The following is a 49116-nucleotide window of genomic DNA, read 5'->3' on the forward strand; positions in this document are numbered from 1 at the left end:
AACGCCTTTCGCAGGCCGAGTTCATCGCGATGATCGCGATGCTCTTCGCCACCATCGCCTTCTCCATCGACGCCATGCTGCCCGCCCTGCCCGAGATCGTGCGCGAGCTGACGCCCGACGCGCCGAACCACGCGCAGCTGATCATCACCAGCTTCGTGCTGGGCATGGGGCTAGGCACCTTCTTTGCCGGGCCGCTGTCCGACACCTTCGGCCGCAAGTCGGTGATCGTCGCCGGGGCGGGGCTCTACTGCGTCGCCGCCGTTGCCGCCTATTTCGCGCAGTCGCTTGAAGTGCTGCTGCTGTGCCGCGTGGTGCAGGGGCTGGGCGCCGCCGGACCGCGCATCGTGTCGCTCGCCATGGTGCGCGACCTCTACCGCGGGCGCGAGATGGCGCGGGTGGTCAGCTTCGCCATGATGATCTTCACGCTGGTGCCCGCGGTCGCGCCGCTGATCGGCACCTTCATCATCGCCGGCCTCGGCTGGCGCGGCATCTTCCTCGCCTTCGTGCTGTTCTCGGTGGTCTCGATCGTCTGGATGATGCTGCGGCAGGGCGAGACCCTGCCCGCCGAGGCGCGCCGGCCGCTGGAGGCGGCGCGGCTGAAGGCGGCGTTCCGCGAGGTGCTGTCGCACCGGCTGATCGTGACCACCACCGTGGTGCAGACGCTGGTGCTTGCCTGCCTGTTCGGCACGATCTCCTCGACGCAGCAGATCTTCGACGTGACCTTCGACAAGAGCGCGAGCTTCCCGTTCTGGTTCGCCGCCATCGCGCTGATGGCGGGGTCGGCCAGCCTGATCAACGCCGCGGTCGTGGTGCGGCTGGGGATGCGCTTCCTGATCACGGTGACGCTCTGCATGCAGATCGTCATGGCGCTGGTCATGGCGGGGATGACGGGCTTCGATCTGTGGCCCGCGTCGCTGGCCTTCCCGGCCTATGTCATCTGGACGACGAGCGTGTTCTTCATGGCCGGGCTGACGCTGGGCAACCTGAACGCGCTGGCGCTGGAGCCGGTGGGGCATATCGCCGGGATGGCGGCCTCGGTGACCGGCGCGATCTCCACCGTCTTCGCGGTGGCGCTGGCGGCGCCGCTGGGGCTGGCCTTCAACGGCACGCCGGTGCCGCTGGCGACGGGGGTGATGGTGCTGGCGATGATCGCGCTGGGGCTGATGCTCTCGATCCCGCGCCGGTGAGGCGCCTGGCCTGACCGGGCGCGCTGCCCCCGGTCAGGCTTTTGGGCAGCGCCCTGCCCGCTCAGGCCTTCGGCTTGATCAGCTTTTCCGCCAGATCCTTGGCGATGGCGAAGCCGCCCTTGATGCGGTCGCTTTCCGTCTTCCAGTCGCGGGTCAGGATGATCTTGTTGTCCTTGACCCGCGCGCCGCCGGTATCGGCCTTGATGAAATCGACGAGCCCGGCCGGATTGGCGAACTTGTCGTTGTGGAACTGCACCGTCGCGCCCTTCGGCCCGGTGTCGAGCCGGGCGATGCCGGCGCGCTTGCACATGGCCTTGATGCGGACGACCAGCAGCAGCGTGTTCACCTCTTTCGGCAGCGGGCCGAAACGGTCGATCAGCTCGGCGGCGAAGCCTTCGAGCTCGACCTTGTGGGTGAGCTGCGACAGGCGGCGGTAGAGGCCGAGACGCACGTCGAGGTCGGGGACATAGTCCTCGGGAATCAGCACCGGCACGCCGAGGTTGATCTGCGGCGCCCATTGGTCGTCGGGCTCGGAGAGGCCCTGCAGCTCGCCGGAGCGGATCTTCTGGATCGTCTCCTCCAGCATCTGCTGGTAGAGTTCGTAGCCGACTTCCTTGATATGGCCCGACTGTTCCTCGCCCAGAAGGTTGCCCGCGCCGCGCAGATCGAGGTCGTGGCTGGCGAGGTTGAAGCCCGCGCCGAGGCTGTCGAGCGAGACGAGCAGCTTCAGCCGCTTCATCGCCTGCGGCGTCATCGGGCTGCGCGGACGGGTGGTGAGATAGGCATAGGCGCGGGTCTTGGCGCGCCCGACGCGGCCGCGGATCTGGTAGAGCTGGCTCAGGCCGAACATGTCGGCGCGGTGGACGATCATGGTGTTGGCGGTCGGGATGTCGAGGCCGGATTCGACGATGGTCGTGGCCAGGAGCACGTCATACTTGCCGTCGTAGAAGGCGTTCATCTTCTCGTCGAGATCGCCTGCCGCCAGCTGGCCATGCGCCACGACATAGGTGACTTCCGGCACATGGGTGCGCAGGAACTCCTCGATCTCGGGCAGGTCGGAGAGGCGCGGCACGACGTAGAAGGACTGCCCGCCGCGGAAGCGTTCGCGCAAGAGCGCCTCGCGGATCGTCACCGTGTCGAATTCCGAGACATAGGTGCGGATCGCCAGACGGTCGACCGGCGGGGTGGCGATGATCGAGAGGTCGCGGACGCCGGTGAGCGAGAGCTGCAGCGTGCGCGGGATCGGCGTGGCGGTGAGGGTGAGGACATGGACCTCGGAGCGCATCTCCTTCAGGCGTTCCTTGTGGGTCACGCCGAAATGCTGCTCCTCGTCGATCACCAGAAGGCCGAGCGACTTGAAGCGGATGCCCTTGGCCAGCAGCGCATGGGTGCCGATGCAGATGTCGACCGTGCCGTCGGCGAGCCCTGCCCGCGTCTCGTTCGCCTCCCTGGCGGGGACGAAGCGCGAGAGCTGGCGGACGGTCATCGGGAAGCCGCGGAAGCGTTCGGCGAAGCTGCGGAAATGCTGGCGGGCAAGCAGCGTCGTCGGGCAGATCACCGCGACCTGCATGCCGGCGAGCGCCGCGATGAAGGCGGCGCGGATAGCGACCTCGGTCTTGCCGAAGCCGACATCGCCCACCACCAGCCGGTCCATCGGGCTGCCCCGCTCCAGATCGGCCACCACATCGGCGATGGCGGCGAGCTGGTCGTCGGTTTCCTGATAGGGGAAACGGGCGGCGAAGGCCTCCCACAGCGAATGCGGGGCCTCGAGGATCGGGGCGTGGCGCAGGTGGCGTTCGGCGGCGATGCGCATCAGCCGCTCGGCGATCTCGCGAATCCGGGCCTTGAGCTTGGCCTTCTTGGCCTGCCACGCGCCGCCGCCGAGCTTGTCGAGCAGGCCCTCCTCATGGCCGTAGCGGCTGAGCAGTTCGATGTTCTCGACCGGCAGGTAGAGCTTGGCGTCCTCGGCATAGACGAGGTGCAGGTAGTCATGCGGCGGGCCGGGCTTGTTGGAGGGGAGCTGCGGCACGCGCAGGGTTTCGAGCCCCATGTAGCGGCCCACGCCATGTTCGACATGCACCACCAGATCGCCCGGGGTCAGCGTGTCATGTTCGCGCAGGAAGTTGTCGGCCTTCTTGCGCTTCTTCGGCTTGGAGATCAGCCGGTCGCCCAGCACGTCCTGTTCCGAGATCACCGCCAGACCGGGGCCGGTGAAGCCCTGTTCCAGCGACCAGATCGCGAGGTAGATGCCGCCATGGCCTTCGGGCAGGTCGCGGATGTCGCGGATCGGGGTCGCGCCATGCACGTCATGGTCTTCGAGCAGACCCTTCAGCCGCTCGCGGGCACCCTCGGACCATGAGGCGACGATGACCTGACGGTCCTCGCGCAGCTTGCGAAGATGGTCGGCCAGCGCATTGAACAGGCTGACGTTTTCCATCTGTCGCTCGGGCGCGAAGCTGCGGCCGATGCGGCCTCCGGCATCGAGAACGCCCGGCCCCGGCGATTGCGGCAGCGGCGAGAGCTGGAGGACGCGGTGCTGCGCGATGGCCGCTTCCCAGGCCGCGTCGTCGAGATAGAGCAGACCGGGCGCCGAGGGCTTGTAGACCGTGTCCATCCGGCCCCTGGCGTTCATCGCCTCGCGCCGGGCGTCATACTGGTCGGCGATGCCTTCCCAGCGCGACAGCCGCGTGGCGGTCAGCTGGTCGTCGAGCATGACGCTCGCCTCGGGCAGGTAGTCGAAGAGCGTCTCCAGCCTTTCGTGGAAGAAGGGCAGCCAATGCTCCATACCCTGATGCTTGCGGCCGGCGCTGACCGCCTCGTAGAGCGGGTCGTCGGTGCCTGCCGTGCCGAACTCGATCCGGTAGGACTGGCGGAAACGGGTGATCGCCGCCTCGTCGAGAATGACCTCGGAGACCGGGGCCAGTTCGACCATGGTCAGCTTCTCGATGGTGCGCTGGGTCTCGGGGTCGAAGCGGCGGGCGCCGTCGAGCACGTCGCCGAAGAAGTCGAGCCGCACCGGCCCCGCGACGCCCGGCGGGAAGATGTCGATGATGCCGCCCCGGATGGCGTAATCTCCGGGCTCGGTTACGGTGGTGACCAGCGAGAAGCCCATGCGGGCGAGATAGCCGCGCAAGCCGCCCTCGTCGATCCGGTCGCCGACCCGGGCGCTGAAGGAAGAGGCACGCAGCACCTCGCGCGTGGGCAGGCGCTGGGTGGCGGCGGTCATGGTGGTGAGCAGGATGAAATCGCCCGGCACGCCTTGCGCCAGCGCCGCCAGCGTCGCCATGCGGCGGGCGGAAAGCTCTGGGTTGGGCGAGATGCGGTCGTAGGGCAGGCAATCCCAGGCCGGAAGCTCCAGCACGACGGCGTTCGGGGCCATGACGGCGAGCGCGTTGCGCATCGCCTCCAGCCGCTTGTCGTCGCGGGCGATGTGGATGACCGGCTGGCCGCGCGAAAGCTCTTTCGCGACGAGCCGGGCATCAAAGCCCTCGGGCGCGCCGCCCAGAAGAATTCGCGTTCCGTTTTGCATGCCGCTCACTTAACAGCCCAAGGGGGCGCGTCAACCGCGCCGCGTGTCAGAAAGCGCCGAGATTGAGGTTCTGGTACATGCCCCACATCGCGGTGACGAAGATGGACAGCATACCGAGCGCCTGCACCCCCAGCCGGTGCCGCGCAAGCGCCCGGTAGAGCCCCTCGCCCTGCAGCCCGCCTGCGGCAATCCGACGCGCGGCGCGCAAGCTGAGGACCCCGACCAGCGCCATCGGCAGGGCGAGGCAGAACAGCGCCTGCGCGAACTCCAGCCGGTACCAGAAGCCGAGCATCGCCAGCATGGTCAGGGCGAAGCAGAGCGCCGCGACCAGCCAGATGCCCGAGACCTCGGCCACATGCAGAAGCCGCCGGGTGTGGACGCCGATCAGCAGATGCACGTCCTCCGCCGCCTCGCCCCCCCGCCGCCTTGCGCGCAACACGAGGTCGTAGGGCACGCCGAGAACCCAGTGGCTCGCCGTCGACCAGAGCACCGCAAGCGCGATCCAGAACCAGAGATTCGAGAAGGACCGCATGTCGATCACCTCGAAAACGATTGCGTACCACTCCACCTCGACCTGCCCTGTTTCTGGTTGACGCTGCCGACCTGCGACCGGATGTTGCGGCATTCCTACGCTTGAGACGCCGGCTTATCCATGGCAGGCAGAAAAAAACCGTCAAGACTCGCAAAGCGGCAACGCGCCGCTTTTCCCTCGCCAGCCCAAAAGGTTCGCCATGCGCCCGATCCAAGCCGCCTATCCCGCCGCCCGTTTCCGCCGCAACCGCCGCACGGACGCGCTGCGCCGGCTGACGCAGGAGAACACCCTGAGCACCGGCGATCTGATCTGGCCGATCTTCGTGCGCGACGGGCATGACATCGAGGAGCCGATCGTGTCGATGCCGGGCGTGGTGCGGCGCTCGGTCGACCGGATCGTGCTGGCGGCGGAAGAGGCGGCGGAGCTGGGCATCCCGGCGGTGTGCCTCTTTCCCTACACCGATCCGCAGCTGAAATCCGAGGGCTGCGAGGAGGCCTGGAACCCCGACAACCTCGCCAACCGGGCGATCCGGGCGATCAAGGCGGTGGTGCCGGAGATCGCGGTGATGACCGATGTGGCGCTCGACCCCTACAACATCAACGGTCATGACGGGCTGGTCAGGAACGGGATCATCCTGAACGACGAGACCGTGGAGGCGCTGGTGAAGATGGCGCTGGCGCAGGCCGAGGCGGGGGCCGACATCCTCGGGCCCTCGGACATGATGGACGGGCGGATCGGCGCGATGCGCGCGGCGCTGGAGGCTTCGGGGCACAAGGATGTGGCGATCCTGAGCTATTCGGCGAAATACGCCAGCGCCTTCTACGGGCCGTTCCGCGATGCGGTGGGGGCCTCGGGCGCGCTGAAGGGCGACAAGAAGACCTATCAGATGAGCCCGGCCAACAGCGACGAGGCGGTGCGGCTGATCGAGCGCGACCTGCGCGAGGGCGCCGACATGGTGATGGTGAAGCCGGGGATGCCCTATCTCGACATCTGCCGCCGGGTGAAGGACAGCTTCGGCGTGCCGACCTATGCCTATCAGGTCTCGGGCGAATATGCGATGATCCGCGGCGCCGCCGACCGTGGCTGGATCAACGGCGAGGCGGCGATGATGGAGAGCCTAATGTGCTTCAAGCGCGCCGGCTGCGACGGCATCCTGACCTATTTCGCCCCCGAGGCTGCCCGGCTGTTGCGCGCGCAGGCCTGAGCCGGGCCGGCGATGCCGGCGAAGACCTGCCGTTTGAAGGGCTTGCGCCGCGTTCCGGATGACAAGCGTCTGGAAACCGGTTAAAGTTTGCCGGAAACGGGCCGCAGAGCCCATCACCGGCCGGCGTGAGCGGCCAGAGGCGGCAGAGGCAGAGATGGCAGAGTTCAGCAGACGGGTATTTCTGGGCGGCGCGGCGATGGCGGGGCTTTCGGCCTGCGCCAATGGCGTGGGCGGCAACGGCGGCGCCACGATCGACGCGCGGGTCGACGCGACGCGCGATTATCTCTTCGGGCGTTACCCCGGCACGGCGGATCTGGCGCGCAACGCCAAGGGCGTGCTCTACATGCCGCTGGTCACCGAGGCGGGCTTCGGCATCGGCGGCGGCTACGGTCGTGGCGCGCTGCGGATCAACGACGTGACGGTGGATTACTACTCGGCGACCCGGGCCACCATCGGCTTCCAGATCGGCGCGCAGCAATATGCCCATGCGCTGTTCTTCATGACCGAAGGCGCGCTGACCGAGTTCCGCCGCGGCACCGGCTGGGCGGTGGGCGCCGATGTGCGCTACGCGACGCCGGACCAGGGGGCGAGCATCGGCAAGGAGACGACCGAGATCGACCCGGTGGTGGCGCTGGTCTTCGGCCAGTCGGGGCTGATCGCCGGGGCGACGCTGGGCGGGGTGAAGTACACGAGGATCATCCCGTAAGGGTCTGACGGATCTAGGATAAAGGGCGGGCCGTTTGGCCCGCCCTTTTCCGTTTCAAGGCTCTGTTCAGCGGGTCAGGCGCTTGATCAGCGCCGAGGTGTCCCAGCGGGCGCCGCCCATCTGCTGCACCTCCTTGTAGAACTGGTCGACCAGCGCCGTGACCGGCAGGCTGGCGCCGATCTCGTCGGCGGTCTTGAGGCAGATGCCGAGATCCTTGCGCATCCAGTCCACCGCGAAGCCGAAGTCGAAGCGGTCTTCGAGCATGGTGGCGTGGCGGTTCTGCATCTGCCAGCTGCCGGCGGCGCCCTGGCTGATGACCTCGACCACGGCGCGGCCGTCCATCCCGGCCTTCTGGCCGAAGGCTAGCGCTTCGGCGAGGCCCTGCACCAGCCCGGCGATGCAGATCTGGTTCATCATCTTGGCGATCTGGCCCGAGCCGCTGTCGCCCAAGAGCTTGCAGACCCTTGCATAGGCCTCGATCACCGGCTCGGCCCGGGCATAGGTCGCGGCCTCGCCGCCGCACATCACCGAGAGTACGCCATTCTCCGCCCCGGCCTGCCCGCCCGACACCGGCGCGTCGATGAAGCCGAGGCCGAGCCGGTCCGCCTCGGCGGAAAGCTCGCGCGTCACCTGGGCCGAGACGGTGGTGTGGTCGACGAAGACCGCGCCCTTCTCCATGCCGGCGAAGGCCCCGTCCCCGCCCAGACAAACCGCGCGCAGGTCGTCGTCATTGCCGACGCAGCTCATCACGAATTCGGCGCCGGCGGCGGCCTCGCGCGGGGTGGCGGCGCTTTTGCCGCCGTGTTTCTCGACCCAGGCCGCGGCCTTGGCGGGGCTGCGGTTGTAGACCGTCACCTCGTGCCCCTTGGCCGCGAGATGGCCCGCCATCGGGAAGCCCATGACCCCCAGCCCCAGAAATGCAACTCTCGCCATGGCTCTTTTCCTCCGATTGCCCATCCAGACCGGATGGACTAGGAACCATCTGACCCGTGGCGTCAAGAACAGGCCCCTGATGATTTCCGTCTTCCGCTGGCTTCTCCGCATCTTCACCGGGCTCGTGGCGCTGACGCTGGCGGTGGTGCTGATCGGCTATTATTTCCTGTCGCGCTCGCTGCCGGACTACAGCGAGAGCTTCCGGCTGGAGGGGATTTCGGGCCAGGTCGAGATCGTGCGCAACAACGCCAACGTGCCGCATATTTTCGGGCAGAGCGACGCCGATGTGTTCTATGCCCTGGGTTTCGCCCATGCGCAGGACCGGCTCTGGCAGATGACGCTGTTGCGCCGCACGGCGCAAGGCCGGCTGTCGGAGGTGTTCGGCGCCCGCACCGCCAAGACCGACGAGCTGATGCGGCGCTTCGATCTCTACAACCTCGCGCTGCGCTCGGTCGCGGCGCAGGATGCCGAGACCCAAGCGGCGCTGACCGCCTATGCCAAGGGGGTGAACGCCTGGATCGGCCAGGTGAACGCCGAGGCGCGCGGGCGCGGCGCGCCGGAGTTCTTCCTGTTCAAGAACGAGATCGCCGTCTGGCAGCCCGCCGACAGCATCGCCATCATCAAGCTGATGGCGCTGCAGCTGTCGTCGCATGTCGGCTCCGAGGTGCTGCGCGCCCGGCTGTCGCTGATCCTGCCCGATGCGCGGCTGGCCGACATCCTGCCGGACGATACCAGCCCCGGCGTCACCGCCCTGCCCGATTACGCCAGCCTCGTGCCCGGCGTCACGCCTTCCACCGCGCCGTTGCGGCAGGCGGCGCAGGAGATGGTCGGGTTTCCGCAGGTCGAGGGCGCCTCGAACGCCTGGGCCGCGGCTCCGGAACGCTCGGCGGCGGGCGGGTCGCTTCTGGCCAACGATCCGCATCTCGCCTTCACCGCGCCGTCGATCTGGTATCTGGCGCGGTTGCAGCTGTCCTCCGGCGGGGTGATCGGCGCGACCATCCCCGGGGTGCCGGCGGTGATGATCGGCCGGTCGGATGCGCTCGGCTGGGGCGTCACCTCGGCCTATATGGACGACCAGGACCTGCATGTCGAAGAGGTCAACCAGGAGAACACCGAGGAATACCGCACCCCCGACGGCTGGAAGCGGTTCGAGACCCGGCGCTCGATCATCCAGGTGAAGGACGAAGCCCCGGTGACCATCACCCTGCGCTGGACCGACAACGGCCCGGTGCTGCCCGGCTCGCATTACGACCTCGCCTCGATCACCCCACCTGGCCATGTCGCCTCGCTGTCCTGGACGGCGCTGAGCGAGGGCGACACCTCGATGACCGCGGCGATGCGGCTGATGCGGGCGCAGAACATCCCCGAGGCGATCGAGGCCGGCCGGCTGTTCGTCGCCCCGGCGCAGAACCTGATGCTGGCCGATGCGCAGGGCGTGGCGCTGCAGATGGTCGGGCGGATGCCGTCGCGCGATCCGCGGCACCAGTCGCAGGGCCGGATGCCCTCGCAGGGCTGGCTGGCGGAGAACCGCTGGAACGGCTTCCTGCCCTATGAGGACAACCCGCGGGTGGAGAACCCGGCGACCGGCATCCTCGGCAACACCAACAACAAGACGGTGGACCGGCCCTTCCCGCAGCATGTCTCCTTCGACTGGGGCGACACGCAGCGCATCCAGCGCTGGCTGACGCTGATGAAGACGCGCGAGGTGCATACCCGCGAGAGCTTCATCGAGGCGCAGCTGGATACCGTGAGCCCGACGGCGCGGTCGCTCCTGCCGCTGTTCGCGGCCGATCTGTGGTTTACCGGCGAGGCGGCGCCCGAGGGCACGCCGGAGCGGCTGCGGCAGCGGGCGCTGCAGGTGCTGGCCGAGTGGAACGGCGAGATGAACGAGCATCTGCCGGAGCCGCTGATCTACACCGCCTGGGTGCGGGCGCTGCAGGACCGGCTGGTGCGCGACGAGCTGGGGCCGCTGGCCGAAAGCTTCACCCATACCCAGGCCGATTTCATCTCGCGGGTCTATCGCAACGTCGATGGCGCCGAGGTCTGGTGCGACATCATCCAGTCGGCGGCGATCGAGACCTGCACCGACATCGCCCGCATGGCGCTGGACGACGCGCTGCTGAAACTGTCGGAGACCTACGGGCCGAACGTGGAAAGCTGGCGCTGGGGCGACGCGCATCAGGCGGTGCAGGACCATCCGGTCCTGGGCAACGTGCCGGTGCTGCGCTATTTCGTGAACCTGCGCCAGTCGGTCTCGGGCGGCGACGAGACGCTGATGCGGGCGGTGACCCGCGGTTCGGGGCCGAACCCCTACGAGAACCTGGCGGGGGCCGGCTATCGCGGGGTCTATGATTTCGCCGATCCGGATTCCTCGGTCTTCATCACCTCGACCGGCCAGTCGGGCCATCCGCTGAGCCGGTTCTACGACAACCTGGGCGAGCTGTGGCGGCGCGGCGAATACATCCCGATGTCGCTCGATCCGGCGCTGGCCCGGGCGGCGGCGGTGGGGATCACCCGGCTCGATCCGCAATGATCCGGACGGCGCGACTGCTGTTGCGCCGGGCCGAGGCGCGCGATCTGGAGGATCTGCATGCCGTCTTCAGCCGGCGCGAGGCGATGCGCTACTGGTCGCGCCCGCCCTACGAGACGCTGGAGGAGACGCGCGCCTTCCTCGCCAACATGATCACCGCCCCGGCGGAAAGCGCCGACGACTTCGTCATCGAGCGCGACGGGCGGGTGATCGGCAAGGCGGGGGCCTGGTCGATCCCGGAGATCGGCTTCATCCTGCATCCCGACCACTGGGGCCAGGGCATCGGGCGAGAGGCGCTGACCGCCGTTATCGGCCATCTGTTCGCCGCGCATGACATGCGCGAACTGGTGGCCGAGGCCGACCCGCGCAACACCGCCTGCCTGCGGCTGCTGGCCCGGCTGGGTTTCGGGGAAACCGGCCGGGCCGAGCGGACGATGCAATGGGGCGACGAGTGGTGCGACTCGGTCTATCTCGCCGTGCCCCGCGACGTCTGGGAAGACGCGCGGGAAAAACGCCTCCGCGATCAGAGTTCGCGGTAGCGCTTTTCCTGCCGGGCGGTCCAGCGCACGTTCAGCGCATAGCCTTCGTCGCTCTGGGTCTCGTCGAGCACCACGCCCTCCTCGTGCAGCCAGGCGCGGCGGCGGCCGTCCTCGAAGCCGAGGGTGAGGCTGCGGTCGGTCTTCTCCTCGTCGAAGGCGCGGGAGACGGCCTCCAGCAGCTCCTCCAGCCCCTCGCCGGTCAGGGCGGAGAGCGCGAAGGTGGTGTCGGATTTGGCGGCCTGCGCCACCAGGGCGTCGCGCGCGGCGCCCTCGACCAGATCGAGCTTGTTCCAGATCTCGAACATCGGGGTTCCCGCCTTGACCCCGAGGCTGGAGAGGATGTCGGCCACGTCCTTGGCCTGCTCCGCCGTCTCGGGATGCGAGATGTCGCGGACATGCAGGATCAGATCGGCTTCGAGCACCTCTTCCAGCGTGGCGCGGAAGGCGGCGACGAGCTGGGTCGGCAGGTCGGAGATGAAGCCCACCGTGTCGGAGAGGATGATCTTGCGGCCGGAGGGCAGCGTGACGCCGCGCATGGTCGGGTCGAGCGTGGCGAAGAGCATGTCCTTGGCCAGCACATCGGCGCCGGTGGCGCGGTTGAAAAGCGTGGACTTGCCGGCGTTGGTGTAGCCCACCAGCGCCACGATCGGGAACGGCACCTTGCGACGCGAGGCGCGGTGCAGCTCGCGCGTCTTCACGACCTTTTCCAGCTGGCGCTTGATGCGCAGCACCTGATCGTCGATGGCGCGACGGTCGGCCTCGATCTGGGTCTCGCCGGGGCCGCCGACGAAGCCGAAGCCGCCGCGCTGGCGTTCGAGGTGGGTCCAGGCGCGGACAAGACGGGTGCGCTGATAGCTGAGCGCCGCCAGTTCGACCTGCAACCGGCCCTCGTTGGTGCGGGCGCGGTCGGCGAAGATCTCGAGGATGAGCCCGGTCCGGTCCAGAAGCTTGACGCCCCATTCCTTTTCCAAATTGCGCTGCTGCACCGGCGAGACCGGGCCGTCGACCAGCACGAGGCCGACGTCGAGGCCTTTCAGCCGGGCCTTCAGCTCCTCGACCTTGCCGGAGCCGAACAGCATGCCGGGCTGGACGCGCGGCAGGCGCACGACTTCCGAGCCGACGACCTCCATCTCGGGGAGCGCCTCGGCCAGCGAGACGGCTTCGGCGAGGCCGTGTTCGGGCAGCCGGCGGCTGCGGTCGGATTTCAGGTCTGGATGCAGCACATAGGCGCGCATCGGCTCCGCATGGGTGGAGCCGTCAAAGCCTGTCTCCGGGGCCTCCTCCGCCTCGTCTTCAGGATCTGTCAAATCAGTCTTCGCCCTCGTAGAGGTTGATGGGTGCGCCGGGCATGATGGTGGAAATCGCGTGCTTGTAGACAAGCTGCGACTGACCATCCCGGCGCAGCAGCACACAGAAATTGTCGAACCAGGTGATGACTCCCTGAAGCTTCACCCCGTTGATCAGAAAGATCGTTACCGGAACCTTCGCCTTGCGGACATGGTTCAGGAAAGCATCCTGCAGGTTTTGTTTATCGGCAGCCATTGTTTTTTTGCCTTTTTTTATCGACGCGTCTTGGTCCTCGTTCCCCCGGCTGCAATCCGACGGTGGAAATTTAAGTATGAAACGGACGGGCCGGAGATTCCAGCCCCAAAATCAGCCCGTTACCCCGCCTGCGCTTTTCCGCGCCCCGGGCGGCGCCCGGTGGGCTCAGCGCCGCCAGCTGGCCGGGGCCAGAAGCGCCAGGATGGCCAGCGTCTCCATCCGCCCCAGCACCATGGCGGCGGCGGCGATCAGCTTGGCCGCGGCGTCGAGCTCCTGCCAGCCGATCGGGGTTTCGACCGCCATGGCGGCCAAGGGGCCGGTGGTGGTGAGGGCGGCGATGGTCAGCACCATGGCGGGCTCGAACTGCAATCCGGTCAGGGTCAACGCTGCGGTGACCACGGCGATGCTGAAGGCGAAAAGCATGAAGAAGATCCAGGCGACATAGGCCCCCTCGCGCCTGAGCCGCCGCGCCACCGGGCCCTTGCCGCCGATCGAGGAGGGATGCACGATCCGCTCCAGCTCGCGCTCGGCGTGGCGGTAGAGCGCGTAGACGCGCAGCAGCTTCACCCCGCCCGCCGTGGTGGCGACGCCGCCGCCGACGATGGCGAGGCCGAGGAGGATCAGCCCCGGCGTGCCGAGGCCGGACCAGTCCTGCGAGCTGGCCCAGGAGCGGGACTCGAAGCCTGTGGTGGTGAGGAAGGACAGGGTGGTGAAGAGCCCGCCCCACATCGCCTGCCCGCCCGCGCCGAGGTTCTGCACCTCCTCGGTCTCGATGGCGCCGATCCAGTGGCGCAGGAACAGGACCAGCGGCACGCCGATCAGCAGGAAGGCGGCCAGCTGCACCTCGGGGTCGCGGCCGATCTTGGTGCTGCGGTCCACCATCAGCGCCCCCGGCATCAGCCGGCGCGAGACGGCGGCGAAGAGGAAGATGAAGATCATCAGCTCGCCCATGAAGCCGGACTGGCCGCCGGAGAGCCCGCCGGAGGGCGAGATGCCGCTGGTCGAGAGCGTCGACATGGCGTGGCAGATCGCGGTCAGCCCGTTGTCGCCCGCCAGCAGCAGGAGCACCCAGAGCATGCCGGTGAGCCCGGCATAGGCCGGGAACAGCAGCGTGGCGTGGCGCAGCATCCGCTCGCTCGGATCGGCGATCCGGGTGATCTGCGCCGCGTTGCCGCGACCCGGCACCTTGCCCGAGATCACCTCGACCCCGCCGAGGCTCAGGGGCGCGAGCACCGCCACCGCCGCCACCAGCACGTAGAAGCCGCCGAGCCAGCCGACCAGCGCCCGCCACAGATGCACCGAGGGCGGCAGCCGCCCCGGCTCGCCGAACAGCGTGGCGCCGGTGGTGGTGAAGGAGGAGATCATCTCGAACCAGGCGTCGGTGAAGCCGGTGGAGGGCACCGCCTGTTCGAAGGGCACCGCGAACATCAGCGGCAGCACCAGATAGGAGGCGACCAGCGTGCCCAGATGGCCCTGCGCCGCCGGGCGCGTGGGCCGGTTGGCGGTGGCGATGCCGATCATCGCCACCAGCAGCAGGAAAACCGTGCCGCCGTAGAAGAACGGCCGGGCGATCTCGTGCTGGCGGGTGGCGAGCGCATGGGCGGCGGGGATGTACATCGCCACCGCGCCGATCGCCATCAGCACCACCATCAGCGGCAGGGAGCGCAGCCTGTGCATCGTCAGAAGAAATCGATGGAGACCTGCAACAGGCGCTCCACCTCGGGCACGTCCTTGGTCATGGCGAAGAGCGCGATGACGTCGCCCTCCTCGACCCTGAGGTCGCCGGTGGGTTTCAGCACCCGATCGCCCTTCATCACCGCGCCGACCAGCACGCCTTCGGGAAAGTCGATGTCGCGGATGTGGCGCCCGGCGAGCGAGGAGGTGGAGAGCACCTGCGCCTCGATCACCTCGGCCTCGGCGTCGCCGATGGAATAGATCGCCCGCACCCGGCCATGCCGGATGTGGCGCAGGATCGAGCTGACCGTGGTGGCGCGCGGGTTGATGTAGGCGTCGATGTCCAAGGGCCCCATCAGAGGCACCAGCGTGGGGTCGTTCACCAACACGATGGCCATCGGGCAGCCGGCCATCTTGGCCCGGACCGCGACGAGGAGGTTGGTCTTATCGTCGTCGGTCACCGCCAGCACCGCGTCGGCGCGGTCGATGTTGGCCTCCATCAAGAGGTCCATGTCGAGCCCGTCACCATGCAGAACGATGGTGCGGTCCAGACCGTCGGCGGCCTCCTCGGCGCGGGCGCGGTTCTTCTCGATCATCTTCACCCGCACCCGGTCGGTGCGCGCCTCCAGCGCCTTGGCGACCTGCAGGCCGACATTGCCGCCGCCGATGACGATGATCCGCTCCTGCTTCTTCGTGGCCTTGCCGAAGATGTCGAGCGTGCGGGTCATGTCTTCGTTGTGGACGAAGACATAGATCTGGTCGCCGGCGAAGAGCTGGTCGCCCGGCTCCGGCACGAAGAGCCGGTCCTCGCGCCGCACGCCGACGACGATGGCGCGCAGGCTGGCGAAGAGGTCGTTCAGCTGGCGCAGCGGCGTGTTCAGGACGGGGCAATCCTCGTCCAGCGCGATGCCCAAGAGCTGCGCCTTGCCGCCCATGAAGCTTTCGGTATCGAAGGTCGCGGGGGCGGCCAACCGCTGCAGCGCCGCCTCGGCCACCTCGCGCTCGGGCGAGATCACCACGTCGATCGGCAGGTGCGAGCTGCGGTAGAGATCGGCGTAGATCGCGTCGAGATAGCTTTGCGAGCGCAGCCGGGCGATCTTGCGGGTGATGCCGAAGATCGAATGGGCCACCTGACAGGTGACCATGTTCACCTCGTCGGAATGGGTGGCGGCGATGATCATGTCGGCGTCGCGCGCGCCGGCGCGGTCCAGCACGTCGGGATGCGAGGCGAAGCCGACCACGCCCTGCACGTCCAGCGTGTCGGTGGCGCGGCGCACGAGATCGGCGTTGAAATCGACCACCGTCACGTCGTTGCGTTCGCCCGACAGGTGGCGGGCGATCTGCCAGCCGACCTGCCCGCCGCCGCAGATGATGACCTTCATTGTGCGGCCTCCGAATATCCAGCTGCGGTCTGCTTGGCAGAGCGGCGGCGCGAGGTCAATCGCGGCGCCTGTGGATCAGAGATCCACCTCTTCCTCCTCGTCGTCCAGCCGCGCCATCCGCCCGCCCGCCTTGGCGGTGGTGACCACGCCCAGCGACTTCAGCTTGCGGTGCAGCGCCGAGCGTTCCATGCCGACGAAGCTCGCGGTGCGGCTGATGTTGCCGCCGAAGCGGTTGATCTGGGTCAGCAGGTATTCGCGCTCGAAGAGCTCGCGCGCCTCGCGCAACGGCAGGGTGGCCAGCGCGCCGCCCAGCACCAGCCGGCCCTCGCCCTCGCTCTGGGTGTCGCGGCCCGGCAGCTCGCGCGCCTCGATGGGGCCCGGCCCGTCGCCGAGGATCAGCACCCGCTCGATCACGTTGCGTAGCTGGCGCACGTTGCCAGGCCAGTGCATCGTCTGCAGCATCGCCTCGGCGTCGGGCGAGAGGCTGCGCAGCGGCAGGCCTTGGGTGCGGTGGAACATGTCGATGAAATGCCGGGTCAGTTCCGGAATGTCCTCGCGCCGCTCCTCCAGCGAGGGCACGGCGATCGGCACCACGTTCAGCCGGTCGTAGAGCTCCTGCCGGAAGCGACCGGCGGCGATCTCGCTGCGCAGGTCGCGGGTAGTGGAGGAGATGACGCGCAGGTCGACCCGCACCTTGTCGGCGCCGCCGAGCCGGGTGAACTGCTGCTCGACCAGCACCCGCAGGATCTTCGACTGGGTGCCGAGCGGCATGTCGGCCACCTCGTCGAAATAGATCATCCCGCCATGCGCCTGTTCCAGCATGCCCGGCTCGACGCCGCGCTCCGGCGTCTCGCGGCCGAAGAGCACCTCCTCCATCCGCTCGGGCTCCACCGCGGCCGAGGAGACCGAGATGAACGAGGCCGAGGCGCGGTTGGAATTGGTGTGGATATAGCGCGCGGCCATCTCCTTGCCGGAACCTGCCGGGCCGGTCAGCATCACGCGGCCGTTGGATTTCGTCACCTTCTCCAGCTGCGCCTTCAGCGTCTTGAAGGCGGGCGAGCCGCCCAGCATCTCGGATGCCGTCACGTCGCGGCGGCGCAGCTCGCTGTTCTCGCGCCGCAGCCGCGAGGTTTCCATGGCGCGGGCGACCACGACCATCAGCTGGTCGATGTTGAACGGCTTCTCGATGAAGTCATAGGCGCCCTGCTTGATCGCGGCCACCGCAATCTCGATGTTGCCATGGCCCGAGATGATGACCACCGGCACATCCGGGTTGTCGCGCTTCACCGTCTTCAGGATGTCGATCCCGTCCATCCGGCTGTCCTTCAGCCAGATGTCGAGGATCATCAGCGACGGCGGCTCGGCGTTGATCTCGGCCATGCAGTCGTCGGAATTTCCGGCGAGCCGGACCTGGAAACCCTCGTCGCGCAGGATGTCTCCGATCAGTTCGCGGATGTCGCGTTCGTCGTCAACGATCAGGATGCTGCTCATCATTCCCCCTTCCCGCCTGAGGCGGTGTTCTTGCCGGTGCGCGTTCGGTTGCGCAGGGTCCGGGGCAGACGGATCTCCGCCATGGCCCCGGCATGTGTGTTGCCGTCGAAGACGGCGGCGTCGGTCAGCGACAGGGCGCCGCCGTGTTCCTCGATGATCTTCTTCACGATGGGCAGGCCCAGCCCGGTGCCCTTCTCGCGCGTGGTGACATAAGGCTCGAAGAGCCGCGCCCGGTCCGGCGGAAGGCCGGGCCCGTTGTCGGAGATGCGCAGGGTGACGGTCTCGGGGCCGACCTCGGCCTCCACCCGCACCTCGGGCTGGAAACCTTCACGATCCTCAACCGATTCAAGGGCTTCGCCGGCGTTCTTGATCAGGTTCGTCAAGGCCTGCGAGATCATCGTCGCGTCGAGCTCCATGATGAGCGGTTCGGACGGAAGATCGGCCGTAATCCGCACCCCCGGCAAGCCCGCTTCCTGGAGCAGCACCGCGTCGCGCAGGATCTTGCCCAGATCGGTCTCGCGCCGGTCGGGCTCGGGCATGCGGGCGAATTTCGAGAATTCGTCGACAATGCGGCGCAGGTCGTTGGTCTGGCGGATAATGACATCGGCATATTGGTCGAGATCGGCGGCCTGATCGCCCAGCATCGGGCGGAACTTGCGCTTGATCCGTTCCGCCGAAAGCTGGATCGGGGTCAGCGGGTTCTTGATTTCATGGGCGATGCGGCGGGCCACGTCACCCCAAGCCGCCATGCGCTGCGCCGAGACGAGGTCGGTCACGTCGTCGAAGGCGATCACATAGCCCTCGAGCCGCCCGCTGTCGCTGCGCCGCACTGACATGCGGACCAGCAGGCTCTCCAGCCGGCCCTTGCGCATCAGCCGGATCTCCTCCTGCACCGCGCCGCCGCTGTCGCGCAGCCGGTCGAAGAGGGCGGCGAATTCCGGCACCGCCATGGCGAGCGAGGTGCTGCCCACCTCCGGCAGTTCCAGCAGCCGCTCGGCCGAGCGGTTGACGAAATCGACCTGGCCGACGGAATCGAGCCCGATCACCCCGGCGGTCACCGAGGAGAGCACGGAGTCGAACAGCCGGCGGCGGCGCTCGGTCTGGCGGTTGTTGTCCATCAGCGCGTCGCGCTGGCCCTTCAGCTGGCGGGTCATCTGGTTGAAGATGCGGCCGAGCATGGCGATCTCGTCGTCGCCCTCCTCCTCCACCACCTGCACGTCGAGATCGCCCGAGCCGATCTTCTGCGCCGCTCCGGCCAGCCGGCCGACCGGCCGCGACAGCCGTTCGGCGAACCAGAGGCCGAGCCAGGTGGCGGCGAGGATCAGGATCAGCGCGAAGCCGAGATAGAGCAGGCCGAATTCGAAGAGGAGGCGGCCACGCTCGGCCTCGAGCTGGTGGTAGAGGGCGACGGTCTCGCGGGTCTCGTCGAGCAGGCTGAGGATCGAGCCGTCGACGGTGCGCGAGACGTAGAGATAGCGGTCGGGGAAGGCCTCCAGATGCACCAGCGCGCGGAATTCGTTGTTGGCCCAGTCCTGGATCACCACCGGCTCGCCGCTGCTGGCGCGGGCGATGTCGGCGGCGGAGGGGCGCTCGAAGTCGAAGAGATAGCTGCGCTCGCCGCGGGTCTTCAACTCGCCGCCGCCGTCGATCAGGAAGGCCTCCTTCAGCCCGCGCTGCACCAGCGCCTGGCCCTGGGTGAGGATCGGCCGCAGCTGGTCGTCCTGCAGGAAGAAGGTCGATTGCTTGGCGACGTTCAGGTAGGCGGCGAGGCTACGCGCATCCTCGGTCAGGTCGCGCTGGTGCTCGGCTTCATAGGCCTCGGCGGCGGAAAGCGAATTGCCCACCACCTCGCGCACCCGGTCGGAGAACCAGCCTTCGAGCCCGACGTTCACCGTCAGCACGGCGAAGACCGCGACCAGCACGGTCGGCACCAGCGCCACCAGCGCGAAGACCCCCGACAGCCGCAGGTGCAGCCGCGACCCCGCCGACTGGCTGCGGCGGTCGGAGACCATGCGGGCCAGCCGCGCCAGCACCAGCGCCGCCACGACGAGGATGTAGACGAGGTCGGCCAGCAGCACGAGCCGCAGCGAGGGCGAGTTGCCGCCCTGGTTCAGCGGCCCCAGCGCGAGGAAGGTCAGGACCGTCAGCACCGGCCCGAGGAAGACCAGCCCGAAGGTCATGGCGTTCTGGAAGCGGCGCTGACGCCGGAGCCGGGCCAGCTTTACCCATGTGTTGCTGCGCACCGCGCTTCGCACGAATCCCTAGCCCTTCATGCGGAGGACAAGGATTGTCCCCACGCGAGATATGGTGAAGTGCCGAAGGGAAGAGGCCCGTGCGACACGCCGTCTGTTGCTGTTTTACATCAGCTTGCGACGGCGTGTCACGCGAATATCGAGGTCGGTGATCTTCTTGCGCAAGGTATTGCGGTTGATCCCGAGCAGATCGGCACATTTCGCCTGATTGCCGGCGGTGGCGTCCAGCGCGATCTCGATCAGCGGGCCTTCGACCTCGCGCAGGATGCGCTGGTAGACGCCGGGCGGCGGCAGGGCGCCGCCATGCAGATCAAAGTAACGCTTGAGATGCCGGGCGACCGAAGCCGACAGCTTCTCGCCCTCGCCGCCGCCCTTCAGGGGTTCCATCGCCGGCTGGTTGCCGAGCACCGCCTCGACCTCGGAGCGCGAGATCTCGGCCTCGGCGGAGGTGACCATCAGCCGGCGCAGGGTGTTTTCCAGCTGGCGCACGTTGCCGGGCCAGCTGTAGGCGCGCACGAGGTCGCGGGCCTCGGCGGAGAGGCGGCGGGTGCTGCCCAGATCGCGCTCGCCGCGGGCGAGGAAGTGATCGGCCAGAAGCGGGATGTCATCGACGCGCTCGCGCAGCGAGGGCACATGCAGCGTGACGCCGCCCAGACGGTAGAACAGATCCTGCCGGAAGGCGCCGCTTTCCAGCCGCGAGCCTAGGTCGATCTGGCTGGTGGCCATGATGCGCGGCGCGTTGTCGCCCATCATGTCGAGCATGCGCACGATGCGGGCCTGGGTCTCCTCGTCATAATCGGCCACCTCGTCGAAGACGAGGCTGCCGCCCTTGGCGCGGGTGATGAGCGAGGACGGGCCGTCGACGCCCTGCAGGTCGCCCGCCTGCGCTACCACGAAGGGCAAGGTGCGGCGGTCGGAGAAATCGTGGATCGCCCGGGCGATCAGCGACTTGCCGGTGCCGGATTCGCCGGTGATGAGCACGGCGAGATCGGTGTTCATCACCCGCGCCACCAGCCGGTAGAGCGCCTGCATCGCCGAGGTGCGGCCCACCAGCGGCAGGTCGTCCCCCGCCTCGCGCGGGGCGGCGGTCCGCGCCGGGGCGCGGCGCTTCATGTCGAGCGCGCGGGCCGACCGCTTCATCAGGTCGGGCAGGTCGAAGGGCTTCGGCAGATAGTCGTAAGCCTCGGCCTCGGCGGCCTGGATCGCCGTCATGATGGTGTTCTGCGCCGAGATCACGATCACCGGCAGGCCGGGGCGCAGCTTGCCGATACGCGGCAGCGCCTCGAGCCCGTTACCGTCGGGCATGATCACATCCGAGATCACCAGATCGCCCTTGCCCTCCTCGACCCAACGCATCAGCGTCATCAGGCTGGAGGTCGCATGCACCTTGCACCCGGCCCGCGTCAGGGCCTGGGTGAGCACCGTGCGGATCGTGCGATCGTCATCCGCCACCAGAACCGTGCCATCCATCACTTCACCTCCATATCGTTCTGCGCCGCTTCCCGGGGCGCCACCGGCAGGGAGACACGGAACACCGTGCGCCCCGGAACGGAGTCGACGGCGATCCAGCCGCCATGGTCGGATATGATCTTGCTCACCAGCGCGAGGCCGAGCCCCGTGCCGTTCTCGCGCCCGGAAACGAAGGGCTCGAAGATTTCCTTGGCGATCTCGGGCTTGATGCCGGGACCGTCGTCGATGATCTCGACCTGCAGCGGCAGGCTCGATCCGGTGCCGTCGGTGCGCCGCAGGCGCAGCGAGAGATCGTAGAAGCTGCGCAGCCGGATGTTTCCGCCCTGCGGCCCCGCCGCCTCGGAGGCGTTCTTGATCAGGTTTAGGAAGACCTGCATCAGCTGGTCGGGATCGGCGAAGGTGGCGGGCAGCGAGGGGTCGTAATCCTCGGTGATCGTCATCTTGGCGGCAAAGCCCACCATGGCCGATTTCCGCGCCCGGTCGAGCGCGTCATGGATGTTGACCGCGCGGCGATCCGGCGGGCGCAGGTTGCCGAACTGCTCGACCTGTTCCAGCAGCTTCACGATGCGCCGCGTCTCCTCGACGATGAGGTCGGCCAGCTCGCGGTCCTCGGCGCCGAGGTTCATCGCGATCAGCTGCGCCGCGCCGGAGATGCCGGCCAGCGGGTTCTTGATCTCATGCGCCAGCATCTCGGCCATGCCTATGGCCGATTTCGCCGCCGATTTCGCCGCCGAGGCGCGGCCCAGACGGCCGGCGATCTCGCGCGGGGCGATCAGCAGCATGATGATGTCGGGATTGTCGTTCATCGGCGCGATCTAGATGTTGCACTGCACCGGCGGGCGCTCGCCCGAGGTGACATCCACGTCGTTGATGAAGATCGGCGACTGGTTGGCCCGCGCGCGAGCCAGAGCCTCGTCCATCGGCGCGTCGATGTGCAGCCGGTCGAAGGCGGGCTGGCCCTTCAGGCTGCGGTCCGAGGCGTTGAGGAACTGCTCGGCGGCGGGGTTGGACTCGAAGATCCGGCCGTCGACGTCGATCAGCACGGCCGGCAGCGGCAGGCTGGCCCAGATCACGCCGGGGACGGGATAGGGCGAACGGTAGGTCATGCGGCAGCCCTTTCCTGCGCGACGAAGGCTTCTCGCAATGCGCGGATCACCTGCGCCGGGCTGGTCCCGGTGACGATGGGGCCGCGCCGGGCGGAGAGACCCGCCGCCTCGAGATACCAGTTGAGATGCTTGCGGGCGACGCGCAGGCCGAGGCTTTCGCCGTAGAAGCCGAGCATGTCCTCGTAATGCGCGATCACCATGTCGGCCAGGGCCTCGCCTTGCGGGATGACGGGCTCGGGCGCGCCATGCAGCGCGGCGGCTATCTGCGCCAGCGCCCACGGCCGGCCCTGCGCGCCGCGCCCGACCATGACGCCATCGGCGCCGGAGGCGTCGAGCGCGGCGCGGGCGGTCGCGGCGTCGGTGATGTCGCCATTGGCGATGACCGGGATGGTCACGGCCTGTTTCACCCGGCGGATGGCGGCCCAGTCGGCGGCGCCGGTGTAGAACTGGCAGCGGGTGCGGCCGTGGATGGTGATCATGGCGATCCCCGCGCCTTCGGCGCGGCGGGCGATGTCGGGGGCGTTCAGCGCGTCATGGTCCCAGCCGAGCCGGGTCTTCAGCGTCACCGGCACCGAGACGGCGCCCACCACCGCCTCGATCAGCCGCAGCGCGTGGTCGGGCTCGCGCATCAGGGCCGAGCCGGACCAGCCGTTGACCACGCGCTTCGCCGGGCAGCCCATGTTGATGTCGATCACCCGGGCGCCCTGCCCTTCGACCAGCCGCGCCGCCTCGGCCATCCAGTGCGGATCGCAGCCGGCAAGCTGCACCGAGGTCGCGGCCTCGCCGAAGCCGAGCTCGGCCCTGCCCCGCGCTTCGGGGGCGGCGCAGACCACCTCGCGGCTGGCGACCATTTCCGAGACCACCAGCCCCGCGCCGAAGCGCGACACCAGCCGGCGGAACGGCAGGTCGGTGATGCCTGCCAGCGGGGCCAGCAGGACGGGAGGATCCACCGTGAGACTCGAGAGACGAAGGGCCAACTGCCTATTCCTTGTGCGTCAGCATCTCACCTAAGCCCAGCCGAAGCGGAACACAAATCGCCACTCTGCAAAACAGACTTAATAAAGTGCTTTGCACATATTTTACGCATCACTGCTCAAATGCTGTCGCGCCGCTGATCGGGCCGCGACAGGAGGGTCGATTGCCCCCCTTGCGGCTTTGGCCTAGACCTTGCGCAAAAGGATGACTGTCGCATGACAACAGCCGCGATCATCGTCGCCGCCGGGCGGGGAACAAGGGCGGGCGGAGACCTGCCGAAGCAATGGCAGCAACTGGCGGGCCGGCCGGTGGTGGCGCATGCCCTTGCCGCCTTCGGGGCTGCAAAGGGGGTGGACCGGGTGATTCTGGTGATCCATCCCGACGACCGCCCTCGGGCCGAGAGCTTCGGGGTGGAACTGGTCGAGGGCGGCGCCAGCCGCGACGCCTCGGTGCGCAATGCGCTGGAGGCGCTGGCGGGGCAAGACGTGGCGCGGGTGCTGATCCATGACGGGGCGCGGCCTCTGGTGTCGGAGGCGCTGATCGGGCGGTTGCTCGCGGCGCTGGAGGGGGCCGAGGGCGCGGCCCCCGCCGTGCCGGTGACGGATGCGCTGTGGCGCGGCGCGGGTGGCGCGGTGGCGGGCACGCAGGACCGCACGGGGCTCTGGCGGGCGCAGACGCCGCAGACCTTCCGCTACGAGGCTATTCTCGCGGCGCACCGGGCGCATCCGGGCGGATCGCTCGATGATGTGGAGGTCGCCCGCGCGGCGGGGCTTGACGTGGTGATCGTCGAGGGCGACGAGGACAATCTGAAACTCACCTATCCGGGCGATTTCGCGCGCGCGGAACGGATTCTGGCGAAGGAGAACGGCATGGATATCCGCACCGGCAACGGCTTTGACGTGCACAAGTTCGGGCCGGGCGACCATGTCTGGCTCTGCGGCGTGAAGGTGCCGCATGGCAAGGGGCTGGTCGGCCATTCCGACGCCGATGTGGGCATGCATGCGCTGACCGACGCGATCTATGGCGCTCTCTGCGAGGGCGATATCGGCGTGCATTTCCCGCCGTCTGACATGCAGTGGAAGGGCGCCGCCTCGCATATCTTCCTGCGCCACGCGATGCAGCGGGTGGCCGAGCGGGGCTTCACCCTCACCCATTGCGACGTGACGCTGATCTGCGAGCGGCCGAAGATCGGACCGGTGGCGGCGTCGATGCGCGCGGCGCTGGCCGAGATCATGGGCGTGGCGGTGGAGCGCATTTCGGTGAAGGCCACCACCTCGGAGCAGTTGGGCTTCACCGGGCGCGAGGAAGGCATCGCCGCCTCGGCCACGGCGACGCTGGTGTCGGCATGACGCTGACGCGGGCGATCTGCACGCTGGGCGGCGTCGGGCTCCTGCGCCCCGGCCCCGGCACATGGGGCTCGGCGGCGGCGATCGTGCTGGGGGTCGGGATCGACCATCTGCTCGGTTTTCCGGCGCTGGTCGTGGCGACGCTTCTGGTGACCGGCATCGGCTATTGGGCGCTGTCGGTGGAGCTGGCCGACCGGCCCGGCGACGACCCGTCGGAATTCGTGATCGACGAGGTCGCCGGGCAGTGGCTGGCGCTGATCTTTCCCGCCGCCGCCTTCTGGTCGCGCGGGATGGAGGATTGGGCGATCGCCGCCTATCCCGGCTGGCTCGCGGCCTTCCTGTTCTTCCGGCTGTTCGACATCTGGAAACCCTCGCTGGTGGGCCGCGCCGACCGGCGGCACGATGCGCTGGGGGTGATGCTCGACGATCTGGTGGCGGGGGTCTTCGCCGGGATCTGCGTCATCATCAGCGCCGGGATCGCCCATGGGGTCCTGATGCGATGAGCGATGTCGCTGCCCTGTTGAGCCTCGCCCGGGCGGCGAAGGCGCGGATCGCCACGGCGGAAAGCTGCACCGGGGGGATGCTCTCGGCGGCCCTGACCGATGTGGCGGGATCGTCCGACGTGTTCGACCGCGGCTTCGTCACCTATTCCAACGCGGCCAAGCAGGCGATGCTCGGCGTCTCGCCCGAGACGCTGGCGCGGGTCGGCGCCGTGTCGGAGGAGGTGGCGCGCGAGATGGCCGAGGGGGCGCTGGCGCGGTCGGAGGCGACGCTGGCGGTGGCCGTCACCGGCATCGCCGGGCCGGGCGGGTCGGAGTTCAAGCCGGAGGGGCGGGTCTGCTTCGGGCTGGCCCGGCGCGGACAGCCCACGCAGGTCGAGACGGTGGAGTTCGGCGCGCTGGGCCGGGCGGGCGTGCGGCAGGCGACGGTCGCCCATGCGTTGCGGCTGCTGGCCGAGGCGCTCGGCTGAGCGGTCGCGTAAACGTGACCGCGGCTCAGCCCCGGCCGGGGCCGTAGAGCGACGCCGCGCGTTTCTCGAAGGCGCGGACGATGCGGTGCATCGCCTCGTTGAACACCACGCCGATGATGCCCTGCAGGATGGCGTTGCGGAATTCGAAATCGACGAAGAAATCCACCTCGCAGCGCCCGTCCGGCAGATCCTTGAAGCCCCAGGTCGAGCGCATGTATTTGAACGGGCCGTCGAGATACTCGGTCTCGATGCGCTTTGCCCCGGGGAACAGCTTCACCCGGCTGCCGAAGCGTTCGCGGAACACCTTGAACGAGATCACCAGATCCGCCTCCATCACCTCGCCGCCCTCGATCGGCTTGCGCGACCGGATGCGCGCCGCGGAGTTCCACGGCAGGAACTGCGGATAGGATTCCACATCGGCGACCAGATCGTACATCTGCTGGGCGGTGTAGGGCAGCGGGCGGGTCTCGGAATGGGTCGGCATATCGGCGTTCTGTCCTCGCAGGCGGTCCGGGGCGGCGTGACTTGCCCGGCGGTATTGGGTAAAGCGTCGGCACAACGCAAGGGGTGGCCATGCCGACGAGACCTTATGTCATAGACCAGATGATTTCGCCGAAGTCGATTGCCGCGAGGGTCGAAGAGCTCGCGCGGGAGATCACCGCCTATTATGAGGGCACCGACAAGCTGGTGGTGGTGGGGCTGCTGCGCGGCTCTTTCGTGTTCATCGCCGATCTGGTGCGCGAGCTGCACCTGCCGGTGGAGGTCGATTTCCTCGAGGCCTCCTCCTATGGCGATGCGATGACCTCGAGCCGCGAGGTGCGCATCCTGAAGGATCTGCGCGGCGAGATCGCGGGCAAGGATGTGCTTGTGGTCGAGGACATCGTCGATACCGGCTTCACCCTCAGCCATGTCGTGCGACTGCTGCGCTCGCGCGAGCCGCGGCGGCTGGAGGTCTGCGCGCTGCTCGACAAGCCGACGCGGCGCGAGGTCGATATCCGCGCGACCTGGACCGGCTTCGAGATCCCCGACGAGTTCGTGGTGGGCTACGGCATCGACTTCGCGCAGCGCAACCGCAACCTGCCCTATATCGGCAAGGTGCGCTTCACCGACGAGGGATGATGGGGCCGCTCTGGCTCGTGCGGATGGCGCACTGGCTGCGGCATCCGCCCTCGCCGGGGAGGGTGAAGCTGGTGCTGGCGGTGGTGGCGTTCTGCGCCCTGCTGGTGCTGGTCGAGCGCTTCGTCGGCTGGCCGGATTGGGCGACGGTGAACGGCACGGGGCGGATGATCCGGCCCTGAGGCCGGACTGGGGCTGGCCATACGGGCTGCGAGCCCTATGCTTGGCAGGCGGGCGGCAGGGAGACGGGGATGCGCTGGATTCTGGGCATTGGGCTGGTTGTCGTGGCCGGGGTGGCCACCGGGCTGGTGGTGACGCAGCCCGAGCGGTCGGATGCCTCGGCGCTTGCCGGGCTCACGGGCGATGCGGCGCGGGGCGAGCAGGTGTTCTGGGCGGGAGGCTGTGCCTCGTGCCATGCGGCGCAGGGGGCGAGCGGCGAGGCGCTCTTGCTGCTGGAAGGCGGGCGCAGGCTGCCCACGGATTTCGGTGCCTTCGTCGTGCCGAACATCTCGCCCGATCCGGAACATGGCATCGGCGGCTGGAGCCTTGCCGATCTCGACTCGGCGATGCGGCATGGCGCCTCGCCTGAGGGAGAGCATTATTATCCGTCCTTCCCCTATACCTCCTATGTCCATGCGACGGCGCAGGACGTGGCCGACCTCAAGGCCTTTCTCGACACCCTGCCCGCCTCGGCCCGCGCCAACGAGCCGCATGAGCTGGGCTTCCCCTTCAACCAGCGCATCCTGCTGGGCGGCTGGAAGCTCTTGAACCAGAGTTCCGACTGGGTGGTGGAGGGCGAGCTGACCGAGGCGGAGGAGCGCGGGCGCTATCTGGTCGAGGGGCTGGGGCATTGCAGCGAATGCCACACGGCGCGCGATGCCTTGGGCGGCAAGACCGGCGCCTGGCTGGCGGGCGGGCCGAACCCGGAGGGCAAGGGGACGATCCCGAACATCACCCCGGGCGGGCTCGACTGGTCGGAGGCGGATATCGCCGAATACCTGTCTTCGGGCTTCACCCCCGACTTCGATTCGGCGGGTGGGCAGATGGCGGATGTGGTGAACAACATCTCGCACCTGCCCGACAGCGACCGCGAGGCGATCGCTGCCTATCTCAAGAAGGTTCCGGCGGTGGAGTGATCAGCCGAGCTTGGCCAGCCGCGCATCGCGCATCCGGGCGAAGTCGTCGCCCGCGTGATAGGAGGACCGGGTGAGCGGCGTGGCCGAGACCATGAGGAAGCCCTTGCCATAGGCGGCCTTCTCGTAGCTGGCGAATTCCTCCGGCGTCACGAAGCGGTCGACGCGGTGGTGCTTCGGCGTCGGCTGCAGATACTGGCCGATGGTGAGGAAATCGACATCTGCGGCGCGCATGTCATCCATCACCTGCAGCACGCCCTGACGGTCCTCGCCGAGGCCGACCATGATGCCCGATTTGGTGAAGACCGAAGGATCGAGCTCCTTCACTTTCTGCAAGAGGCGCAGCGAGTGGAAATAGCGCGCGCCGGGCCGCACCTCGGGGTAGAGGCCGGGCACGGTTTCGAGGTTGTGGTTGAACACGTCGGGACGCGCGGCCACGACCGTCTCCAGCGCCGAGGGGGCGCATTTCAGGAAGTCGGGCGTCAGCACCTCGATGGTGGTGGCGGGGGCGCGGTGACGGATGGCGCGGATGGTCTGGGCGAAATGGTCGGCCCCGCCATCGTCGAGATCGTCGCGGTCCACCGAGGTCACGACCACATGGTTCAGCCCCAGCTGTGCCACGGCATGCGCCACGCGCCCCGGCTCGAAGGCGTCGAGCGTGGAGGGCTTGCCGGTGGCCACGTTGCAGAAGGTGCAGCCGCGGGTGCAGATCTCGCCCATGATCATCATGGTGGCGTGGCCCTGGCTCCAGCACTCGCCGACGTTGGGGCAACCCGCCTCCTCGCAGACCGTGGTCAGCTTCTGGCTGCGGATGATGTCGCGGGTTTCCTTGTAGCCCTGCGAGACCGGGGCCTTGACCCGGATCCAGGAGGGTTTCTTCGGCTGCGCATTGTCGAGGCGATGCGCTTTTTCGGGGTGGCGCTGGTCGGGGATCGTCAAATCGCGCACGGTGTTTCCCATCGCAGAGGTCGGTGTTCCCTCCAGTGTAATCATCCGCGACGGGAACGACCAGCCCCGCTCGGGCGTTTGTCGCGCCGCCCGGCGTTTCCGGGCTGCACGGAGAGGCGGCGCCCTGCCCCGGAAACGGGCGGGCATCAGCCCATCCCGCCCACGCTGCAGCGCAGCATCTTGACCTCCGGGCCACGGGGCTTTAGCCCGGGCCCTGTTCCGCCCGTGTTGCCTTGAAAGGATCATCCGATGTTGCCCGGTTCCCGCCTGCCCTCCGTCACCTTCCGCACCCGCGTCCGCGATGACAGCATCGAGGGGCCCAATCCCTACCGCTGGGAAGACCTGAGCACCGAGGATTACTTCGGCGGCAAGCGGGTCGTGCTGTTCGCGCTGCCGGGGGCCTTCACCCCGACCTGCTCGACCTTCCAGCTGCCGGGCTTCGAGAAGGGCTTCGACGGCTTCCGGGCGCTGGGGGTAGACGAGATCTATTGCCTCTCGGTGAACGACGCCTTCGTGATGAACCAGTGGGCCAAGGCGCAGGGGCTGGAGAATGTGAAGGTCATCCCCGACGGCTCGGGCGAGTTCACCCGTCGGGTCGGCATGCTCGTGCGCAAGGACAATCTCGGCTTCGGCCTGCGGTCCTGGCGCTATGCCGCCGTGGTGAAGGACGGGGTGATCGAGGCCTGGTTCGAGGAGCCGGGGCTCTGCGACAACCATGGCGAAGACCCCTATGGCGTCTCCTCGCCGGAAACCGTGCTGGCCTGGCTGATGGCCGAGGCGCAGGGCGCCGCCGCCTGATCTAGGCGATTAGTCGGGCTTGGGCGGTCAGCCCCTGCCCGGCTTGCGAGAACAGCGAGACCAGCTCGTCGAACCAGTCGGAGGCCGAGCTGGTCGCCCGCCGCCCCAGAACGATCTGCCGCGAGGGCTCGGGGGCGGCGAAGCGCGTCACCGCCATGCCGGGCGTCGCCGCCTGCTCCTGCCTGAGGGCGATCTCGGGCAGGAAGGTCATGCCCAGCCCCTGCCCCACCAGCCCGCAGAGCGTGGTCAGCGACGAGGCCCCGAGGTCGAGCCGCGACTGGCGCCGCGTCATGCCGCAGACCTCCAGCGCCTGATCGGCGAGGCAATGGCCCTCGTCGAGGAGCAGCAGCTGGTCGGGGTCCAGCGTCACCGGGCGCAGCGCCTCCGCCCCGTCGGCCAACCCCTCCAACACCGAGCGTCGCCCGGCCAGCAGGAAGCGGTCGGTGAACAGCGGCGCCAGCACCAGCCCGGCGGAAGAGGGCGGCTCGGCGATCACCACCGCGTCGAGCTGGCCGCGGTCCAGCCCCGCCAGCAACAGGTCGGTGGTCGCCTCGCGCAGCCGCAGGTCGCGGGTGATGTCGGAGGCACGCAACAGCGGCAGCACCTCGGGCAGCAAATAGGGCGCGACGGTGGGAATCACCCCGAGGTTGATCCGCCCCACCAGCCCCTGCTGCCGCGCCACCGCCTCCAGCTCCGACACCTGCCCGAGGATGCGCCGCGCCCTTGTCTCCACCTCGCGGCCCGCCGGGGTCAGGCGGATGTCGCGCGGGCTGCGCTCGAAGAGCTGCGTGCCAAGTGCATCTTCCATTTCGCGAATCTGCATGGACAATGCCGGCTGGGTGACATGCACCCGCTCCGCCGCCTTGCTGAAATGCCGTTCCTCGGCGAGGGCCAGGAAGTAGCCGAGTTGGCGCAGCGTCAGTGCCATAAGATCACCTTATCGGTTTACACAAAATTTCCGATTTAAACTTATTCCAGAACTCCTGCATATGTCGAGCCACAACAGCCAGACACAGCCTCAAGGGAGATACCAGTGACACGCTTGACCACCACCGCCGGCGCGCCGATCGCCGACAACCAGAATTCGCTGACCGCCGGGGAACGCGGCCCGGTGCTGCTGGAGGATTACCAGCTGCTCGAGAAGCTGGCCCATCAGAACCGCGAGCGCATTCCGGAGCGCGTGGTGCATGCCAAGGGCTGGGGCGCCTTCGGCACATTCACCGTCACCAACGACATCACGCAATACAGCTCGGCCAAGATCTTCAGCCAGGTCGGCAAGCAGACCGAACTGCTGGCCCGCTTCTCGACCGTGGCCGGCGAGGCCGGGGCGGCGGACCATGAGCGCGACGTGCGCGGCTTTTCGGTGAAGTTCTACACCGAGGAAGGCAACTGGGACGTGGTGGGCAACAACACGCCCGTGTTCTTCGTGCGCGACGCCTACAAGTTCCCCGACTTCATCCACACGCAGAAGCGCCACCCGCGCACCAACCTGCGCTCGGCCACCGCGATGTGGGATTTCTGGTCTCTGAGCCCCGAGGCGCTGCATCAGGTCACCATCCTGATGTCCGACCGCGGCCTGCCGGTCTCGCCCATGCACATGGATGGCTTCGGGTCGCACACCTATTCGTTCTACAACGCCGCGGGCGAGCGGTTCTGGGTGAAGTTCCACTTCAAGAACCATCAGGGCCACAAGCACTTCACCAATGCCGAGGGCGCCGAGGTGATCGGCCGCACCCGCGAGGGCTATCAGGAAGCGCTGTTCGGCACGATCGAGTCGGGCGACTTCCCGAAATGGACGCTCTGCGTGCAGGTCATGCCCGAGATGGACGCTGAGAAGACCCCCTACAACCCGTTCGACCTCACCAAGGTCTGGCCGCACAGCGACTACCCGCTGATCGAGGTCGGCGTGATGGAGCTGAACCGCAACGCCGACAACTACTTCGCCCAGATCGAGCAGGCGGCCTTCTCGCCGTCGAACAAGATCCCGGGCATCGGCTTCTCGCCGGACAAGATGCTGCAGGCGCGGATCTTCTCCTATGCCGACGCGCATCGCTACCGTCTGGGCACGCATTACGAGGCGCTGCCGGTGAACGCGCCGAAATGCCCGGTGCATCACTACCACAAGGACGGCAACATGAACTTCTTCGGCCAGAAGACCGGAGCGGTGGATGCCTATTACGAGCCGAACTCGGTCGCCGGCGCGGCCAAGGAAGATCCGACCGTGGCCGAACCGCCGCTGCGCATCTCGGGCGACGCGGCGCGCTACAACCACCGGATCGGCAATGACGACTACTCCCAGCCGCGCGCGCTGCACGACAAGGTGCTGAGCGCGGAGGGCCGGGCCCGGCTCTACAGCAACATCGCCGAGGCGATGCAGGGCGTGCCGGAGGAGATCGTCAACCGCGCTCTGGGTCACTTCGACCAGATCAGCAAGGCCTATGGCGACGGCATCCGCGCTGCCCGCGCGGCGCTCGCCGGGGCGCAGCAGGCCGCCGAGTAAGCTTCGGCACGCAAGCTACCGGAGCGGGCGTCGGGAAACCGGCGCCCGTTCTTTTTCGGCCTCAGCCGATCAGTGGGCCGGAGCGGCCGTAAGCTTCGTCGTAATGCCGCCGCAGCCGTTGCAGGGCAATGCGCAGCACCACCTTGCCCGAGCGCGCCGCCCATCCCATCCGTTTCTCGGCGACCTCCAGCCCTTCAAGGAAGCAGCAGCAGCGCAGCGCCATGTCGCCGAGCCCCGGCCCGAGGTCGCGCAGCGCCGCCGCCACCCGTTCGCGCGCCATGCGCGGCCCTTCTGCGCCGCCGGCATCGGGCCGGTAGCCGCCGCGATCGCCGGCGGTGAGGAAGCGGTCCCAGTTCTGCGCCACCCGCGGCCCCATCTGCGCCAGTTCGAAATCCTCGCGCAACCGCTCGGCCGCCTCCACCAGCTCGGTCTCGAGGAAGGGCTTGCCGTCCTTGTCGCGCCGCCGCCCCAGCGCCGCCACCGGGCTTTCGGCCAGGTTGTAGCGGATGCGGCGCGGGGCCTCGCCCGGCTCGTGCATCTCGCGCTCGACCCAGTCGCGGTGCTGATCGGCAAAGGGGGTCTGCGCCTCGGCCATGCCCTGACGGCGGCGGTCCTCCTCGTCGATCATCCGCCGCGCCGCGGCGCGGCCGGCGGCGGTGATCTCGTAGGTGGCGATCCGCCCGGCCTTGCGGCAGGCGATCCAGTCCTTCAGCGCGAAGGCCTGGGCAACCGCCCGCTCCAGCACCGCGGTGCGGGCGGTGCTGCCATCGGGCATCTCGCGCAGCACGCAGGCTTTTTCCAGATCGGCGGCGATGGCCAGCACCGCCTGCGGCTCGGCCAGCCGGCGCAGGATGCGCCGGGCCTCGCGGGCGATGGTGGCCTCGTCGATGGCCAGCGGGGTGCGGGGGTCGCGGTGCAGAGCTGTCATGGGAGGGGGGTCCTTTCTGGCTGGATCATCGGTCTTGCCCTGCACCCGCCCCAGCGCCGCCAGCGCCTCGTCCACCAGGGGATCGTCACGGCGGCTCTCGCAGCGGCGCACGTGGCGCAGCACGGTCGAGGCGTGGCAGCCCTCGCGCCGGGCCAGCGCCCTGAGCGACAGGCCTTCCTCGGTATGGTCGAGGTAAAGCCGGACCGCCTCGGGCAGCCAGGCCGGCAGGGGGGAAAGGGGGGCGAGTTTGGCGACCATGGATGCATCCCGTGCCGCCCCGGCGGGGGGCGAAGTCCAGCTCTGGACTTTTGCAACCGTCGATAACATTGGTTACCTGTGCGTTAATGCCTGCGCTTTTGCCGATAATTGTTTATAAATCCTAAACAATTGAGAAAGCTCCGCGCGCTGAACCGGCCGCGCGCGCAACGGCCCCTTGCACGGAGCGATCCTGTCCAGATCAATCTGGAGGATTCGCCGATGACCGATGTTCGCACCCTGCTCGCCGACCTGCGCCGTCCGCGGCTGTTGATCCGCGCCGCCCGTTTCGGCCTCGCCGACTATCGCCGCGAGCGCGACCTGCGGCGGCTGGTCGACGTGACCCGCGCCGACCAGACGGTGCCGCGGCTGTTGTCCGAGGAGGCGCAGATGGAGGAGGAACGGCTGGCGGGGCTCGCCAGCTATTCCGTCGCGCGGCATGTGGAGCTGCTGATCGCGCTGATGGCCGAGGTCAGGCTGCTGCCGCGCGGCGCCTGAATGCGCAACGGGCGCGGTCTTGCGACCGCGCCCGTGCTGTCGATGTATCCCGTCTCAGATGAAGGCGTCGGGGGCCGAGGCCTTCTTGCGGGCGACGTAATCGGCCAGCGATTCCGCGATGCCCTCGTCCAATGCGGGCTGCTGGTAGTCGCCGAGCATCTTCTTGACGCGTTCCGCCGCCAGCGTCTCGGTATCGCGCGCGCCCTCTTCGTCCCAGGTCTCGAAGGGCTTGTAGTCGAGGAGGTCCGAGCGCCAGAAGGCGGTCTTGAAATTGGCCTGGGTATGGGCGCAGCCGAGGTAGTGGCCGCCGGGGCCCACCTCCCGGATCGCATCCATCCCCTGCCCGTTCTGGTCCATGATGATTCCCTGAGCCAGATGGTGCAGCGTGCCGAGCTGGTCGGCGTCCATCACGAATTTCTCGTAGCTGGAGACCAGACCGCCCTCCAGCCAGCCGCAGGCATGCAGCATGAAGTTCACGCCGGCCAGCAGCGCCATGTTCAGCGAGTTCGCCGTCTCGTAGGCCGCCTGCGCATCGGGCAGTTTCGAGCCGCAGAACGACCCGCCCGAGCGGTAGGGCAGCTTCATCCGCCGCGCCAGCTGGCCCGCGCCATAGGTGATATGCGCGGCCTCCGGGGTGCCGAAGGTCGGCGCGCCGGAGTTCATGTCGATCGAGGTCACGAAGGCGCCGAAGATCACCGGCGCGCCGGGGCGCACCAGCTGGCTGTAGGCGACGCCGGCCAGAACCTCGGCCAGCACCTGGGTCAGCGTGCCCGCCACCGTCACCGGCGCCATCGCGCCGCCGACGATGAAGGGCGAGATGATCGAGGCCTGATTGGCGCGGGCATAGACCTCCAGCGCGCCCATCATCGTGCTGTCGAAGGTGAGGGGCGAGTTGATGTTGATGAGCGAGGTCATCACCGTGTTCTGGTCGACGAAGTCCGACCCGAACAGAAGCTTCGCCATCTCGACCGAATCCTCGGCCCGCACCGGCTCCGTGACCGAGCCCATGAAGGGCTTGTCCGACAGCGTCATATGGGCGTGCAGCATGTCGAGGTGGCGCTTGTTCACCGGCACGTCGGTCGGCTCGCAGACCGTGCCGCCGGAGTGGTGCAGCCATTTCGACATGTAGCCGAGCTTCACGAAGTTGCGGAAGTCTTCCATCGTGGCGTAGCGACGGCCCTTCTCGCGATCGCGCACGAAGGGCGGGCCATAGACCGGGGCGAGGACGAGGTTGCGGCCGCCGATGTCGACATTGCGCAGCGGGTTGCGGGCATGCTGGGTGAAGGCTGCGGGCGCGGTGGCGCAGAGCTTGCGCGCGAGGCCGCGCGGGATATGCACCCGCTCGCCGCGCACGTCGGCCCCGGCGGCGCGCCACAGCGCCAGCGCCGCGGGATTCTCGAGGAAGTTGACGCCGATCTCTTCGAGGACGGTATCGGCGTTCCACTCGATGATCTCGAGCGCCTCGTCGTTCAGGATCTCGAAGTTGGGGATGTTGCGGGAGATGAACTTCGCCGAATCGAGGCTGACCGCCGTCCGTTCCGCCCGTCGCGCCGATCCGCCGCCGCCCCGCGCCCTGCGCCCTGCAACTTCGTTCATCGCATATCCTCCAGATCGCGCGACCCGCGCATAAGTTTTCGCCCTTATGCCGCTTTTGCCCGTGCGCCCGTCCCCCGTTTCCGCCGCTTGCCGCCCAAAAGCGACATGGGCGGCAAGCTTCGGAAACGGGCGGTTAACTGCTCAGCGGGCGTTCGATTGGACCCAGGCGACCGCCTGGCCGAGGATCTGGCTGGTGGCCGCATCGAAGGCCACCACCACATCGGCGGTGCCGTCGCTGGCCGCCGCCGCCGAGGCGTCAAGCCGGCGGGTGGCGAGGATGCGGCGGTCGGCCTCGCGGATCAGGGTCAGCGTCATGCCGACCTTCACCACCGGCGCCGCGCCGGCCGGCGCCTCGGCCTGGAAGTCGCGCAGCTCGGTCATCAGCGTGAAGTCCGGCTGCAGCCCCTTGGCGTCGCGCGCCACCAGCCGGAAGCCGCCGGCGTTCTGCAGCGAGGACAGGAGCAGCGTCTGCACCAGCACCGGCGCAGGGTCGGTCCAGCGCGACTGCGGCAGGTAGGCGGCCTGCACCCGGCTCGGCTTGATCAGGATGCGGTCGGTCGCCAGCGCGCCCGAGGTGCTGGCCTCCTCGATCACAATATGGCCCGAGCCGCCCACCGGCGCGTTCGGGTAGGTGGCCGGGGCCAGGGTGAAGCTGTTCAGCGGCTCGGCGGCCCCCGAGACGCGCGTCACCGCGGCGCAACCCGACAGCAGCGACAGCGCGACGACCGGGGCGATCAGGCGGGAAAGGGTTTTCATCGTCATCTCCTGTAGTCGGGGGTCTGGTTGCCGAGGAAGAAGCGCGCGGGATCGCGCGAGATCTGCGAGGTCAGCGAGTTCAGGTTGCTGACCAGCCCCCGCGCCTCGTTGGCGACCGTGGTGAATTGCGGCAGGCCGTTGGTGGCGAAGCTGCGGAAGCTCGACACCGACTGCTCGATGCCACGCACCGCCGAGGCGATCTGGTCCAGCATCGGCGGCACGCGCTCGTCGATGACGGTGTTGGCGCGCGAGAAGGTGCCCCGCGCCTCGGCCAGCGTCGCCTCGGCCGCGACCGCGACCTCCTCGAGCTCGTCGGCCAGGGTGTCGAGCCGTTCCGAGAAGGCGTTGATGTTCTTGCTGGCCACCGCCGCATCCTCGGTGACCTGGGCGATGTTCGTCATCGCGGCGTCGGCATTCTCGAGGATCCGCCGCACCGCCTCGCGGTTCTCCGGCCCGGTGAAGGTGCTGACATCCTTGATCAGAGCAAGCGCCTCGGCCAGAAGGTCCGGCGCGTCGGCGGTCAGCGCCTGCACGGCCGAGCGTTCCGAGGGGATGATCGGCACCTCGTTCGGCGGCAGGATCTCCAGCCGTTCCGCCTCGGGCGAGCCGCCGGCGAGGCTGACATAGGACACGCCGGTCACGCCCTGCGAGGCGACCTGCGCCTTGGTGTCGGCGCGCACCGGCGTGGTGGAGAAGATCTCGATCCGCACCCGCACCATGGCGGCATTCTCCTCGTCCAGCCCGATGCTGAGCACCTGGCCCACGTCGACGCCATTGTAGCGCACCGGGCTCGCCTGACCCAGCCCGTCGACGCTGGGGAACAGGATGTCGTATTGTTCGTAGCTGCGGTCCACCTGGACCTTGGCCAGCCAGAGCAGGAAGCCGAGCGTGGCGATCACGCCCAGCAGGGTGAACAGGCCGATGAGGATGAACCTCGCGCGGGTTTCCATCAGTTCTCTCCTCCGGAGGCGGTCATCGCGGCATGGGCCCGCGGCCCGTGGAAATATTCCCGCACCCAGGGGTGATCCACATCGAGCATCTCGGCCATCGTTCCTGTCACAAGCACCTTCTTCTCCGCCAGTACCGCCACCCGGTCGCAGGTGGCATGCAGGGTGTCGAGGTCATGCGTGACCATGAACACCGTCAGTCCCATCGCCTTCTGCAGCGACTTGATCAGCGTGTCGAAATCCGACGCGCCGATCGGGTCCAGCCCAGCGGTGGGTTCGTCGAGAAACACGATGTCGGGGTCGAGCGCCAGCGCCCGCGCCAGACCGGCGCGCTTGCGCATCCCGCCCGAAAGCTCGGAGGGGTAGAGCGTGGTCGCCTTGGGCGGCAGCCCGACCATGGCGATGCGCAGATCGGCCAGCGCCGAGCGGGTCTGGGCGTCGAGCTTCAGCCGCGCCCGCATCGGGGCCTCGACATTCTCGCGCACCGTCAAGGACGAGAACAGCGCCCCGTCCTGGAACATGACGCCCCAGCGGTTCTCGACCTCGGCCATCTCCTTGGGGTCCGCCTTCAGCACGTCGATGCCGAAGGCCTTGATCGACCCTTCCTTCGGTTTCTGCAGCCCGACGATGGAGCGCAGCAGCACCGACTTGCCGGTGCCCGACCCGCCGACGATGCCCAGCACCTCGCCGCGCTTCACGTCGAGGTCGAGATCCTCGTGGATCACGTTGCGGCCGAACTGGTTCTTCAGCCCGCGCACCTCGATGATGTTCTCGCCCATGACCTTGGCCATCAGATCCCCCAGACCGCGAAGAAGATCGAGAACAGCGCGTCAGTCACGATCACGATGAAGATCGCCTGCACCACCGAACGCGAGGTGTGCTGGCCCAACGACTCCGCATTGCCCTCGACCTGCATGCCCTGATGGCAGCCGATCACCGCGATGATCACCGCGAAGAAGGGCGCCTTCACCAGACCGATGATCGCATGCACCGGGTCGGTGCCCTCCAGGAGACGGGTCTGGAACATGCCGGGGGTGATGCTCAGTTCGATCCAGGCCATCAGCATGCCGCCGATCAACCCGGTCATGCAGGCGATGAAGCCGAGGATCGGCAGGAGGAAGACCAGCGCCAGCACCCGCGGCAGCACCAGCCGGTCGATCGGGTCGAGCCCGAGCACCCGCATGGCGTCGATCTCCTCGCGCATCTTCATCGAGCCTATGGCCGCGGTGAAGGCCGAGGCCGAGCGCCCGGCGACGATGATCGCGGTCAACAGGATCCCCAACTCGCGCAGGATCGAGATGGCGACCAGATCGACGACATAGACCTCGGCGCCGAACTGCTGCAGCTGCGTCGCGCCCTGGAAGGCCAGCACGATGCCGATCAGGAAACCCATCAGCGAGACGATGGGCACGGCGTTCAGCCCGGCGTCCTGCATGTGGTAGAACAGCGCGGTGATGCGCAGCCGGGTCGGGTGGATGATCAGCGACAGAAGATGCGCCACGACGACGCCGAAGAAGCCGAGCGCCTTGAAGGCGGTGCGGGCCTTGGCGGCCACGGTCCTGCCCATGTTCTCCAGCCCGTCGCCGGGACGGCCGGGGATCTGCCGGCGCTTGCGCTCGGGCCGGGGCATCGCCTTCTCGACCGTGTCGATCAGCAGCGCCTGACCCTCGGTCATGCCGCTCAGCTGGATCGGCCGGCCACCCGCCGCGGCGCGCTGCCGCGCCTGGGCGATCAGCCAGGCCCCGGCGGTGTCGAGCTCGGTCACATCGGAGAGGTCGATGGTCCCCTTGCCCTCCAGCGCCGCGACCGCCTTCTCCGACGCCTTCAGCGTCGCAAGCGTCATCGCGCCGGAAAGCCCGGCCTCGGCCTTGCCCGGCGAGGGTCTGGCGGTCGGAGCGTCCGCGTCAGCCACTTAGGCGCAACCCTTCACGGGAAACGGCATCTGGTGTTCCTTCATCCGGGGTGATCGTCAAAGAGGATATGGTGCAATAGCCGTTAGGCAACCCGGACGCGAGCGGCTTTGTCTCAGCTGTAACCCGCAGGACACCCCGGCGGTTCCGATCGGCAACACCTGGCCGTTCCCTCCCCCTGCCCCGGCGCCGGGAAATCCTGCGGCCAAAATGTGCCATTTATAGGGTTTTGATATTCCACTTTTTGAATATACCATGGAGCCAGCGCGACTCGGGTCGACGCGGGGGGAGCTGAAATGGCGCATGTGGTTGTCCTGGGGGCGGGTCTCGGCGGCGTGATCATGGCCTACGAGATGAAGGACCAGCTCGGGCGCGACGACCGGCTGACCGTCATCTCGCAGGGCAGCACCTACAGCTTCGTACCGTCGAACCCCTGGGTCGCCGTCGGCTGGCGCGATCGGGACGAGGTCGAGGTCGATCTGACCGAGGTGATGGGCCGGCGCGGCATTGCGTTGCTCACGCAAGGCGCGGCCCGGGTCCACCCGGCCGAGAACCGGGTCGAGCTGACCGATGGCGACAGCCTCGGCTACGACTACCTGGTGATCGCCACCGGCCCCGAGCTCGCCTTCGACGAGATCCCCGGCCTCGGCCCCGCCGGCCATACCGAGTCGGTCTGCCAGATCGACCATGCGCTGAAGGCGCGGCAGGCGGTGGAGGCGCTGGTGGCGAAGCCCGGCCCGGTGGTGATCGGCGCGGTGCAGGGCGCCAGCTGCTTCGGCCCGGCCTATGAATTCCTCTTCATCCTGGAAAAAGCCCTCCGCAAGGCCAAGGTGCGCGACCGGGTGCCGATGACCTTCGTCACCGCCGAACCCTATATCGGCCATCTCGGCCTCGACGGGGTGGGCGACACCAAGGGCCTGCTGGAAGGCCAGATGCGGGCGCATCACATCAAGTGGATCACCAACGCCCGCGTGGCCTCGGTCGATGCCGGGATGATGCATGTCGAGGAGCTGGACGAGGATGCGGCCCTCCGCCGCCGGCATGAGCTGCCCTTCGCCTTTTCGATGATGCTGCCGGCCTTCCGCGGCGTGGCGGCGGTGCGGGGCATCGAGGGGCTGTGCAACCCGCGCGGCTTCATCCTCGTCGACCGGTTCCAGCGCAACCCGACCTTCCGCAACGTCTTCGCCGTCGGCGTCGGCGCGGCGATCCCGCCGCTGGGGCCGACGCCGGTGCCGGTCGGCGTGCCCAAGACCGGCTTCATGATCGAAAGCATGGTCACCGCCACCGCGATGAACATCGCCAGCCTGCTGCGCGGCGAGGAGCCGGCCGAGGTCGGCACCTGGAACGCCTTCTGCCTTGCCGATTTCGGCGATGGCGGCGTGGCCTTCATCGCCCAGCCGCAGATCCCGCCGCGCAACGTCAACTGGTCGTCGCAGGGCCGCTGGGTGCATTACGCCAAGATCGGCTTCGAGAAATACTTCCTGCGCAAGATCCGCATCGGCAAGTCCGAGCCGTTCTACGAGCGCCTCGCCCTGCGCAGCCTCGGCATCGACAAGCTGAAATCCACCCATCACGAAACCGGAGAACCGTCATGACCGTCGACCAAGCCGTCACCGCCTTTGCAGGCTTCATGGTGCTCTTGTCGCTCGCCCTCGCCTGGGCGGTCTCGCCCTATTTCCTGGCGCTGACCGCCTTCGTCGGGGCCAACCTGTTCCAGTCGGCCTTCACCGGATTCTGCCCGGCGGCGATGCTGTTCCGCCGGCTCGGTCTGCGCGACGGCAGGGCGGCCTGACCCGGAATGCCCCTGCCCCTCCGGCTGCTGCTGCCCGCCCTTCTCGCCCTGCTGCCCGCCGCGCTTCCGGCGAGCGAACTGCTGCTCAGCCCCGTCGAGGTCGTCGAGACCAAGGCGCTGTTCGGCCGGATCGAGAGCCGCTTCGTCGTCCCGGCCCGCAGCCGGATCGGCGGCACGGTCACCGCTCTGGAAGTGTCCGAGGGTGACGGCGTGGCGGCGGACCGGGTGATCGCCCGGATCACCGACGAGAAGCTGGAGCTGCAGCTTTCGGCGGCCGAGGCGCGGCTGGCGGCGGCGCGCTCCGAGCTGGAGAATGCCGAGGCCGAACTGGGGCGCAGCGAGCAGCTGCTGGCGCGCGGCTCGACCACGGCGCAGGCGGTGGACCGGGTGCGCACCGCGCTCAGTGTGGCGCGCAACACGGTGGCCGAACTTGGCTCGGCCCGCTCGGTGATCCTGCAGCAGATGGCCGAGGGCGAGGTGCTGGCCCCCGCCGCCGGCCGGGTGCTGTCGGTGCCGATCCGGCTGGGCGAGGTGGTGCTGGCCGGCGAGGAAGTGGCGACCATCGCCGCCGGCCAGGTCTTCCTGCGGCTGCAGATCCCGGAGCGCCATGCCGACGGGCTGGCGGTGGGCGACAGCGTGACCATCGGCGAGGGCCAGACCGAGGGCCGGATCGAGAAGCTCTACCCGCTGATTGAGAATGGCCGCGTCACCGCCGATGTCGCGGTCGACGGGCTGTCGGACGCCTTCATCGGCCAGCGCATCCTGGTGCAGGTCAGGGTCGGCGCGCGGCAGGCGCTGGCGGTGCCCGAAGCGGCGATCCGGCGCCGGGCCGGGCTCGACCTGGTTGAGATCCTGGCCGAGGGCAGCCCCCGCAGCGTCTCGGTGGTGCCGGGGCCGGTGGTGATCACCGAAGCCGGGCCGATGGTCGAGATCCTCTCGGGCCTGCGCAGCGGCGATACGGTCCTCGTGCCATGACCCCTGCCCCGAAGCGCGGCCTCGCCGGCGCCCTGACCGACGCCTTTATCACCTCGCCGCTGACGCCGCTGGCGCTGGTCGCCGCGGTCCTCTTGGGCCTCGTCGCCCTCGTCTCCCTGCCGCGCGAGGAGGAGCCGCAGATCTCGGTGCCGATGGTCGACATCCACCTGCGCGCCGACGGGCTCCGGGCCGAGGACGCGGTGAAGCTGGTCACCGAGCCGCTGGAGACCATCGTCAAGTCGATCCCCGGGGTCGAGCATGTCTATTCCCAGACGCAGGACGACGGCGCGCTGGTGACGGCGCGGTTCGAGGTCGGCACCTCCGCCGATTCCGCCATCGTGCGGGTGCACGAGAAGGTGCGCGCCAACCTCGACCGGATCCCCGAGGGCATCCCCGAGCCGCTGATTGTCGGGCGCGGCATCGACGACGTGGCGATCATGGTGCTGACCCTCGCCCCCACCGCCGAGGCCGCCGACCGCTGGTCGCCCGCCGACCTGACCCGCGTCGCGCGCGAACTGCAGGTCGCCATCGCCGCCCTGCCCGAGATCGGCCTGACCTATATCGTCGGCGAGACCCCGGAGGAGATCCGCATCCGCCCAGACCCCGAGCGGCTGGCGCAGGCCGGGCTGACGCTCCAGGCGCTCGCCGCCAAGGTCGAGGGCGCGAACCGCAGCTTCTCGGTCGGCACGCTACGCAAGGACGGCCGGCAGATCGGCCTGACCGCCGGCCGGACCCTGACCGACCTTGCCGAGATCGAGAGCCTGCTGGTCACCACCCGCGACGACCGCCCGGTCTACCTGCGCGACGTGGCCGGGGTATCGCTGGCCACCGACACGGTCGAGGCCCGGGTGTTCCAGCTCGACCGCGAGGGTGAGGGCTTTTCGCGCGCGCCGGCGGTGTCCCTGGCCATCGCCAAGCGCCCCGGGGCCAATGCCGTTACCATCGGGGCCGAGATCCACGCCGCCGTCGCCCGGCTGGAAGGCACGCTGATCCCCGAGGGGCTGAGCGTGCATGTCACCCGCGACTATGGCGAGACCGCGAACGAGAAGGCCAACGAGCTCCTGTTCCACCTCGGGCTCGCCACGCTCTCCATCGTGGCGCTGGTCTGGCTGGCCATCGGCTGGCGCGAGGCTGCGGTGGTGCTGGTGGTGATCCCGGTCACGATCCTGCTCACGCTCTTCGCCGCCTGGCTGATGGGCTACACGCTGAACCGGGTCAGCCTCTTCGCGCTGATCTTCTCCATCGGCATCCTAGTGGACGACGCCATCGTGGTGATCGAGAACATCGCCCGGCACTGGGCCATGTCCGACGGCCGCAGCCGCCGCGCCGCCGCGATCGACGCGGTGGGCGAGGTCGGCAACCCGACCATCGTCGCCACCCTGACCGTGGTCGCGGCGCTGCTGCCGATGCTCTTCGTCTCCGGCATGATGGGCCCCTACATGAGCCCGATCCCGGCCAATGCCTCGGCGGCGATGGTGTTTTCCTTCTTCGTCGCAGTGATGATCACGCCCTGGCTGATGCTGAAGGTCGGTCGGGCCGAAAGTGCGGGGCATGCGGAGCACGGCGCCGGGGACGACCGGCTGGGGCGGCTCTACCGCCGCGCCGCGCGGCCGCTGCTGGCCTCGCGCGGCCGGGCGGGGCTGTTCCTCGTTGCGGTGCTGGCGTTGACCGTCGGCTCGACGGCGCTGTTCTACACCAAGGCGGTGACGGTGAAGCTCCTGCCCTTCGACAACAAGTCCGAGCTGGCGGTGACGCTGGACCTGCCGCGCGGCGCCTCGGTGGAGGAGACCGACCGCACGCTGGCCGAGTTGGCGGCGCTGCTGGCCCCGATCCCCGAGATCACCTCGATCCAGTCGCATGCCGGGACCGCCGCGCCGTTCAACTTCAACGGGCTGGTGCGGCATTCCTACCTGCGCGACGCGCCGCAGATGGGCGACCTGCAGGTGAACCTCTCGCCCAAGGCCGAGCGTTCGCGCGAGAGCCACTCCATCGCGCTGGAGATCCGCGAGCGGCTCGCCGCCCTGCCGCTGCCCGAAGGCGCCTCGGTGAAGGTGGTGGAGCCGCCGCCCGGCCCGCCGGTGATGGCGACGCTGCTGGCCGAGATCTACGGCCCCGACCCCGAGACGCGGCGCGCCGTCGCCGGCAAGGTGCGCGAGGCCTTCGCCACCGTGCCCTTCATCGTCGATGTCGATGACAGCTTCGGCCTCGCTGCCCCCCGGCTGCGGCTGACGCTGGATGACGCCAATCTCGATTTCCACAAGGTCGAGCAGGCCGATGTCTTCGACACCATCGCCCTGCTCTATGGCGGAAGGACCGTGGGCTATTCGCACCGCTCCGGCGGGCGCGAGCCGATCGCGATCCGCATCGGCCCGGCCAAGGCCGACCGGGTGCTGGACGAGAAGGCCCTGGCCACGCCCGTTCCGGCCAACCTGCTGCCCGGCGACCGCTCGGTGGTCGAGCTCGGCGATGTGGTGACAGTTCAACGCGAGACCGCCTCCTTCCCGATCTTCCGCCACAACGGCAAGCCGGCCGAGATGGTCACGGCCGAACTCGCCGGCGCCTTCGAGGCCCCGCTCTACGGCCAGATGGCGGTGGCCCGCGCCATCGCCGCCGCCGACTGGGGCGGGTTGGAGAAGCCGGTAATCGTCCAGCACGGCCAGCCCGAGGACACCAGCCGCCCGGTGCTGCTCTGGGACGGCGAGTGGGACGTGACCTGGGTCACCTTCCGCGACATGGGCGCGGCCTTCGGCGTCGCGCTGGTCGGGATCTACATCCTGGTGGTGATGCAGTTCGGCTCGTTCCGGCTGCCGCTGGTGGTGCTGACCCCGGTGCCGCTGACGCTGATCGGCATCCTTGTCGGCCACTGGCTGTTCGGCGCGCCCTTCTCGGCCACCTCGATGATCGGCTTCATCGCGCTGGCCGGCATCATCGTGCGCAACTCGATCCTGCTGGTCGATTTCATCCGCCACGCCCCGGTCGATGGTCGGCCGCAGCTGGAGCTGCTGCTGGAGGCCGGGGCGATCCGCTTCAAGCCGATCCTGCTGACCGCGCTGGCGGCGATGATCGGCGCGGTGACGATCCTGACCGACCCGATCTTCCAGGGCCTGGCGATCTCGCTGCTGTTCGGGCTTTTGTCCTCGACGGTCCTGACCGTGCTGGTGATCCCGGCAATCTACGTGGTCTTCCGCGGTGATCGGGCGGTTGAGGAAACGGCGGCCTGACCGGCGCCCCGGCGCGGCTGGGGCCGGTGGCGGTGCGCCAACGGACATTCGACCGGGCGGCGACGTTTGCGGGATATAGCGGGGTCGGCCCTTCGGGGTTTGGTCCCCGTCGCGGCTCCAGTGGTCGCGGTAGTGGTTTGACCCTGCGCATGTGACAGCACGGCGCAGGGTCGGCTCCATTCGGCGAGACAGGCCGGTACCGGCAAGGTGGTCGGATCAGCCTGCCGCGGCGAGCCAGTTCCGGATGGCGATCAGATGCACCGCTGACGGCGCAAGCTGCCACAGCCCGAACCGGCGGAACGCGCCTGGCAGCGACGGGCTTGCCGCCGAGGACTGCATGCCGATGGCGAAACCGACAGAGAGGTCCAGCGCGCAGTTGTCATCCTGCGCAGCACCGACGCCGATGATCTCCAGCCGCTGTGTGGCGCCGGCCTTGGTGTAGATGAACGGCAGGTCCAGCATGCCCGCGGGGATCTTGACGGTCACGCCATTTGCGATCGATCCCGCCCCGGCCTGCATGGTCATTTTAGGCGCTCCGTTGTTGGGCCGAATGAAGAGCCGGGTTGGCGTTCCGTCCGAAGCTTTCCCTCCGAGGGCGTGCCAGAAGGTTGTGCCGGCCATGGCGGCGCTGTCCATCACAATGCGGCCTGCAATGCAGAGGTTCGTCGGTGCGCCGATCTGCGCGCCTTGCAGCAGCAGAGCCGATTTCGCCGCGCCTGCCCCGTTGCCGAAGCAGAGCTTGCCGTCCTGCCTGGCGGGCCGGCGTGCGGCGCGGGTCTGCGCAAAGGCCCGGGAGCCTGCGCGCCACTCGGAGACGAGGCCGCTGGTCAGCGAAATGTCGGCGTCACGCGGCTCCCAGAGGCCGATTGCGTCCGGCACGTCAGCGATGGCCGGAACCGGGTCGCCCATGCTGCCCAGATGCGCCGCCGGGTTCGCCGCGACGTTGATGCGGATCGTTTTCATGGCGGGGCCTCAGAGGTTGATGATGTAGGACGGAGACCAGCGGTGGATCCGCTGATCCGGCAGCATCTCGGCCGTCCGGCTCAGGGAGGTGCGCAGCAGCCCCCGGTGGGCGGTGAACTTGTTGCCCGCGCCGGTCGCGTTGCGGCGCTGGTGGGCGTAGCGAACCTGCGTCGGAGTTCCGCTGAACCCGATCCGAATGGTATGCCCGGCGACCGAGACGCCGGTGATCGTCGCGCCCTCCATCTCGAAGCCGAGGTTGCTGATCCCGACGCCGCCGTATTTCGCGGCATCGTGGGCGGTCAGCACCTCATCCTCGCGCAGGCTGGCATAGTGCAGCGACAGGACATTGCCGCTGATCGAGGCGACGGGCCTGCGGATGGTCCATTGCCGCCCGGCCTCAACCTCCGCCATGGCCCAGGCGATGACCTCGCCGAAGAGGATCGTCTGATCCGCGCTGGGGTGCACGTTGTCATCCCAGACCTCGTAGGGATAGAGCGGCCCGGCCAGCACCGCGCTGCCCTCTTCGCAGAATTGCAGGTGCTCATCAACCACATGCCACGGCAGGGCCGAGGTGTCGGTATCGGCGGCGTCCTGCATCAGGATGACCCTGGCCAGGCCCGTGATGCCCTTCGCCGCCAGCATAGCGCGGAAGTCATCGAAATAGGCGCGCATCTTGCCGAGGTAGTGGCCCGCCGCATCGCCCGCTTTGCCGCTGCTCGTGCCGTGAAGCCAGACCAGCCACGGAATCTCATAGGCTTTGCCAGCGAGCAGCCGCTTGGCCTGATCGTGCCACCACAGCTTGTTGCGCCAGATCAGATCGCCGGCGACGCCACGGTCTGTGACCTGGCTGTCCTTGTCCAGCGCCTCGATGAACGCGCCCGGAACCCCGAGAGAGCCGACAAGCGCCGGGATCAGCGGCAGGCCCGCGGCGGCGCGGTAGCGGTTGCGCACAGAGCCGATGACATAGCCTGTCGTGATGTGGCGGCTGTGCGGCCGGGCGGGGCCGATGCCGGTCGGCAAGGCGGTCATGTCCCAGCCTCGGGATAGGGGACCGCGCAGCCCGATGGGGTTGCCGTTGGCCAGCTTCAGCCCGTAGAGTTCCAGCGCGCCGGTCGTGTCGAAGTTCTCGACGCCCGCCCTGGTGACCGTTGCGCCAGTGAACTCCCCGCCGACCGACAAGCTCTGACCGTCAACAGGGATGATCTGCACCCTGGTCGCGCTGTAGCCCACCTCCACGCCCAGAGCCGCAGCATAGCGCGCCACCAGATCCCGAGACGGCACGTAGTCCAGCCCGGTGCTGCGCAGGCCCAGCAGCGCGTTGCCGTTGGCGTCCATCAGCAGCGCCGCGCCCTCGCTCGAGACAGGCGCGGTGAACGGCTCCTGCGCCTCGGCCCGCAGGTCGTTCGCCATCCGCTCCACCCCGGCAACAGCGGCGTCAATCTCGGCCATGCTGTCGCGGCGAACCCAGAAGCTTTGCGGCGCAGCCGGGACGCTCCCGGCCAGCAGGTCGGCAAGCGCGTATTCGTCGGCGTCTCCGATCTGTATCGCGCCAAGATCGGTGGACTTCTTCTGTTCCGGCTGTCCCTCGCTCCAGCGCAGCGCAACCTTGTAATGCGCGCCGCGCCGGCCCTTCGTCGTGCGCCACAGCCTGAAGCCTTCAGGCAGAGCGCCATCCTCGCCCAGCGGCACCATGATCGTCGCCGGGGGCAGGCAGTGGTCGCCCTCGCTATCCCAGCATGACAGGGTGAACATCAGCTCCGCGCCGGCTGGGGCGGCTCCTGAGGGCAGCGGTACATCGCCGACAATCGCACTCGTGGTCAGGGTCATTGGCACCTCTTAAATCACAAAACGCAGGCTCTTTATGGTGCAACCGCCCAGTCGATCACATCGGCAAACCCGGCCTGCTGCGGAACGTCGCGCAGCGCTTGCCGCCAGGCGGCCCAGGCTGGCGCGTCCACAGGCGCAGCGGGAGCCTGCGTCCAGTCGCAGGCGGCGAGCAGGCGGTTGCGCCCGGCAGCGGGCAGCGGGGCGCGGATCGATACCGATCAGGACGCGGGCCCAGCGTTGAGATATCGGATGATCCCGCATCGCCCGCAGCACCGCGTCCCGCCGTTGCATCGGCGTCGTCAGGGCTTTCCCAGCAGATCTTTCAGAACCACGTTGTCCAGCATGGCATCGGCCAGCAGGCGCTTGAGCTTCGCGTTCTCATCATGAGCTGCTTCAGCCGCTTTGCGTCGGAAAGCTCCATCCCACCACACTTGGCTTTCAGCATGCATAAAGTCGCGGGGCTCAAGCCGTGCTTCCGGCAGAGCTCGGAGGTGGGCAAACCCGCCTCCTGCTGGTAGCATCCCGATAATCTGCGCCTCAGTGAACCGGCTTTTCCTCATGTCGTCTGCTCCTTCTCAGGTTGGGCAGACTCCACATCACAGCGAAGGAACTTCCGGGGGAAGGTCAGCAGCGATAGATCAGGGGCTGATGGCTGCGTTGTTCGGCATCGGCTTGGGCATCTTGACTGAGATCAGTGAGTCGGTGTGCTCTAAGGACAAGAGGCCGCTTGACTGATCCGGCACACACGAACGCAGCACCGCGAGGGTGGAAAGCTCAGGAATCCGTTGAAATTCGGGATAATCTGTGGCGGGAGTTAAGGTTCGATTTCCTCTTCTGGACCTCTTCACCCGCTCCAACTCCCCCTGATGATCCCGGGACAGCCCGCCAGCTTCGGCACCCTCATACGTTCGGCGGCGCTCCGGCCGGTCCCGCATCAGCTGCCGACACCGCTCACACCGTCACCTCGGCCTTCGGCGCGCCCTTGGCCGTGTCAGGCGGCTGCGTCGGTTCGGCCATGGGCTCGGTACAGAACACCGCGCGGCGGCGGCCGCTGTTCTTCGCCTCGTAGAGCGCCATGTCGGCGATGCTCATCAGCATGGTCGGCGAATGGTCGGCCCGCCGCCGTGCGGCGCCGACGCTGAGAGTGATGGTGATCCGTTCCTCGGCGGCGCGGTGGTCGAAGGCCGCCACCGCCGCAATAAGCCGATCCGCCAGCCGCTGCGCCTCCTCGCGGCTGATGTCTGCCAGGATGATGCCGAACTCCTCGCCGCCGAGCCGGGCGACGATGTCGTTGCGCCGCACGCAGAGCAGCATGGTGCGCGCGATCGCCCGCAGCGCCTCGTCGCCGAAGCTGTGGCCGTAGCGGTCGTTCACCCGCTTGAAGTGGTCGACATCGGCATAGAGCAGGTAATGCTCGCCCGGGCTGGCCAGCACCCGGGCCAGTTCGGCGTCAAAGCTGCGGCGGTTGTGCAGCCCGGTCAGCGGATCGCGCAGCGAGTCCTGCAGCAGGAGTTCCTCGCGGGCGAGGATACCCTTCTCGCGCTCGAGGAACAGACCGACCACCAGCGCCACCAGCACCGAGATC

The 49116-nt window shown here is 68.4% G+C and carries 42 protein-coding genes and 2 pseudogenes; 18 read left to right on the plus strand and 26 right to left on the minus strand.

Annotation, left to right across the window (positions count from 1 at the left end; genetic code table 11):
- Positions 1-1187: multidrug effflux MFS transporter (locus C5F48_RS07770; protein WP_258186489.1), on the plus strand; the 1187-nt coding region annotated here is incomplete at its 5' end.
- A 61-nt stretch (positions 1188-1248) separates the two neighbouring features.
- Here the strand turns inward: C5F48_RS07770 and mfd are convergent.
- Positions 1249-4716, minus strand: a complete 3468-nt coding sequence (gene mfd, locus C5F48_RS07775) for a transcription-repair coupling factor (RefSeq protein WP_107663335.1) — start codon at positions 4714-4716, stop codon at positions 1249-1251.
- 46 nt (positions 4717-4762) lie between these two features.
- Positions 4763-5341: a component of SufBCD complex gene (locus C5F48_RS07780; RefSeq protein WP_107663336.1), complete on the minus strand. Its 579-nt coding sequence runs from the start codon at positions 5339-5341 to the stop codon at positions 4763-4765.
- A gap of 106 nt (positions 5342-5447) precedes the next feature.
- Between C5F48_RS07780 and hemB the strand changes: the two genes are divergently transcribed.
- Positions 5448-6452, plus strand: a complete 1005-nt coding sequence (gene hemB, locus C5F48_RS07785) for a porphobilinogen synthase (protein ID WP_107663337.1) — start codon at positions 5448-5450, stop codon at positions 6450-6452.
- A gap of 154 nt (positions 6453-6606) precedes the next feature.
- Entirely contained in the window at positions 6607-7158 is a 552-nt protein-coding gene (locus tag C5F48_RS07790; RefSeq protein ID WP_107663338.1) for a lipid-binding SYLF domain-containing protein, read from the plus strand.
- Between the two features lie 66 nt (positions 7159-7224).
- On the opposite strand, the gene C5F48_RS07795 is transcribed toward C5F48_RS07790, so the two are convergent.
- Positions 7225-8091, minus strand: a complete 867-nt coding sequence (locus tag C5F48_RS07795; RefSeq protein ID WP_107663339.1) for an NAD(P)-dependent oxidoreductase — start codon at positions 8089-8091, stop codon at positions 7225-7227.
- Positions 8092-8170: 79 nt separating this feature from the next.
- Between C5F48_RS07795 and C5F48_RS07800 the strand changes: the two genes are divergently transcribed.
- Both C5F48_RS07800 and C5F48_RS07805 read left to right on the plus strand, forming a co-directional pair.
- Positions 8171-10624, plus strand: coding sequence for a penicillin acylase family protein (locus C5F48_RS07800; protein WP_107663340.1), 2454 nt, complete (start codon positions 8171-8173; stop codon positions 10622-10624).
- Complete coding sequence (locus tag C5F48_RS07805; RefSeq protein ID WP_107663341.1) at positions 10621-11160, plus strand: GNAT family N-acetyltransferase; 540 nt, start codon at positions 10621-10623, stop codon at positions 11158-11160. The genes C5F48_RS07800 and C5F48_RS07805 overlap by 4 nt, the downstream gene beginning before the upstream one ends.
- Here the strand turns inward: C5F48_RS07805 and hflX are convergent.
- The 9 genes and pseudogenes from hflX to dusB form a co-directional block, all read right to left on the minus strand.
- Positions 11145-12467: a GTPase HflX gene (gene hflX, locus C5F48_RS07810; protein WP_373454333.1), complete on the minus strand. Its 1323-nt coding sequence runs from the start codon at positions 12465-12467 to the stop codon at positions 11145-11147. The genes C5F48_RS07805 and hflX overlap by 16 nt on opposite strands.
- A 1-nt stretch (position 12468) precedes the next feature.
- Positions 12469-12702, minus strand: coding sequence for an RNA chaperone Hfq (gene hfq / locus C5F48_RS07815; RefSeq protein ID WP_054303569.1), 234 nt, complete (start codon positions 12700-12702; stop codon positions 12469-12471).
- Positions 12703-12867: 165 nt separating this feature from the next.
- On the minus strand, positions 12868-14379 hold the full coding sequence (locus tag C5F48_RS07820; RefSeq protein WP_107663343.1) for a potassium transporter TrkG: 1512 nt from the start codon (positions 14377-14379) through the stop codon (positions 12868-12870).
- A gap of 2 nt (positions 14380-14381) precedes the next feature.
- Positions 14382-15758 (minus strand): Trk system potassium transporter TrkA, encoded by a 1377-nt coding sequence (trkA, locus tag C5F48_RS07825; RefSeq protein ID WP_107663344.1) that lies wholly within the window; start codon positions 15756-15758, stop codon positions 14382-14384.
- Between the two features lie 75 nt (positions 15759-15833).
- Complete coding sequence (gene ntrX / locus C5F48_RS07830) at positions 15834-17249, minus strand: nitrogen assimilation response regulator NtrX (RefSeq protein WP_107663379.1); 1416 nt, start codon at positions 17247-17249, stop codon at positions 15834-15836.
- Positions 17249-19504, minus strand: coding sequence for a sensor histidine kinase NtrY-like (locus C5F48_RS07835; protein WP_107663345.1), 2256 nt, complete (start codon positions 19502-19504; stop codon positions 17249-17251). The genes ntrX and C5F48_RS07835 overlap by 1 nt, the downstream gene beginning before the upstream one ends.
- A 102-nt stretch (positions 19505-19606) precedes the next feature.
- On the minus strand, positions 19607-20971 hold the full coding sequence (locus C5F48_RS07840; protein ID WP_107663346.1) for a response regulator: 1365 nt from the start codon (positions 20969-20971) through the stop codon (positions 19607-19609).
- Positions 20971-22077, minus strand: a pseudogene (locus C5F48_RS07845) (two-component system sensor histidine kinase NtrB). Before C5F48_RS07845 ends, C5F48_RS07840 begins: the two are co-directional and overlap by 1 nt.
- Positions 22074-23054 (minus strand): tRNA dihydrouridine synthase DusB, encoded by a 981-nt coding sequence (dusB, locus tag C5F48_RS07850; RefSeq protein ID WP_107663347.1) that lies wholly within the window; start codon positions 23052-23054, stop codon positions 22074-22076. The pseudogene C5F48_RS07845 and the gene dusB overlap by 4 nt, the downstream one beginning before the upstream one ends.
- 213 nt (positions 23055-23267) lie before the next feature.
- Here dusB and C5F48_RS07855 point away from each other — a divergent pair, with 213 nt between their 5' ends.
- The 3 genes from C5F48_RS07855 to C5F48_RS07865 are packed head-to-tail and all read left to right on the plus strand — an operon-like array spanning position 23268 to position 25368.
- Positions 23268-24401, plus strand: coding sequence for a bifunctional 2-C-methyl-D-erythritol 4-phosphate cytidylyltransferase/2-C-methyl-D-erythritol 2,4-cyclodiphosphate synthase (locus C5F48_RS07855; RefSeq protein WP_107663348.1), 1134 nt, complete (start codon positions 23268-23270; stop codon positions 24399-24401).
- Positions 24398-24901, plus strand: coding sequence for a phosphatidylglycerophosphatase A family protein (locus tag C5F48_RS07860; protein WP_107663349.1), 504 nt, complete (start codon positions 24398-24400; stop codon positions 24899-24901). The genes C5F48_RS07855 and C5F48_RS07860 overlap by 4 nt, the downstream gene beginning before the upstream one ends.
- Positions 24898-25368 carry a CinA family protein gene (locus C5F48_RS07865; protein ID WP_107663350.1) on the plus strand — a complete coding sequence of 157 codons (471 nt, stop codon included), beginning with the start codon at positions 24898-24900 and terminating at the stop codon, positions 25366-25368. Before C5F48_RS07860 ends, C5F48_RS07865 begins: the two co-directional genes overlap by 4 nt.
- A 25-nt stretch (positions 25369-25393) precedes the next feature.
- Here the strand turns inward: C5F48_RS07865 and C5F48_RS07870 are convergent, their stop codons facing one another.
- Positions 25394-25852 carry a type II toxin-antitoxin system RatA family toxin gene (locus C5F48_RS07870; RefSeq protein ID WP_107663351.1) on the minus strand — a complete coding sequence of 153 codons (459 nt, stop codon included), beginning with the start codon at positions 25850-25852 and terminating at the stop codon, positions 25394-25396.
- An 89-nt stretch (positions 25853-25941) separates the two neighbouring features.
- On the opposite strand from C5F48_RS07870, the gene hpt reads away from it, so the two are divergent.
- The 3 genes from hpt to C5F48_RS07885 all read left to right on the plus strand — a co-directional run bounded on the left by hpt (position 25942) and on the right by C5F48_RS07885 (position 27620).
- Positions 25942-26487 (plus strand): hypoxanthine phosphoribosyltransferase, encoded by a 546-nt coding sequence (gene hpt / locus C5F48_RS07875; RefSeq protein WP_107663352.1) that lies wholly within the window; start codon positions 25942-25944, stop codon positions 26485-26487.
- The gene (locus C5F48_RS07880) at positions 26484-26666 is read left to right on the plus strand and encodes a hypothetical protein (protein WP_373454334.1); all 183 of its coding nucleotides are present in this window, start codon (positions 26484-26486) and stop codon (positions 26664-26666) included. Before hpt ends, C5F48_RS07880 begins: the two co-directional genes overlap by 4 nt.
- A 69-nt stretch (positions 26667-26735) precedes the next feature.
- Positions 26736-27620, plus strand: coding sequence for a cytochrome c (locus tag C5F48_RS07885; RefSeq protein ID WP_107663356.1), 885 nt, complete (start codon positions 26736-26738; stop codon positions 27618-27620).
- Here C5F48_RS07885 and lipA read toward each other — a convergent pair whose 3' ends face one another.
- Positions 27621-28577, minus strand: coding sequence for a lipoyl synthase (gene lipA / locus C5F48_RS07890; RefSeq protein WP_107663357.1), 957 nt, complete (start codon positions 28575-28577; stop codon positions 27621-27623).
- A gap of 237 nt (positions 28578-28814) precedes the next feature.
- Between lipA and C5F48_RS07895 the strand changes: the two genes are divergently transcribed.
- Complete coding sequence (locus tag C5F48_RS07895) at positions 28815-29363, plus strand: peroxiredoxin (protein ID WP_107663358.1); 549 nt, start codon at positions 28815-28817, stop codon at positions 29361-29363.
- Between the two features lies 1 nt (position 29364).
- Here the strand turns inward: C5F48_RS07895 and C5F48_RS07900 are convergent, their stop codons facing one another.
- A complete protein-coding gene (locus C5F48_RS07900; protein WP_107663359.1) occupies positions 29365-30291 on the minus strand; it encodes a LysR substrate-binding domain-containing protein in 927 nt (308 codons plus the stop codon).
- Positions 30292-30396: 105 nt separating this feature from the next.
- On the opposite strand from C5F48_RS07900, the gene C5F48_RS07905 reads away from it, so the two are divergent.
- A complete protein-coding gene (locus C5F48_RS07905; protein ID WP_107663360.1) occupies positions 30397-31863 on the plus strand; it encodes a catalase in 1467 nt (488 codons plus the stop codon).
- A 61-nt stretch (positions 31864-31924) separates the two neighbouring features.
- Here the strand turns inward: C5F48_RS07905 and C5F48_RS07910 are convergent, their stop codons facing one another.
- Positions 31925-33049: a DUF6456 domain-containing protein gene (locus C5F48_RS07910; RefSeq protein WP_107663361.1), complete on the minus strand. Its 1125-nt coding sequence runs from the start codon at positions 33047-33049 to the stop codon at positions 31925-31927.
- A 219-nt stretch (positions 33050-33268) separates the two neighbouring features.
- Here C5F48_RS07910 and C5F48_RS07915 point away from each other — a divergent pair, with 219 nt between their 5' ends.
- Entirely contained in the window at positions 33269-33544 is a 276-nt protein-coding gene (locus C5F48_RS07915; protein ID WP_107663363.1) for a DUF6477 family protein, read from the plus strand.
- A gap of 54 nt (positions 33545-33598) precedes the next feature.
- Here the strand turns inward: C5F48_RS07915 and C5F48_RS07920 are convergent, their stop codons facing one another.
- The 5 genes from C5F48_RS07920 to C5F48_RS07940 form a co-directional block, all read right to left on the minus strand.
- Complete coding sequence (locus tag C5F48_RS07920) at positions 33599-35140, minus strand: trimethylamine methyltransferase family protein (RefSeq protein ID WP_107663364.1); 1542 nt, start codon at positions 35138-35140, stop codon at positions 33599-33601.
- 141 nt (positions 35141-35281) lie between these two features.
- Positions 35282-35896 carry an ABC-type transport auxiliary lipoprotein family protein gene (locus C5F48_RS07925; protein ID WP_107663365.1) on the minus strand — a complete coding sequence of 205 codons (615 nt, stop codon included), beginning with the start codon at positions 35894-35896 and terminating at the stop codon, positions 35282-35284.
- 2 nt (positions 35897-35898) lie between these two features.
- Positions 35899-36846: an MlaD family protein gene (locus C5F48_RS07930; protein ID WP_107663367.1), complete on the minus strand. Its 948-nt coding sequence runs from the start codon at positions 36844-36846 to the stop codon at positions 35899-35901.
- Positions 36846-37634 carry an ABC transporter ATP-binding protein gene (locus C5F48_RS07935; protein WP_107663369.1) on the minus strand — a complete coding sequence of 263 codons (789 nt, stop codon included), beginning with the start codon at positions 37632-37634 and terminating at the stop codon, positions 36846-36848. Before C5F48_RS07935 ends, C5F48_RS07930 begins: the two co-directional genes overlap by 1 nt.
- A complete protein-coding gene (locus C5F48_RS07940; protein WP_107663380.1) occupies positions 37634-38686 on the minus strand; it encodes an MlaE family ABC transporter permease in 1053 nt (350 codons plus the stop codon). The genes C5F48_RS07935 and C5F48_RS07940 overlap by 1 nt, the downstream gene beginning before the upstream one ends.
- 363 nt (positions 38687-39049) lie before the next feature.
- On the opposite strand from C5F48_RS07940, the gene C5F48_RS07945 reads away from it, so the two are divergent.
- The 4 genes from C5F48_RS07945 to C5F48_RS07960 are packed head-to-tail and all read left to right on the plus strand — an operon-like array spanning position 39050 to position 44741.
- Complete coding sequence (locus C5F48_RS07945; RefSeq protein WP_107663370.1) at positions 39050-40348, plus strand: NAD(P)/FAD-dependent oxidoreductase; 1299 nt, start codon at positions 39050-39052, stop codon at positions 40346-40348.
- A complete protein-coding gene (locus C5F48_RS07950) occupies positions 40345-40545 on the plus strand; it encodes a YgaP family membrane protein (RefSeq protein ID WP_107663371.1) in 201 nt (66 codons plus the stop codon). Before C5F48_RS07945 ends, C5F48_RS07950 begins: the two co-directional genes overlap by 4 nt.
- 6 nt (positions 40546-40551) lie before the next feature.
- Complete coding sequence (locus C5F48_RS07955; protein WP_107663372.1) at positions 40552-41520, plus strand: efflux RND transporter periplasmic adaptor subunit; 969 nt, start codon at positions 40552-40554, stop codon at positions 41518-41520.
- Positions 41517-44741 (plus strand): efflux RND transporter permease subunit, encoded by a 3225-nt coding sequence (locus tag C5F48_RS07960; RefSeq protein ID WP_107663373.1) that lies wholly within the window; start codon positions 41517-41519, stop codon positions 44739-44741. The genes C5F48_RS07955 and C5F48_RS07960 overlap by 4 nt, the downstream gene beginning before the upstream one ends.
- Positions 44742-44957: 216 nt before the next feature.
- Here C5F48_RS07960 and C5F48_RS07965 read toward each other — a convergent pair whose 3' ends face one another.
- The 5 genes and pseudogenes from C5F48_RS07965 to C5F48_RS07985 form a co-directional block, all read right to left on the minus strand.
- A complete protein-coding gene (locus tag C5F48_RS07965) occupies positions 44958-45704 on the minus strand; it encodes a hypothetical protein (protein WP_107663374.1) in 747 nt (248 codons plus the stop codon).
- A gap of 9 nt (positions 45705-45713) precedes the next feature.
- Positions 45714-47531, minus strand: coding sequence for a hypothetical protein (locus C5F48_RS07970; protein WP_146170569.1), 1818 nt, complete (start codon positions 47529-47531; stop codon positions 45714-45716).
- A gap of 32 nt (positions 47532-47563) precedes the next feature.
- Entirely contained in the window at positions 47564-47662 is a 99-nt protein-coding gene (locus C5F48_RS26430; RefSeq protein ID WP_373454335.1) for a phage tail assembly chaperone, read from the minus strand.
- A 72-nt stretch (positions 47663-47734) separates the two neighbouring features.
- Positions 47735-48091, minus strand: a pseudogene (locus C5F48_RS07980) (transposase); the annotation flags it as partial.
- Between the two features lie 391 nt (positions 48092-48482).
- Positions 48483-49116 (minus strand): GGDEF domain-containing protein (locus C5F48_RS07985; protein WP_181247680.1); only part of this gene is annotated, 634 nt, incomplete at its 5' end.

It is taken from the genome of Cereibacter changlensis JA139 (assembly GCF_003034985.1).
GTDB lineage: Bacteria > Pseudomonadota > Alphaproteobacteria > Rhodobacterales > Rhodobacteraceae > Cereibacter > Cereibacter changlensis.

Bases quoted from the DNA above. Each gene is read 5' to 3' on its own strand.
- mfd (WP_107663335.1), bottom strand. From the start codon at position 4,716: ATGCAAAACGGAACGCGAATTCTTCTGGGCGGCGCGCCCGAGGGCTTT.
- C5F48_RS07780 (WP_107663336.1), bottom strand. From the start codon at position 5,341: ATGCCGCAACATCCGGTCGCAGGTCGGCAGCGTCAACCAGAAACAGGG.
- hemB (WP_107663337.1), top strand. From the start codon at position 5,448: ATGCGCCCGATCCAAGCCGCCTATCCCGCCGCCCGTTTCCGCCGCAAC.
- C5F48_RS07790 (WP_107663338.1), top strand. From the start codon at position 6,607: ATGGCAGAGTTCAGCAGACGGGTATTTCTGGGCGGCGCGGCGATGGCG.
- C5F48_RS07795 (WP_107663339.1), bottom strand. From the start codon at position 8,091: ATGGCGAGAGTTGCATTTCTGGGGCTGGGGGTCATGGGCTTCCCGATG.
- C5F48_RS07800 (WP_107663340.1), top strand. From the start codon at position 8,171: ATGATTTCCGTCTTCCGCTGGCTTCTCCGCATCTTCACCGGGCTCGTG.
- C5F48_RS07805 (WP_107663341.1), top strand. From the start codon at position 10,621: ATGATCCGGACGGCGCGACTGCTGTTGCGCCGGGCCGAGGCGCGCGAT.
- hfq (WP_054303569.1), bottom strand. From the start codon at position 12,702: ATGGCTGCCGATAAACAAAACCTGCAGGATGCTTTCCTGAACCATGTC.
- C5F48_RS07820 (WP_107663343.1), bottom strand. From the start codon at position 14,379: ATGCACAGGCTGCGCTCCCTGCCGCTGATGGTGGTGCTGATGGCGATC.
- trkA (WP_107663344.1), bottom strand. From the start codon at position 15,758: ATGAAGGTCATCATCTGCGGCGGCGGGCAGGTCGGCTGGCAGATCGCC.
- ntrX (WP_107663379.1), bottom strand. From the start codon at position 17,249: ATGAGCAGCATCCTGATCGTTGACGACGAACGCGACATCCGCGAACTG.
- C5F48_RS07840 (WP_107663346.1), bottom strand. From the start codon at position 20,971: ATGGATGGCACGGTTCTGGTGGCGGATGACGATCGCACGATCCGCACG.
- C5F48_RS07855 (WP_107663348.1), top strand. From the start codon at position 23,268: ATGACAACAGCCGCGATCATCGTCGCCGCCGGGCGGGGAACAAGGGCG.
- C5F48_RS07860 (WP_107663349.1), top strand. From the start codon at position 24,398: ATGACGCTGACGCGGGCGATCTGCACGCTGGGCGGCGTCGGGCTCCTG.
- C5F48_RS07865 (WP_107663350.1), top strand. From the start codon at position 24,898: ATGAGCGATGTCGCTGCCCTGTTGAGCCTCGCCCGGGCGGCGAAGGCG.
- C5F48_RS07870 (WP_107663351.1), bottom strand. From the start codon at position 25,852: ATGCCGACCCATTCCGAGACCCGCCCGCTGCCCTACACCGCCCAGCAG.
- hpt (WP_107663352.1), top strand. From the start codon at position 25,942: ATGCCGACGAGACCTTATGTCATAGACCAGATGATTTCGCCGAAGTCG.
- C5F48_RS07880 (WP_373454334.1), top strand. From the start codon at position 26,484: ATGATGGGGCCGCTCTGGCTCGTGCGGATGGCGCACTGGCTGCGGCAT.
- C5F48_RS07885 (WP_107663356.1), top strand. From the start codon at position 26,736: ATGCGCTGGATTCTGGGCATTGGGCTGGTTGTCGTGGCCGGGGTGGCC.
- lipA (WP_107663357.1), bottom strand. From the start codon at position 28,577: ATGGGAAACACCGTGCGCGATTTGACGATCCCCGACCAGCGCCACCCC.
- C5F48_RS07895 (WP_107663358.1), top strand. From the start codon at position 28,815: ATGTTGCCCGGTTCCCGCCTGCCCTCCGTCACCTTCCGCACCCGCGTC.
- C5F48_RS07900 (WP_107663359.1), bottom strand. From the start codon at position 30,291: ATGGCACTGACGCTGCGCCAACTCGGCTACTTCCTGGCCCTCGCCGAG.
- C5F48_RS07910 (WP_107663361.1), bottom strand. From the start codon at position 33,049: ATGGTCGCCAAACTCGCCCCCCTTTCCCCCCTGCCGGCCTGGCTGCCC.
- C5F48_RS07915 (WP_107663363.1), top strand. From the start codon at position 33,269: ATGACCGATGTTCGCACCCTGCTCGCCGACCTGCGCCGTCCGCGGCTG.
- C5F48_RS07920 (WP_107663364.1), bottom strand. From the start codon at position 35,140: ATGAACGAAGTTGCAGGGCGCAGGGCGCGGGGCGGCGGCGGATCGGCG.
- C5F48_RS07925 (WP_107663365.1), bottom strand. From the start codon at position 35,896: ATGAAAACCCTTTCCCGCCTGATCGCCCCGGTCGTCGCGCTGTCGCTG.
- C5F48_RS07930 (WP_107663367.1), bottom strand. From the start codon at position 36,846: ATGGAAACCCGCGCGAGGTTCATCCTCATCGGCCTGTTCACCCTGCTG.
- C5F48_RS07935 (WP_107663369.1), bottom strand. From the start codon at position 37,634: ATGGCCAAGGTCATGGGCGAGAACATCATCGAGGTGCGCGGGCTGAAG.
- C5F48_RS07940 (WP_107663380.1), bottom strand. From the start codon at position 38,686: ATGACGCTTGCGACGCTGAAGGCGTCGGAGAAGGCGGTCGCGGCGCTG.
- C5F48_RS07945 (WP_107663370.1), top strand. From the start codon at position 39,050: ATGGCGCATGTGGTTGTCCTGGGGGCGGGTCTCGGCGGCGTGATCATG.
- C5F48_RS07950 (WP_107663371.1), top strand. From the start codon at position 40,345: ATGACCGTCGACCAAGCCGTCACCGCCTTTGCAGGCTTCATGGTGCTC.
- C5F48_RS07955 (WP_107663372.1), top strand. From the start codon at position 40,552: ATGCCCCTGCCCCTCCGGCTGCTGCTGCCCGCCCTTCTCGCCCTGCTG.
- C5F48_RS07960 (WP_107663373.1), top strand. From the start codon at position 41,517: ATGACCCCTGCCCCGAAGCGCGGCCTCGCCGGCGCCCTGACCGACGCC.
- C5F48_RS07965 (WP_107663374.1), bottom strand. From the start codon at position 45,704: ATGAAAACGATCCGCATCAACGTCGCGGCGAACCCGGCGGCGCATCTG.
- C5F48_RS07970 (WP_146170569.1), bottom strand. From the start codon at position 47,531: ATGACCCTGACCACGAGTGCGATTGTCGGCGATGTACCGCTGCCCTCA.